The sequence below is a fragment of the Salimicrobium jeotgali genome (assembly GCF_001685435.2).
In the GTDB taxonomy this organism is placed as follows: domain Bacteria; phylum Bacillota; class Bacilli; order Bacillales; family Halobacillaceae; genus Salimicrobium; species Salimicrobium album.
On record NZ_CP011361.2, the window covers coordinates 2,418,474 to 2,475,908 of the forward strand.

Below are 57,435 nucleotides of genomic sequence, written 5' to 3' on the forward strand. Positions count from 1 at the left end.
TTTATAATGAACGGAACGCTTCAGCGCTTTCTTCTCATAAACTTGCGGATTAGCGGATAGAGCATCGGTCCATATTTGATTATTCGTTTTAAAAGACGTCCCACAAACGTTCCTCCTTTTAATGAGCTCGTATTTTCTTAAAAATATAATTCCCTTGATACGGAAATACAAACTATCTCATGACACTTCCTCCGGATATTTTCACTGATTCCCCGATAATATTTTCGGAAGCTTCGGAGAGGAGAAACAGAATCGTACCGGCCACTTCTCCGGCAGTCGTAATTCTGCCGGACGGATTCCCGGACTGGGCCAGTTCCCACTGTTCTTCAAAACTCCGTCCTTCCCTCTCAGCTTTTGCAGCGACGGCCTTCCGCCCCATTTCTGTATCGACGAAACCGGGTGCTACGGCGTTCACGCGGATATTGGAGCGGATCGCTTCATGGGCAAGCGACTGGGTGAATCCCGTCACGGCAAATTTGGAAGCACAGTACGACACGTTCCCGTGTGTCCCTCTCAGACCGGAAAGGGAGGAGAGATTGACGATGGCTCCTTCTTCCCTCTTTTTCATTTCCGTGTAAAATTCCTGAGTGAGTAGAGTCAGCGAGAAGAAATTCACTTCCATCGCTTTCCTCAGCTCTTCTTCCGGAATATCCTCAAGGTAATAAGTGCTGAGGACGCCGGCTGAATTCACCAGTCCATATACCGGAAGAAACTCGAGAGACTTCTCAACCAGCTCCTGCCGATCTGCTGCCTGATTAAGGTCTGCCACCACAATCTGCGTTTCCCCTGTTCCATTTTCACATTCTTTCTGTACTTCCTCTAATCTTTCCCGGTTTCTACCTGTAAGCGTAACCGACGCTCCGGACCTGGTCAGCTGAATGGCCGTTTCCCTGCCGATTCCTCTGGACGCTCCGGTGACTACTATATGTTTCCCTTTAAACGCATTATCCGCAAATAGCAATTTCTCCACTCCTATCTGTTATTTCTTCTATCTATATCCTGAAGAAGCCGTACGTAAACTATTACAGTAAAGACAGGCAGAGCATTTTATATGTAAAAAAATCAGCGTCCTGAGCATTTTTTGCTCACTCAAAGACGCTGACCTAATGACTTTCGTTTATTAAGAGTCCTAAACAGAACTGCTTATTTTTTCTCATAGAGTTAACTCCACCACTGCATCACCATTACTTGCGCTTGTTAGGCTTCCGGAACAATTTACCGCTCCGTGTCTGCTTCACACCCGAAGTTGGTTTTGCATTTTCTTTAGCGACTGGATTCTTTTTGAAATCTTCCTCAAAAAGTTCACGGGCTTTCGTGTACAGTAGTGTCATATTTTTTCCCTCCTTTATTCAGTTTATTACAGGTTCCGCTTCCACCACAGACAAGAGTGGAAACCGATTTCCTGTGGTTCCCCAAATATAATAGATAGTCCCTTTATTGTAAAGAGAAAAATACTATATTTTTTAAGAAAATACTCACCTGTTATTTCCTTTTATTAACACAAGTAATTCTTGATCCGTGTTCTTCTCCTCGAAGCATCTGCGAAAGCATGAATCGCCATCTATTTAAAATCATTATAAAAAAACATTGATTTTAAACGGGCATTTGTTATAATGGATATTGTAGAAATTATACAGGAGGTTTTGGATTATGACAGATAAGAACAATCGTCTTACTACCTCGAGCGGCGCACCCGTTGGAGACAATCAGAACTCGCTCACAGCCGGGCGTCGCGGCCCTGGATTGATTCAGGACGTGCACCTGCTGGAAAAACTGGCCCACTTCGACCGCGAAAGAATTCCTGAGCGTGTCGTACATGCCAAAGGTGCCGGAGCCTACGGTACATTCGAAGTAACAAATGATGAAATTTCCAATTACACAAAAGCGGACTTTCTCAGTGAAAAAGGAAAAGCGACGGATATGTTCATCCGTTTCTCCACTGTCGCAGGGGAATCCGGTTCAGCCGATACCGTCCGTGATCCGCGCGGTTTCGCCATTAAATTTTACACAGAAGAGGGAAACTACGATCTTGTAGGTAATAATACCCCTATCTTCTTTATTCGCGATGCCATCAAGTTCCCTGACTTCATTCATACGCAGAAAAGAAACCCTCAGACAAACCTGAAAGACAAAAACATGGTATGGGACTTCTGGTCTCACTCCCCCGAGTCTCTTCACCAGGTGACATACCTTCACGGAGACCGCGGTATCCCCGCTACTTTCCGTCACATGAATGGGTACGGCAGTCATACTTACAAGTGGGTGAATGCCGAAGGAGAACCATTCTGGGTTAAATATCACTTCGTCAGTGACCAGGGTGTGAAAGGTCTGGACGCTTCCGTTGCGGATGAAATTGCCGGAACGAATCCTGACTATCACACGGAAGATCTTTTCAACGCTATTGATAAAGGTGATTTTCCTTCCTGGACGCTATACGTACAGATTATGCCGTTTGAGGATGCGAAATCATACAAATGGGATCCGTTTGACGTTACGAAAATATGGTCTCTGAAAGACTATCCACGTATCGAAGTCGGTAAAATGACGCTCAACCGGAATCCGAGAAACTATTTCGCCGAAGTGGAGCAGGTTGCACTTTCCCCGGCTCACTTCGTACCCGGCATCGAAGCTTCTCCGGACAAAATGCTTCAGGGCCGTCTGTTCTCTTATTCCGATACTCAGCGCTACCGTCTCGGTGTAAACCATGAACAGATTCCCGTAAACCGTCCGAAAAACGAACAGTATAACTATCAGCGCGATGGTTACATGCGTGTAGACGGCAACGGAGGAAGCAATTACAACTACGAACCGAACAGCTACGATCATCTTCCGAAAGAAGATGATACGTCGAAGATCAATCCGTTCGAAGTGGAAGGCTATGCCGATAGCGTACCTTACCCGGACCACGATCACTATACGCAGGCAGGAGATCTGTATCGTCTGATGAGTAAAGATGAGCAGGATCGTCTCATTGATGCCGTAGTAGGTCATATGGAACCGGTGACTTCAGAGGAAATCCAGCTTCGTCAGATCGCTCATTTCTACAGAGCCGACCCTGATTACGGAACCCGCGTCGCCGAAGGTCTCGGCCTTCAGGTACCGGATGAAGTAAAAGAAGAAAAATAATTAATACTGAAAAACTCCGACCATTCTCATTCAATGGTCGGAGTTTTTTCAGGCTGTCGAGAAAGTCTCGGCAGCTTTTATTTTTTTCTGTTTTTTAATAGATCACTTCGTTAATTTGTTATAATAGCTGTAACTTATCAACGAAAGGTGATTGGATGCTTCAATCTAAAACTGAACGACAAAATGAAATCGAAATGGTTACCATTGAAGAGCTTGTCCCTGAAGATCATCTCCTACGCAAAATTGACCAATACATAGATTTTTCTTTCATTCCTGAAAAAGTCCGTCCTTACTATTCAGAAGATAATGGTCGTCCCTCTTTGGATCCTCTTGTTTTATTCAAAATGATGTTCATTGGTTATATTTATGGCGTTCGTTCCGAACGCGAATTGGAGCGACAAATTCAAACGAATGTTGCTTATCGTTGGTTCTTAGGGTTGAATCTTACAGACAAAGTCCCCCATCATTCCACTATTAGTTGGAACCGCCGCACTCGTTTCAAAGACACGGATATCTTTCAAGAAGTTTTTGATGAAATCGTGCTCCAAGCGATGAACCGCCGTATGGTCTCCGGCCGTGTATTATTCACAGATTCCACGCACTTGAAAGCCAACGCTAATAAGAAGAAATTCTCAAAACAAGAAGTTGAAGTAGAAACGGTAGACTACCTCGAAGATTTGGAAGAAGCCGTAAGAAAAGATCGTGAAGATCATGAAAAAAAGCCTCTGAAGGAAAAGGAGGGGGTAAAAAAGACAAAGGAAATTAAGGTTAGCGACACGGATAGCGAGAGTGGTTATCTTTACCGGGAGAATAAGCCGGAAGGCTTCTTTTATCTTGATCACCGTACCACAGATTTAAAACATAACATCATTACTGATGTTCATGTAACGCCAGGAAATATTCATGATTCCAGACCTTACTTACAACGTTTGGATCGCCAAATCGAACGATTTGGCTTTGAGGTGGAAGCTGTAGGTCTAGATGCCGGCTATCTGACGAACCCTATATGTCATGGGCTTATAATGGAAAGAGGAATATTTGGAGTTATTGCTCATCGAAGGTACCAGTCAAAGAAAGGGCTTCTTCCGAAATGGAACTATGCATATGATGAAGAGCGGGATGAATATGTGTGCCCCCAGGGTGAAGTTTTAAGCTATTCGACCACCGATCGTGAGGGGTATCGGCATTACAAATCAAACCCTGAAAATTGTGCAGATTGCCCTCTTCTAGCGAAGTGTACCCAAAATAAGAAGTATCAAAAAACGATCACTCGCCATGTATGGGAAAGCTCGAAGGAGAAGGTTCGGTTGAACCGGCTTTCTAATGAAGGCAAGTGGATCTATCGCATGAGAAAAGAGAAAGTTGAACGTAGCTTCGCAGATTCAAAAGAACTGCACGGGCTGCGTTATTGTCGCTTGCGCGGAAAAGAGAATGTACGCGAACAAGCGTTACTGACGGCGGCCTGCCAAAACATGAAAAAGATTGCCCTCCACCTATCCAGGGTGAGATAGGTGAAGGAGAGTCTTTTTCGGTGAGGGGAAGGCGAATACCAGGAGACTCCTGCGGAAAAACGGGCGATCCGAGACCCCGGAGTGTGGGTTTTCACGAGGGAGGCTCGGGCGTTCGTCCGCGGAAAGCGAGTGGTATTCGCCCGCACGAACTGCACAAAAAAAAGCTTGCAGAAAAACACGGGGTTTCTCTACAAGCTGGAAAAACTCCGACCATTCTCATTCAATGGTCGGAGTTTTTTAATGCTTCCATATGAAAGAAGCGATTTAAAATTTAAGTACTCGTAACATCCCGTTTTGTAAATACGAGCCAGGCGGCCCCAAGAAAAACGAGGAAATATACAATCAGTACCGAAACAGAAAAAGTCATAGTCAAGTCTTCGATTAACGGTGTGCCTGTGACAAACTGGTTCAGATCCGTGTTTGCGAACAGGATATATTTCGCCCATACTTTGTCGGAAAAGAAAGCGACGATCGAGTTCCCGCTCAGCATCAGGAATACAGCCGCTCCTATAGCAAGCGCGCTGTTCCGGAAGACGGCCGAAATCATAAAAGCGAATGTTACCATCATAAGCAGATTTACTGAGGAGAAGCCATACTGCATAAGAGAGAAAGCCATGATAGAAGTGTCTTTCACTTCACCGCCCTCCATAAATACGTATGGGTCCGTCCATGAACCGAGACCGAACAGTAAGGCTCCGAGTCCCATCGATAATACAAACAGACCGACGAGAAGAAGCAAAGCGAACAGCAGCAGAGTGATAAACTTGGAGAACAGAATTTTCGTGCGTGACACTGGACGGATGAGCAGCAGCTTAATCGATCCCCAACGGAACTCATTAGCGATACTGCCTGCAGCTATAATAATTGTAAATAGACTGATCAGCGAAACGAACATCCGGTTTTCCTGTACGAATTTCCACCCGGTAAACTCATTCGGAGCAAGATTGTTTTCAATCCGGTATTCATTCTTCTTTATCTGATCCTGTCTGAACCCGGCTGTGGATGGTGTTTCCTCTATCTGTTTCTTCATTTCCTGGTTTTCCTGCTGCAGTTCCTGCTTCCAGTCGCTTCCGTACTGTTCGGAGGAAGAAGGACCGGTCGTCATAAATAACGCAAACCCGGTGATGAGACAGACGAACAAAATAATTCCTATCCACGTAGAGCGCTGAGCGAACAATTTCATCCATTCATTTCGAATCAGGCTAATCAATGACACCATCTCCAATCACTTTCAGGAATTCGTCTTCAAGCGTTTTCCTCTCGGTATATATACTATAAATGCTGACGTTATTCTCAACCAGCTTCGTCGTAATGTCCGGAATCCGGTCTTTCTCAAGGACAATGTGGCAACGCTGTTTTTTCGTAATCACATTTTTCGTCTCTTCTTTAAGAATCCGCTCCACCACATCAAGCGGAGTTGCTTCGATACTGACTTCCATTTCCGCGTCTGCGACGGCGTCCTTCACGGACTGGATATCGACCAGCTCGCCGTTATGGATGACGCCAAACCTGTCGCACATTAATTCCATTTCGGAGAGGATGTGACTCGACACAATTACAGCCACGTTTTCCACTTTAGCGAGGCGCTGCACATAAGCCCGTATCTCTTTCATTCCGGAAGGGTCGAGCCCGTTCGTCGGTTCATCGAGAATCAATACGGCAGGCCGATGCAGCAGAGCCTGGGCGATACCGAGCCGCTGGCGCATTCCGAGAGAATATTTCTGTACTTTGTCGTTGATCCGTTTCTCCAGACCGACGAGCTGAACGACTTCCCTGATTCTTTCTTCTGTTACATCTTTTCCCATCCGGGCAAAGTGTACAAGGTTTTTCCAACCGCTCATGAATGGGTACATTTCGGGGTTCTCAACGATCGCCCCGACCTGTTCCATTGCCTTACTTCTCTGTTTATGTATGCTGTTGCCGGCAATGACGATATCGCCGCTGCTCATACTCATGAGGCCTACCATCATACGGATCGTCGTGGTTTTTCCCGCTCCGTTCGGTCCGAGAAATCCGAACACTTCCCCGGGAAAAATTTCAAAACTCAGGTCCTTGATGACGTGATGAGAACCGATTGTCTTGTTCACTTTTTCAAGCTTCATTATGCTCTCCATACTAAATCTCCCCTTCCCACCCCCTGTATACGAAGGACTTGGAAAAATGTTTCATTTTTTCGTCGAAAACTTGAATGATAGAAGTCACTCTGAAACTTTGATATGATACAAATAACGGAGGTGCTATGCATGAGGATCGTATCTATCGAACCGACTCCCAGTCCCAATTCGATGAAAATCAATTTAGATGAAAGTCTGCCTCAGAGCGAGACATACAACTATACAAAAGACGGAGATATATCTTCTTTCCCTTCATGGGCCCGTCAGCTCTTTGACATAAACGGAGTGAAAGGGATTTACCACGTACTGGACTTCCTTGCTCTTGAACGTCATCCGAAAGTATCATGGGAAGACATCCTCCCGGAAGTACGGGACGCTCTCGGTTCGGATGAAGGACTTCAGGGCGAAGCTTCCCGCGAAGAGCCTGAGGAGAGTTTCGGGGAAGTTCAGGTATTCATTCAGAAATTCCGCAATATCCCGATGCAGATCAAGCTGCAGGACGGGGAAACGGAAACGAGAGTGGCCCTCCCCGAGAGGTTCACAAACGCAGCCATGAAAGCGTCCGAAGCTTCCGAAAACATGATTATGGAAAGGAAGTGGGAGGAGGACGCCTCCCGCTACGGAGATGCAGAAGAAGTAGGCCGGCAGGTGCAGGAGGAGATTTCCGCGAGTTATGACGAAGAACGTCTTGCCCGCCTGGTGGAACTCGCTTTCCGGAATGAAACCGAAAAGCAGGAGAGTCCGGTTACGCTTTCCACACTGGATGATTCCGACTGGAGGATACGTTATCAGGCGCTCGATCAGATGCACCCGACGCTTGAAGATTTACCCGTACTCCATAAAGCCCTGCATGATGAAAAAGCTTCGATAAGAAGGCTTGCGACTGCTTATCTCGGGATGATCGAAGATGAGGAAGTACTCCCTTACCTCTATGAAGCACTCTTTGACAAAACCGTCACCGTCCGAAGAACCGCCGGGGACTGCATCTCCGACATCGGATCCACCGATGCCATTCCTCATATGATAAAATCCCTGAAGGACCCGAGTAAAATCGTCCGCTGGAGGGCAGCTATGTACCTTTATGAAGTAGGGGACGAAACGGCGCTGCCTGCTCTTCAGGAAGCAAAAGACGATCCGGAATTTGAAGTGCGCCTGCAGATCCGAATGGCCATCGAACGGATCGAAGGCGGTCACGCAGCGGAAGGATCCGTCTGGTATCAGATGACCCAGGCTACGAAAACGAAAGAAAATAAATAAGGGGGCGTTTACTATGAACGCATATGAAGCTTATATGAAAGAAATTTCCCAGCCGATGAGAGACGAATTGACGGAAGCCGGTTTTACGGAACTTGTATCTCCGGATGAAGTGGACGAGTTCATCAGCTCTGTGAAGGGCACATCTCTCGTCGTCATCAACTCGGTTTGCGGGTGTGCCGCCGGACTGGCCCGTCCTGCAGCTATCAAATCTCTCGAAAACGACAATCGGCCGGAGCACCTCGTCACCGTGTTCGCCGGTCAGGATCGTGAATCGACGGCCCGGATGCGCGACTATCTGGAAGGATATGAACCTTCCTCTCCTTCCATGGCGATTTTAAAAGACGGCCAGGTTATGCATTTCATTCCACGCGAGCACATTGAAGATTATGAAGTGGAAGAAATCGTGGAGAACCTGACAGAAGCTTACGATAAGTACTGCTGAGGATATAACTGAAAAATACTGAACAAAAAAAGCGTACCTGGTGGAATACTTTTCCACGAGGTACGCTTTTTTATTTATTTTCACATTCGCCGGACAGAAGTGTTCCGGATAAGGGTCGCTTACCCGGAGCATCAGTCCAGACTGGAAACGGGAGGTGTTTATCTCACGTCTGAATATGAAGCTTCAGCTTATGACTGCTTACTTCGAATTCTTCCATGTCCTCTGTTTCCTGCAGGTCGAGCTCATTGACCAGTACGTTGTCACGGATGACCTGCTCGTTTTCCTGTATCGCCTTCCTCACATCTTCGTCTCCTGCAATAGCTATGTTTACACGAAGATCGATCGGCAGGTCTTTCTGCTTCCGTACATCCTGGATAACGCGGATCACTTCGCGGGAAAGACCTTCAAGGCGGAGTTCTTCCGTAATAGTCGTATCAAGCACTACGTGGAATTCCTGGTTCGATCCCATCGACAGTCCACTGTCGGCTACTCTTTCAGCGATCAGAAGGTCCATCGGCACTTCGATGTCCCCGTCCTCTGCAGGCACTACCGCTTTCTGATTCGTCACGATATCAGCTGCCTCTTCATCAGAGAGCGACTCCAAGTATTTCTTCACTGTATTGACGTTTTTCCCTAACTTAGGTCCGGCTTCACGGAAGTTAAGTTTAACTTCATACCGGATAAGGTCTTCGGAGGATTCTTTTACTACGACCTCTTTCACGTTGATTTCCTCTGCGATAATAGGGCGATACTCTTTAAGAGCGGCGCCGCGATCCTGATTGACCGGGATGACCGTCAGTTCGGCCAGCGGCTGTTTCGTCTTGATCGCTTCCGTATTACGTACGCCGCGGGCAAGTTCCACTACCTGAAGGACAGCATCCATGTCTCTCTCCAGCTTCTCATCGACGCGATGTTCTTCACGCTCAGGGAAAGCAGCGAGATGGACACTTTCGCCCGTCAGGTTCATATGAATGTCGTCCGCTACGAACGGAGTGTATGGAGCAAGCAGACGACTCAGGCCTACGAGCACTTCGCGAAGCGTGGAGTAGGCAGCTTTTTTCGACTCACTCATTCCGCTTTCCCAGAATCTGTTACGGGAACGACGGATATACCAGTTACTTACTTCATCGACTAATTTCTCGATTTCCTTCGCAGCTTTTGTAAAGTCATACTCGTCAAGTCCGGTTCTCACGCGGGCCGCCACAGTGTTCGCGCGGGAAATGATCCAGCGGTCCAGGAGCGTCTTCTCTCCTGTATCCTCCGGGTCATACTCGTAGTTATCGATATCCGCGTACAGTGTAAAGAAACCGTGCGTATTTACTAACGTATCGACAACTTTCGATTTCGCTTCGGAGACGACGCGCTCGGAGAAACGTTTATTGTTCCACGGAGCACTGTCGGCAAGCAGAGCCCAGCGGAAAGCATCCGCTCCGAATTTATTTACGAGGTCCATCGGATGGAGCGCATTCCCTTTACTCTTGGACATCTTCCTGCCATGTTCATCAAGAATGTGACCGGTGGAAAGAACCCGCTTGTACGGAGCTTTCCCTGTAAACATCGTGGATACGGCCATCAGACTGTAGAACCAGCCGCGGGTCTGATCCACCCCTTCACAAATAACGTCCGCCGGGAACTGCTTATTGAACGTCTCTTCATTCTCGAACGGGTAGTGGTACTGGGAAAACGGCATCGATCCGCTGTCAAACCACACGTCGATCACTTCCGGGACGCGGTCCATCGTGCCGCCGCATTCCTCACAGGAGAGCTGAATACGATCGACATAAGGTTTATGCAGCTCGACATCCGTCACTTCTCCTTTCGCTTTGGAAAGAAGATCCGATTTACTCTCCGGAGCGTGCTGATGACCGCATTCATTACAGATCCAAACGTTCAGAGGCGTACCCCAGAAACGGTTACGACCAATGTTCCAGTCCACCATATTTTCAAGGAAGTTTCCGAAACGACCATCTTTGATATGATCCGGGTGCCACTCCACTGTCTGGTTATTTTCGATGAACTTATCTTTCATCTCCGTCGTTTTGATGAACCAGCTTTCGATCGCATAATAAAGGAGCGGCGTGTCACAGCGCCAGCAGTGCGGGTAGCTGTGCTCATATTTTTCTTTATCATACAGAAGCCCTTCTTCCGACAGATATTTCACAATGTCCACGTCACAGTCTTTGACGAATCGTCCCTCGAACGGAGGGATGTCGGAAGTATAGCGGCCCGCTCCGTCCACGACGTTAAAGAAAGAGAGTTTATTTTCAAGGACGAGGTTGTAGTCATCCTCCCCGTAGGCAGGGGCAATGTGTACGACCCCTGTACCGCTTTCTGCGTTTACAAATCCAGCGGAAACGACGGTGTGACCCCGCTCCGGTTTTACAAACGGGAACGGCGCGATGTAATCGATTCCTACGAGTTCGCTCCCTTTATGTTCGGAAATGATTTCATATTCTTCTCCCATCACTGCGTCCGCAAGATCGCGGGCTACGATAAATACTTCATCGTGCTGTTTCGCTTTGACGTAGTCGAGTTCCGGGTGCACGGCAAGTGCCACATTCGCCGGCAGTGTCCATGGCGTCGTCGTCCAGCCGAGGAAGTATTCATTCTCCGCATCCTTCACTTTGAATTTCGCCGTGGCCGACAGATCTTTTACATCTTCATAGCCCTGGGCGACTTCGTGGGAACTGAGAGTCGTCTGGCAGCTCGGGCAATACGGTGTAACCCGGTGACCTTTGGAGAGGAGACCGCGTTTGTGCAGGTCGGCGAGGATATACCACTCACTCTCGATATAATTATCTTCAAGCGTGACGTACGGATCGTCCATATCGAGCCAGTACCCGATCGCTTCCGTAAACTCCCGCCACTGTTTCTCATATTCGAACACGCTCTTCTTACACTGTTCGATGAACTTCTCCACTCCGTATTCTTCAATTTCCTGTTTACCGGAAATACCGAGCTGTTTTTCCACTTCGATCTCCACCGGGAGCCCGTGTGTATCCCAGCCGCCTTTACGGATAACCTGGTAGCCGTTCATCGTCTTATAGCGGCCTACGAAGTCCTTGATCACCCGGCCGAGGACGTGCCCGGCATGGGGAAGACCGTTTGCTGTCGGAGGTCCTTCATAAAAGACGAATGTTTCATTACCTTCCCGCTCTTCCATGGAACGGTTGAACACGTTTTCTTCCTGCCAGTAATCTTTTACGCGATTTTCGCGTTCGATTGCCACTTCTTTCGTATTGACTTTACGCATTTCCTCTTCACCTCACGTAATTTGTTGGAGTAAGGAACCCTGTCCCCCAGTCTCTCTTTCCATTAAAAACGCTCCCGGACGAACCGGGACCCCAGAAACACAGGTATAAAAAAACCGCCCCTTCTATATAAAGGGACGGAGTCATTTCCGCGGTACCACCCGAATTCCGCACGTGTGCGGCACTTTGAACCATCGTGGGTAACGGTCACGTAACCGGCGGCATCTACTCATTTCAACGACGCTTCTCCAGGATGATCTTCCCTTCTTCTCCACCTGTCACCTTCCACCAGCCGGTGATTCTCTTGGGATGGGCAAAAGAACGTACTCTTCCTATCGCAGAATTTGTGTATATTCTATGCTTTCTCATAATAACATGAAACGCAGTTTTATACATAGTATTTTACCTTTTTTATTAAGAAAAGCAGGCATAGAACGGTAAAAATGAGGGTACACTTTAAAAAAATGAATGATTCGTGCACATCTACTATACTCTTAAGTCATTCAATAAAGGAGAATTCACTTATGGCTCAATTATCCAATCAGCTTCTGGAACAGATAGTGGAAGACAGTCTTCCCTACGCATCAGACGGGGAAGTAAGACCGGTCATTCCTATGTATGACGATACGAAAAAAGACGTACTGGGAGTTACGGTCTGGACCGGTGAGGAGTATTTCCATGCCGGGAGGACCGACTTGTACGTTCCGATGCAGAGCACGGCTAAAATCGTTACGCTGATGCTCGCGCTGAACGACTTCGGGAAGAAGCGCGTATTCGATATGGTCGGTATGGAACCGATGGGAGACTTCTTCAACTCGATCGGTCAGCTGGAAAGACACCAGACGGAAAAGCCGTTCAATCCTATGATCAATGCCGGGGCTATCGCCACTGCCGCTCTTATTAAAGGCGGTTCCGTTGAAGAGCGATTCGAAAGATTCATGGAATTCATCAGACAGATCACCGGAAATCCCGACTTAGTGATGAGCGAAGAAATATACGAAGCAGAGAAATCAAATGGAGCCCGCAACCGTGCCCTCGCTTATTTCATGCAAAGTACGGGAGCTATGATTATGGCTCCGGAAGAAGCGCTTGATCTCTATTTCCGTACTAACGCTGTCATGATGTGTACCGAAGATTTCGCCCGGGTCGGCCACTTTATGGCTAACGAAGGCCGTGATCCGGAAACGAATATCCGCCTCATTTCACCGGAACACTTAAGAACCGTCAAATCTATTATGCTTACGTCCGGGATGTACAACTCGTCCGGTCAGTTCGCTGTGGAAGCGGGTTTCCCCCTAAAAAGCGGTGTCTCCGGAGCTATTATCGGTGCTGTACCCGGACGTATGGGAATAGGGGTCATCGGCCCGGCGATTGACGCTAAAGGAAACAGCACGGCCGGTGGTGCCCTCGTCAAATCCCTTTCCAACGAGCTGGATTTGAACATGTTCGGGGTGATTGAACATGAGCTTTGATTATGACTTCGATTTCGACACCATCGACTTCCGCAAGAACCCCGAGAAATACCGGGTGGGACGAGGCGAGCAGGGCGTCCTGCTCGTAGAGCCCTATAAAAGCGAGATCCTCGCACACTGGCGCTTCAAGACTCCTGAAATTGCCCGGGAATCCTCGGAAGCTATATACAATATGTACCTTGATTACAAGAAGAACAACGAGTTTGTCGGTATGGACATGGCCCGGAAATTTCTGCAGATGGGCTACACCCGTTCCAGAAGGTACGCTAATTACAAAGGCGGGAAAAAGTACGACGAAGACGGAAACGTCAAAGAACGCGATATAGATGAAGAGAAAGCCGAGTCCGCCCGGATTTTCGAACAGAAATGGATCAAAGTCCGGGAAGACGAAGAATATCTGGCTATGAAAAAGCAGCACCAGAAAAAGTATGGATAAGATTGCAAAAACCGGATTCTGGCATCCGGTTTTTTTCTTTCTGCTGCAGGAATCACATTCGTTTATTCAGGGAACTTTTGAAATCCTTCCCTTCAGCGGGAATGGGTGGCTGAAACGAAAGAAAAAGCTCTTTTCCTGACAGCTGGAAAAGGGAACCATTAGTGAAGGTAATAATTTCTATGTAATCCTTACTCTCCCCCCCTCCTCAACTTGCGAGGGGGACAAAAAGCAGGATCTATAACACTTTGCTTATAAATGAATAAAGGACCGGTCTGCCTTTCGGAAAAGACAGGCACCATCCCCGCGGTACAACCAAGGATTTTCTTTTATATAACATTACTCAGGAAAGATGAGTGACCTGATTGTAATCGTGGACTTTCCAGACCCCTTCCATAAACTCGATATTCGTGAGGCATCCGTTCAGAAGCTTAAAGCGATCGGCTCCGATTTTCCCACCGGAGATTTCCGTCAGTATAGCGTTAATAACCGCGCCGTGGGCAACAAGCAGCACGCGGCGATCCGGAAATTCTTCAGTCAGACGACGGACACCCGTCATCACCCGATTTATGAAAACCTCCTTGTCTTCCTGTCCGGGGTACTGTTTGTCCGGATATGCGGCCAGCCTTTCCTCTTCACGCATTCCTTCAGCTTCCCCGAAGTGGCGCTCACGAAATTCTTCCATGATTGTAAGGGGAAGACCGTGCCCTTCCCCGATGATTTCTGCTGTATGCTTCGCTCTTTCCAGCGGGCTTGTCACCAGCATGTCCCAGGCGTCCTCTTTCAGATAGTCCCGGCACTGTTTCGCCTGTTCCACCCCTGTATCATTAAGCGGGATATCCGTGCCCCCCTGGAGTTTATGTTCCCTGTTCCACATTGTTTCTCCGTGTCGTACGAGACAGATCGATGTCATTCGTCCATATCCTCCCCGGGCTTATGGTGTTTATAAACGACCGTACTGTAAACTTGAGGGGGAGCTTTCGGATTCAGCAGCTGTTTCACACTGTTCACAGCTGTCATGGCTTCGGACATCCCCGAAGCAAGAAGCATCGTTTTCCCAGGGTAATAGGCAGCATCTCCGCACGCAAATACCCGGGCTCCGCTTGTTTTCATTTCTGTATCCACAGTCACTCTTCCTTTTTCCACTTCGAGTCCCCAGTCTTTGTATACACTTTTACCTATGCTTACCCCTTCATATACAAGAAGGTGGTCCGCTTCGATACTTTCCCCATTGGAAAGATGAATACGCATGAGAGCTCCCGATTCTCCTTCGAGATCGTCGATTTCCGTATTACGGAATACATTCACGGAAGATGCAGCGAGCTGTTCTTCATCGTGCTCATAAACCGCCCGGAATGTTTCATCCCGGTTGATCAAGCTGACAGCGGCCGCTCCCTCTTTTTCCATTGTCAGGGCCCAGTCGATTCCGATACGGAAGTTGGAATATACGGCAATCCGCTTGTTTTTGAAGCGTTTCCGATTTTCAAGCGTATAGTGGATGGAGTAAGGCTCGAATTCTTCCCTTTTCTGAAGAGGCAGCGGTACCGTGTCATACGCTCCGAGTCCGGAAGCGAGGATGACGCTGAGAGCTTCGTAATCGCCTTTATTCGTCTTTACGACGACACTGTCTTCTTTTTCTTCCAGGTTTTCAACGATGACACCCGTCTCTATTTCCGGAGCCAGCAGTTCCGCCTGTTTCTGCGTTTCAAAAACAAAGTCCTCGCCTGTAATTCCGTTGAAGCCGGGAACGTCATACAGCTCTTTCTCCGGATAGAATACTTTTGCTTTTCCTCCCGTTTCCTCGTGGTACTCGAGCACCAGCGTGTCCATATTTCTCATACAGCTGTAGTAAGCGGCATAAAGTCCGCTTGTTCCTCCGCCGATTACAATTACATCTTTCATATCTCAACGCCTCCGATTCTTATTGATAATTATTTTCAATTCTAAACAAAATGTTACCGTTTTACAATGTTGACGGTGTTCGCCCCGCATCGTATATTGTAGGTTGACCTCCTGGGAAGGAAAAAATCCCGTCCTTTCTTTTTTTAATAAAATCGGTCTCGAGAGGAGCTTTTTTCAATATGAAGAACAATAACAGACATCTCTTTGAGATAATGAAATCATCCATTCGTCTCGGGCTTACTTCCTTCGGCGGCCCCGTCGCTCATCTCGCGTACTTTAAAGAAGAGTACATCGACCGGAGAAAATGGCTTGACGATAAGACGTACGCCGACATCATCGCCCTCTGTCAGTTTCTTCCCGGTCCCGCTTCCAGTCAGGTAGGAATATCCATCGGCATGCTGCGAGGGGGACTCGCCGGCGGTATTATCAGCTGGCTCGGGTTCACACTTCCATCCGTGATTATTCTGGTGCTATTTGCGCTTTTGTATCAGAATTTCCAACTGGCGGATGCTCCGTTCATCCATAGTTTAAAAGTGGTGGCTGTCGCCGTCGTGCTGCACGCTCTGATCGGGCTCGGAAAAAAACTGACGCCGGATTCGAAAAGGCAGACGATTGCAATAATAGCGGCCTGTTTTATGCTTCTTTTCCCGTTCGCGTGGATGCAGCTCGGGATCATAGGGGTGGCAGGGATAGCCGGAAGATTTCTGTTCAAAAAAATAGCAGATACAAACGCCGCCCCCTTCCCCGTCACTTTTTCGAAAAAAGCGGGTGCGGGCGCTCTTGCTCTGCTTGTCTCCCTCCTTCTGGTACTGCCCGTCCTTGCACGGCAGACAGAGCACATTCTTATACAACTATTCGATACCTTCTTCCGCGTCGGTTCTCTCGTATTCGGAGGCGGCCATGTCGTCCTCCCTATGCTTGAACGGGAGATCGTGCCGTCAGGGTGGCTGAATGTGGATCAGTTTCTCGCCGGTTACGGGGCAGCTCAGGCTGTTCCAGGCCCGCTGTTCACTTTCTCAAGTTATATCGGAACCATGATTGAAGGTGTGAGCGGGGCGGCAGTCGCGACAATCGCCATGTTTCTCCCCTCTTTCCTGTTTCTGATCGCCGCTTTGCCTTTTCTCAGCGAGCTGCGGAGCCGTCCGGGATTTCAGGGTGTGCTGATGGGAGTGAACGCAAGCGTCGTCGGTATTCTGCTGGCCGCCTTTTACGATCCCGTCGTGACAAGTGCCATTCATTCGAACACTTCTTTCGCTTTGGCGCTGTCACTCTTTTCCCTCCTTCACTTCTTCAAAGTACCGGCCTGGGGGGTAGTGCTGATCGGAATTGTAACAGGCAGCTTTTTATTCGCATAATTCCGAATATGAAAAAAGACCGGCAGAGAAGCTGGTAACTCTCTGCCGATCAAACGATCAGTTATATCTGAATGTCGTTTCTGATTCTTTCAAGCGCCTGCCTGACGGAAGTATAACTTCTCAGGGAAAGCTCGCTGAAATTGGCGTAAGGTGTGCTCCCCATAGCGAATTTCGGGGTGACACCGCTCAGTATGAGAGTGGTCCCCATCAGATTGAGGAGCTGGTTCAGCTGATAGATTCCTATATGTATTTCTTCGTTGAAGAAGGAAACTCCGGATAAATCAAGAATCAGATAGTCTTCCTTCTCTTCCTGAACGTGGTTACTGACAGCATCAAGCATCTGCTGGAGACGTTCGTCGTCCACATTTCCAATCAGCGGCAAAATAGACACTCCATCTTCCACCGGTACGATCGGTGTGGAAAGCCGCTTCACTTCCGTGGAATAATGTCCGACGAGACGCTCCGCTTCCACTCTTTTCGTCACATCCTGCTGTACTCCGACGAAGAAATCCTGGTTCAATTTTTCGATGAACACGGTGTATATCTGCAGTTCATTCCAGAATTCGGATCCGTCTTTGCGGTAGTTGCGAAGCTCCACTTTCATATTCTCTTTGCTTTTCAGTGCATCCCGGATTTTGTCCAGGTTTTCTGATTCTGTATCCTCTCCCTGAAGAAAGCGGCAGTTCCGTCCAAGCACGTCCTTCGCCTCATAACCCGTGAGTTCCTCAAAACCTTTATTTACGTAAACGACCGGCGTATCCTCCTGCTCCGGGTCGGCAATGACGACTCCCACTCCCACACGGTCCACAGCAGCCCTGATGAAATCGTTCTGCTGCATTACTTCCAGCTCATCGAGTGAATAATAATCCATAATGGTTCTCCTCCTGTCCTGTTCTTTCTATATATTTTATTCCGGAAGCTGATCGGTTGGCAACGGAAAAAAGTCCCGTACGAAAGTGTAATCCCCAGCCATGCGGCCGATAGCCTGAAGCTTATGAGGATCCACTTTATCCTTCTCCATATAAATATCATCTCGTAAATGATAGCCGATGACTTCTCCCAGAATCAGATTCGATGTACCTATTTCCATTACCTGCGTCAGCCTGCACTCGAAACTCACCGGAGAAGCCATGACGCGCGGCGGACGGACGTAAACACTTTCCGCTTCCGTAATACCCGCCACTTCGAATTCATCTTCTTCCGCGCTGTAATACCTGCTCGTTTCGTGCATGGCGTTCGCCAGCGATTCGGACACGATGTTCACTACAAACTCTTCCGTTTCTTTTATATTGAAGGCCGTATCTTTCTCCCTTTCCCGTTCGCCGACGGAGAGGGCAAGCGTCAGCGGGTCCAGCGAAGCTACCGTAAAAAAGCTGAAGGGGGCAAGGTTTTTTCTTCCGTTTCCATCCATGGAGGAAACCCAGGCGATCGGCCTCGGAACGATAGCCCCTTTCACAAGCTTCCCCATATCGTGATCATTGAATTCATTCTTATGTAAAATCATGAAAACACCTTCCTTCCGTCACCCGGACTCCATTCCGGTTCTGCTTATTCAAGTATATCAGATTTTCGGACCGCGTTATTTCGTCATATAATTTTTTCCATAAAAAACGCGGGCCGTCTCGCCCGCGTTGTCCACCTCGTACATTATTTTACATTCATATCGGCAGGACGCGGTCCGAGTCTCGTACCGCTGTCCAGACTGTCCAGTTTCTCCATCTCGTCCTGCGTCAGTTCGAAATCGAAGACATCAAAGTTCTCTTCGATACGGGAAGGGGTCACCGATTTCGGGATAACTACCCGGTTGTTCTGCAAATGCCAGCGCAGAATAACCTGAGCTCCTGTTTTATCATGATTTTTAGCTATCTCCTGCACATAATGATTCTCAAGCACTTCTCCGCCCTGCATAATAGGACTCCATGCTTCCATTTGAATACCGTGTTCCTCACAGAAGTCTTTAATATCTTTTTGTGCAAGGTAAGGATGGCATTCCACCTGGTTCACCGCAGGTTTCACGTCACATTCATCAAGAAGACGCTGCATATGACTTATATCAAAGTTGCACACACCTATCGCCCGGGCCTTCCCTTCCTTCTGAAGCTTCTCCATCGCTTTATAGGTTTCCACGTAGTCGTCATACTCCGGAGTCGGCCAGTGAATGAGATAAAGATCCACGTAGTCGGCGCCCAGTTTAATAAGACTCTCTTCAAAAGCCTCAAGCGTTTTTTCGTACCCGTGATTACTGTTCCAGACTTTGGTCGTAATGAACAATTCTTCTCTCGGGATATCGCTTTTGGCAATCGCTTCTCCTACCTGACCTTCGTTCCCGTAAATGGCTGCCGTGTCAATGGAGCGGTAGCCGGTCTGAAGTGCTTTCGTTACTGCCGGTTCCGCATCTTTCGTTTCTACCTGCCAGAGTCCGAATCCAAGCTGCGGCATCGACACATCGTTATGTAGCTGTACGTAATTCATGTAAAATCTCCCCTCTCTCTTTGTTTCACTATACCCATTTTACTACACCTTTCAACCTACAACTTCCTGAAAAGAATATGCCAGTCCGGCCCCGTGCCCACATCGTAGGCTTTTGCGAAAGAACCCTGATTGATCGCTACAGCAAGACGGTCAAGGGAATTGATGTATACGAGAGGCTCTCCTTTATGCGTATCCGCAAATGAATGACCGAACGTCATCAGCTGGTGAAAATGCTGCCGTCGCCCGTGTTCGATCGTAACTTCCACGGAATCCCCGTGAGTAATACCCAGTTGATGAAACGCTTCGCGCGGCACATTCGTCCACAGATTCCCAAACTGGATATCAAGAATATCCACCGTACCTTCAATCTTTTCTCCGTCGGCCTCCGGATAATGAAGAGGGAGAGAAATAAAGGAATCTGCAGGTAACAACGGACCCACATCTTCGTAAGTAATCGTACCTGAGGAAAGCCGCGCACCTGTGTAGGCGTAAATGTCTCTTCCGTGAAACGTGTAGCTCTCCCCGGAGTTCGGCAGACGATTTGTCTGCTCATCAATCTCCCGCAGCTCCACGATCGTTTCCGCCTCATGAATATGGGTGAGTGTCCCATTGTCCGGAGTTACTATGTAATGGCCGTCTGCAGTTTTTGCTACGACGCTTTTACGTTTAGAACCGACGCCCGGGTCAACGACGGATACGAACACGGTCCCCTTTTTCCAGTATCCCGCTGTCTGCCACAGCCGGTACGAGGCCTCCCATATGTGAAAAGCCGGAATCTCGTGCGTCAGTGTAAACAGCTGCAGCTGTTCATCAACGGAATGGGCCACTCCGTACATAGCACTGACAGCACCATCACTTATACCGAAATCAGACTGGAACACCAGTGCACTCTTCATCGCTATCCCTCCTCTTTGTAATGTTTCATTATCTTACCTTATCCTCGCTCCGAACCCAAGTAAAAATTCGGTGGCGGGAGCTGTATAGTGACCTTCAGCTCCGGTTTTTCTTCCGGAAGGGCACGATTATCAAGGAATCGTGCCTTTCCCCTTCCCTGCTCCCCTACGAAAGTAACGATTAGACGGGAATCGTGACCTTCGGAAAGCGAAATGCCGGCTCAAGGTCACGCAAAAGGATCCACAGCACAAAAAAAAGAAGCGTCAGGGACGCTTCTTCGGATACACCGTTATCATTTTATAAAGCAAATAGCTGATCGGAGTAATGAATACAAGTACTGTTACGTAGTCCGGGAGGCCAATATAAGTCGATAACGTAGAAAAAACGAGCGGAAGTGTCAGGGCATACGCTGTCATCTTCCAAACCTGCTGGTACCGCAGCTTTCTTTTCAGTACTTTGGAAAGAAGGAGCCCTCCCCCAGCGATGATAGTTACACCTGCTACAATTAGAAAAATGATCAGCAGCGGGTAAAAAACGAGCGCCTGCGCCATATAGAGACCTCTCGCCACTTCGGTCAGTTCTTTTTCGAACGTCGTGATAGCACTGTAGATGTTAGGGAGAAAAAGTACAAGAAGCAGCACGAACAGATAGCCGATCGTGCTGGTGATCCCTTTTCTATTCAGTTGAAAGAGTGCCTCTTTTTTCGGAAGGCGCAGGCTGAGTTTCAGTGACTCCATCTGTTCCACGTCCATTTCTATTCTGTGAAAGCTGCAAGTTCTTCATCTATCTGTTTACGGATCTTGTCCATCGCCTGTTCTGCCGAATGGCCGAAAACCCGTTTGTTGTTTACAAGAGCGTAAGGTTTAATGGCACAAAGACCGCAATAGGACAGGCAGTCGCTGATCAGCACATCCACTGCCGGATACTCCTCTTCCAGAATCCCTTCTGCGTCTATCGTGCTCAGTAAGTTGCTGTCGCATATTTCTACAAGTACTACCCCATGGGAGTCAGTCTCCTTTTCTTTGTTGTAATCCCAAAACTTCACGTGCGTCGACTTCGTCCTGTTTCATCTGTTCCACCAGCGCATCGAGACCGTCAAAATCGACTTCTCCCCGCATGTGCCTTAAGAAAGAAAGTGTGATATCTCTATCGTAAATGTCTTCCTGAAAGTCCAGAATATATGCTTCCACTTTATAGGTGGTACCTTTCACCGTCGGACGGTATCCGGCACTGATCAATGCATAATAACTCCTCGGTGTCTCTTCGTGAATGAGAAGAGACCCGATGTAAACGCCGGGAGCGGGATTTACGTATTCATCCGCACCACCAAGATTTATTGTAGGAAACCCGAGCTCACGACCAAGAGCCTGTCCTCTTGTGACCGTCGCTTTCATGGCATAGGGACGGCCCAGTTTGGCTGTGGCGGCTTCCACTTTTCCTTCTTCAATCAGCGTCCTGATTTCCGGAGCCGATACATGTTGAATGGAAAGGACTTCAGCATCACGGACAGCTGAATTTTCTTCTTCTATTATAACATGCGAGGGTGCAAGTGTTTCCACACCCTGCCTGATATTCTCTTCATCCGATTCTTTATAATAAAAGTCTATGCCGAAAGACTCCAGCAGTTCTTTTTTATGATGAAAAGGGGTGAGCAGCCGTTCTTCTTTTACGGAAGTATCAAGTACCGCTATCTGATGCCCCCGTTTACGGGCCTGGCGCAATAAATTGTAATGACCGAGATGCATTCCGTCAAAATCGGCAATTACGAGCGTCAGCGGACCCTCCGTTTTCTGAACTTGTGACCAGTCATTTGTTTCCATGGAAACCGTCCCCTTCTTCTAATGTTACATACAGATTAATTTAATCAGCCTTTCCCTGCGTATGCAAGCCACATGCACAAAGAAAAGCGAAAACTTCCGGTTAGAAGTTCCGGGCTAAGCCGGAGGTTCGCTTTTCATGCGCCCTTTCCTGAAAAGACCCCCTGCTTGGAGAAGGAAGTTCTAATCATCTTTTTGTAAGATAAAACTCTGGAAAAATCAAAATTCATAAATATCAATTTATTGTAATATAAACCAGTCATCCCTTGTATTATTAAGTACTTTATATCACAATGTAGTCAAAATGTTCTTTGGGAGGTAATTAATTGAATATCGGAAAAGAAACGCTGAAAGGAAATATAGATATCATCATACTTTCACTCTTAAAAGAAAAAGATATGTACGGATATGAAATTGCTAAACTGGTTCGAGATAAAAGCCAGAATCAATTTGAAATTAAAGAAGCCACTTTGTACCTCTCATTAAAAAGGCTTTCTAAAAATAATTTGGTTGTAGCTTATTGGAGTCAGGTACAAGGCAGTGGTCCACGTAGAAAATATTATAAAATTACATCTGAAGGTGCTAATTCACTTATGGAAAAAGTATCTGAATGGAATTTCTTTAAAAACATCATTGAAACTTTTTTAGCTACAGATAGAGGTGATTCTAGTGCAGGAAGTAAGTAGATATGTCAATAACATTTATAAAAAAGCAAATCCAAACAATCCTGAAACTTTGGAGTTAAAAAAAGAAACAGAAATACATCTTATAGATTCCGTAAAAGAGTTAATGACCGAAGGCTATTCCCGCAAAGAAGCCTTTTTGATAGCAACAGAACGTTTCGGCGGAACAGAACAATCAAACCAAATAATTTTTTTGATGGAACTTCAAGAAAAAAGTTTCGCCAAAAAATTGTTGAATGTAAGTATTTTTGGGATTCTGATTGCAATAACCTGTCTAATAGTCGCAATGCAAATAGGTAGCATAAATGATCAAAAGTTTGCTGATCTAGGTTACTCAATATTAGAGAGTCCTAACCAAATGACTGAACTTACAAATGAAGAAAGCTTATTTATTCTAGGAACCTCCTTCCATAGTAACGCTGATAAAACTAAATCACTTACCTTAACTAAGAACAACTGGCTACCTTCTTGGGTGAAAAGCGAACTGGTTTATTCGAGCGGCAATTCTTTCGTGAGGATTCAAACTATTGACGTAAGAGTCATAGGAGTACTTCTATTTGCAATTGGACTATCGATTTATTACACTCTCTTCGCCATCTGGGGATGCATAAAGCTTCACAATGAAAACAAACTAACTATAAAGTGGGTGCTAAGCCTAACGGCATTGAACATATTAGGATACAGTCTATTCTTAATACAGAAACATATAGTAGAGAGAAGGATGAAAAATGCTGGGTAATCAAGTGAAAGTTGAATTAAAAAGAACATTAATAAGAAAAACCAGCCTATTAATCGCAGCTATGGTAATTTTACTACCAGCGCTGAAATTCTATAGTATTTACGATAGCTACATTTTTTATAAACCCATGGAGGTTTTTCACGAAACCATTTCCACAATAATACCTTTATTATTCCCTGCTATCATAGTAGTTTTGTATTTGCCAATGTTTATACAAGAACAAAGAAATAATTTCATTAAATACACAACGCCCCGGGTTCCCTTACATACTTATTTAACAAGTAAAGGTATAACAAATGTACTTGTAACTGGTATATCAACATTTCTCTTGATATTTCTACCTTTTCTTTTCGTCTTTTACATAGAACCTTCTTTAGATATTGTTACTTACAATCAAATTGAACAGAACTCTAGGGTTGCAGTGGATGCTACTTTCACTCAAATCTTCAACAATTATGGGGATTTTGCATATGGAATCGTTTATTCATTATGGGTCTCCCTAAACACTATTCTTTACTGCACCATTGCCTTTTTATTGCTGTTAGTAATAAAAAATCCATTTGTAGCTTTATCTTTACCTTTTGTTTATTATCACGTTTTCAACTTCATTGCTGGGGTGTTAAACATACCAAGATTTTCCCCTCTGAGTACTATTTTCCCCTTCAATATTGAACAACAACCCATCTGGACTGCGCTATTACCATTCACGTTTCTTGTAATTATTCTACTTGGAACCTTCTTATACGTTAAAAAGAACAGAAAAGAATGGATGATATAAGATGAGTCCTAGCAAAAATATCTTCAAAGAAATATTAAATAACCTGGTTAATCTAAAAGTGATTGGATTGGGAATCACTTTTTTCATTTATGGTTCCTTGCTAAAAAGGGGTATAGCTAGCGAATCGGCGGAGTACTCTATCCCTATTAATAATTGGGATATTGGCCTTAGGTTTTTAAATGACCTATACTTAATTGTTTATTTTATTATTCCACTTACTTTAATTTTGTCTATTAAAGTGATCTTAGAAGAATTCAGCTATTTTAGCCTCATTCGACTAGGTTCTTTTAGGAGGTGGGCACTCGAAAACTTGAAACAATATACTCTCGTAGTTAGCCCGATCTTTATAACTTGGATCTTCGTTTCAGTTTTCTTAATGATTGGTTTTCCTATTTCCGGAGATTGGAGCCCACTAAGTTCTACAGCCACACCTGGGAATACTTTGATGGAATTAAATAATTATTTCTTTCATCCTGCTTTACCATTTTTAATACAAGTGCTTTTGCTCCCTCTCACTATATGTTTAATACACTTGACTTTAGCTATTCTTTACGTATTAACAAAAAACAAATATGTAATTCTGTCTCTTAGCTTAGTAGTATTTCTTCTATCTACCGTTGGGTTTAAGTTAATTCCTAACTCAATAGCTTTTGCTTCACCAAGTACCTACCTATCATTAGCAAAGGCATTAACCTTTTTTGAGAGCATTCTTCCCAACTTAATTGCTTTGTTCGTTATCGCATTAATATTGATTCTTGCACTAAATACTTTAGATACAAGGAAAGATAAATTTAAAAACATAAAAGCATACATTCCTTACATTTTATTTTCCACTCTATGTTTAGTCGGAATTATTCACAGAGCGAACTCCCTCAGTGATTTACCGGAAAGTACAATTCTTGATGTTTGGGCACTTTCATCAATGGGGGTCACTACTGAAAGCTTTTCGTATATGTCGTTTTTCTACTATACAATAGTGTACTTTGGATTTATTTATCTCGTGCAACTCTTTCTCAGTAATGAAATGGGCACATTAAGCTTCTACAAGATTCTACGATATAAAAACCTTTATAAATGGCTTTGGAGTTGGATGAAAAAAGTACTGTTTTCTCTCATCCTCTTCCTGACCTTGCTTGCTTTAGTATCAATAACTGCAGGGTTATTATATGGTTTCAGAAAAAGTATGGTTGTCTCAATACTTGGTATTCTAAACACCGAAATGTTCTATCAGTTCTTTCTTAATGGCTTTTTACAAATGCTGTTTTACATATTAGTGATATTCATCATTAATTGGATGAGTAAAGAGTCTACAAATGGATTACTTATTGTAAGTGTATTTATGGTTCTAATGCTACCAGGGTTGAATCCTTCGGGATTAATACCTGTTGGCTTGAATAGCCTTGCCTATTTACAAGAAACTAATGTTCATTCCATAACTGTAAAACTACTGGTTGCAAATTCTATAGCAATGATCTTTATTAATCGTCTTTTCGCCAAAAGTATGAAACTATAATGGAGGTATTTCAATGTCTGGTATATCCCTTAAAAACATAAGCAAATCTTATAAAGGCACCACCATCTTTAATTCTATAAACCTTGAAATCGAAAAAGGAAAAATACATGGTATTATTGGACCAAATGGATCCGGAAAGTCAGTTCTTTTCAAAATCATTTGCGGTTTTATTTTCCCTGATTCAGGTGAAATATCAGTAAAAGGTCAAGACATTGGTAAATCAAAACGCTTCCCAGAGAACACCGGAATCATTATAGATAGACCTGGGTATATTGCAAACAAGACTGGATATGAAAATTTAAAGGAACTAGCGCTAATCAACAACAAGATTTCTGATTCGCAAATTAAAAGCACTATGGAAATCGTCGGATTAAAGTCCTCCTTGACTGAAAAGGTTAAAAACTATTCTTTGGGGATGAAGCAGAAATTAGCTATTGCTCAAGCAATTATGGAGAACCAGCAACTTCTTATTTTGGACGAACCATTTAATGCTCTCGACGTGGATAGTGTAAAAAATATCAGAGAATTACTATTGAAGTACAAAAACGAAGGGCGAACCATTTTAATTACTAGCCACAACAATGAAGATATTAATATTCTCTGCGATCATGTTTACAGAATTAATAACGAAAATTTAGAACAAGTATATTAAAGGAAAGCTCATCCTCCAAATGGCCTGGGACATAAAATTCTGGACGCTGCAACTGGATTGTGAAAAACGAAAACTTCCGATTAGAAGCGCTGGCGTAAGCAGGATGCTTACTTTTCGGGCTACTTTCCCCGAAAATAAGGGTTCTGCTTAGGACATGAGCTTCTGGAAGTTGCAGCTGGATCATAAAAAGCGGAGCCACCCAATTCTGAAAAAACATTACAAGTAAAAAAAACTAATTCCCAACGCAAACCAAAGTAAAGCAAATAAAAACTCTAAAAGATATTCTTTCCTGGGTTTCTTATGAAAAATTTTATCAATACCATCGATCACAGACCCAATCGCTGCCAAAATAAAGATCCATTTTAACGAAGCTGGACCAAAACCATTGATAAGGTTAAAAATAAATATACTTGCCATCAAAATCGCAATAGATGCCCTGATTATTATCATCGGTTTAGTAATTTCCTCTTTTTCTTTTTGAAAAAACAATCCCATTTCCGACACCTTCCCTTTCGTCTCGAGTTCAATAACTTATCTAAAGAATATAGTTCTTATATAAGTTGAACTATCGTTTCATAGTCCGAGGCAGTAACGAGCAATGAGATCTTCGCGACACTACTGGTCATTCTTTTATCCTTACCTAAAATTAAATTGTGTATGACGTCGCCTTCCACCATTTCTGAAAGCCCTCCATCAACTCAAACTCATTAAGTAATCTCACTGCACCTGTCGTAGCTCGCATCTGTGACTACTACTGTATGCTACACGAACTTCTACTCCATTTTGGCGGCTATTTACGCTAACATCAAAACTTTCGTAATCTACGCCAAGATTTTTCAACTATTCGATCATGGACTTCTGGGTGGCAGGGATTGTTTAACATTTACGGCAACTTGGGTATACATAGGTTGTGAGCAACAAACCAGAAAACAAGGAGTGTTTACAGATATGAGTAAGAAAGTACTAATGATCGTAACGAACCATGATAAAATCAATGAAGAGACACCGACAGGAATCTGGCTTTCAGAATTCGCCGAAGCCTATAATGAATTCAAACAGCACGGCTTCGATGTAACGGTAGCCAGCCCAAGCGGCGGTCAGTCTCCGGTAGACCCGAACAGTGTAAGCGATGACGAGCCTCAGGAAAATCTGGATGCTAAACCGATGCTCGAAAACACAACGCCTATCAGCAGTCTGAACGCAGAAGACTTCGATGCGGTTTTCCTACCAGGCGGTCACGGCACTATGTTCGACTTCCCGGATAACGAAAAACTTCAGAGTATGCTGAGAGAAACGTACGAATCCAAGAAACCGCTGGCTGCCGTATGCCACGGGCCTGCTGCTCTCGTGAACGTAAAACTTTCGGACGGACAGTATATCGTACAGGGCAAAAGCGTCAATGCGTTCACGGACGCGGAAGAAGCGGACACTACGCTTGATCAGCACATGCCTTTCCTTCTTGAAAGCAAACTGCGGGAACGTGGTGCACATTTCCTTTCCGCACCGAACTGGTCCGAGCATGTAGAAACAGACGGAAATCTGATCACCGGTCAGAACCCTCAGTCTACAGTAGCAGTAGCGAAAGAGTTCGTACGCACGCTGCAAAAATAAAAACGCGTCTCCTCGAACAAAAGCGCGATTTCCTCAATTGGGGAAATCGCGCTTTTTCTATTCCATAATCTGTTCAACTGTGTAATCCGACGGATCCAGCTCCGTTTCCTCACCGATGACAAGACGGGCAAGCTCCGCCCCGATGTACGGGCCTGCCGTGAGACCCGAGGCACCGAGACCGTTAGCGATATACAGACCTTCCACACCCGGCGCTTTCCCGTATACGGGCATCGATCCGGGAGTGTAGGGCCGAAAGCCGATTTTTGCAGCATGGAATTCCATATTCTCAAGGCCCGGCGCCACCTCGATCATTTTACTGATGATTTCCTGAAGCAAAGAAGCACGGACACCGTGATCGAACCCTTCGTCCGAGGACTGGGTGGCTCCGCTGACGATTCTCCCGTCTTCAAAGGTGAGCATATATTTATTGCCCGGCGGAAGCAATACCGGCCAGTTTCCCGTATCCGCTCCCGGCATATCAAGATGAGCGATCAGAGCTTTCTGGGGCCCGGCTTCCACGTGAAGTCCAAGCGGGGAAAGCAGTTCCTTCGCCCAGGCGCCGTTAGCCGCAATCACCTGGTCCGCTTCGTAATGAGTGCCGTCCACGCTTGCGCCACAGACCCGGTTTTCTTTATGCAGAAGTTCTGCCGATCCCTCTACAAACGTAACGCCGAGTTTCTTCCCGGCACGAATTAACGCATCCCGGACTTCCCGTCCGTTCACCCGGGCCGCCCCGCTCACATGGACACCGGCGTAAGCTTCGTCCAGAGGCGGGAAATATTCTTTCGGTTTCCCGTGGTCAAGATATGTGACTTCCCCCATTTCCGGGGTATATTCCTTTTTGGCTAATGCCCGTTCGTACATATCCCGGGCCTTCTCTTCTTTCTGGTGCATTTTTATGGCACCGACCTGCTTGTAGCCTGTATTCGTCTCTCCCATATCTTCAAGTTCACGGACTAGTTCCGGATAGTAACGTGCTCCTCCCGAGGCTAAACGATACCAGCGTTTATTCCTTCTTAAGGAAAGCCAGGGACAGATGATCCCGGCCGCCACCGCAGTAGCCTGCCCGTCATCGTTACGATCGATCACCGTTACCTCTTTTCCGGCTTTCCGTAAGTGATAGGCAGCGGAAGCACCAAGAATGCCTGCACCGATCACAATATAGCGCTCTGTCATAATGTCACACCTTCTTCTTAAATTTACACATAACGACATTGTACAGAAAGAAGAAGGCAACCTCAATCAGAGGGATGTCGGAGCCGGGCGCGTTTTTGTGCAATGTAATGATAGAAAGCTATCTCGGAAATGAAAACTGCGACGAAAAGCGCACCGACCAAGGGAAGCGGGCTGTCAATGATAATGAACAGAACCAGAAAGAAAACGAATGCCGTTATACCTGTCACCACGGGCACTTTCATAATGTTAACCTCCCTTTAACGAGCGTGTATTACTAATAAAATACCACGACAGGGAGGAAGTTAACCCTCTCCGTCGTGGATGACTTGTGTACCGGCTATCAAATCGTGTATCGCTCGTTTATCCTCGCGCAAACCTACCATAAAGGCACTGACGATCACGCCGATACCAATGGTGAGAACGTAGACGATTCCCCCCACTACGATACGAAGCAGCATGTTTCCGATGGTTACGTCCTCCCCGCTCACTTTTACGATACGGACACCCATCAGCTTCTTCCCTATGACATACCCCCGCCAGAAAACCGGAAGCAGTAAAGAGTAAAGAAATGATAGCGCATCGAGCGCAGATGCTTCACCCGCTCTGGTGATGTCCCCGTAAACGATGAACGCAAGAAGCGCCAGAATTACTCCGATGATGAGCGAGTCAAGAATATTCGCTCCCAAACGGACCCAGAAGCCTGCCGGCTGTTGCATATGTAATCCTTCCTTTCTGATTGTCTTTTCTTTCCTTCTCCTATACGATAGACGAAACAAAACGTTTCAAAAGGAGCCAGGTTCTCATGAAAAAAATCACAGCCGCCCTCATAACTTTCTTAAACGTACTTCTCTTTCTTAAACCGCGAAAAGCTGCAGCCCCGACCCCACGCCCCGAACTGAAACCGGGAGATCTTCTGTTTTCACCTATCGGAGAGAAAGATTCTTTCTATATCGGTCACGTCGGAATCGTCACAGAAGACGATAGCGTAATCCACTCCATTCCAAAAGGGCTTAAAAAAGACGATGCCGATCATTTTTTCCGCAAGTTCGCACGACTCTCCCTGTACCGCGCCAGGGATGAAGAAGCCGGGGCACGGGCGGCCGCTTTCGCCAAGCGCATTTATGAATCGAACCCCCGGGCACCCTACCGGTTCTTCACCGATCTGAAAAATACTGGTGGTAAACAGTACTGCACCAAACTGGTGTGGCAGGCGTATTACTACGGAGCAGGGATAAAATTAAAAAACTTTCCCCTCTTCGCAAGAGCCCTTCATCCGGAACTCATCAAAGATTCGCGGCATCTATATAAAGTCAGAACATAGGAAAGAGCGGCCTCCCTCGTGGAACCGCTCTTTCTTATATATTTTCCTAACTTTCTTTCCGCTTATAATCATATAACCCCATGGCACATACTTTCATATCCAGGCGGAGGATCTCGTATACGTCGTGATCATCCGGCACCCCATTCTCTCTCAGGTATCCGGATACTTTTTCAAATAGGCGGCTCTCCATCGCTTCCGCAGAGTCCTCCTGTCTGAGAGTTTCCACAAATACGGAAAGCCAGTCTTTCACCTGACTCAGTGCTTCCTCCGGCTCCTCCGTCATCCCGTAGTGACCGAAATAGAGACGTGATGGTTTCATGTGACGAAAACGCTGAATCTGTGCCGTCATCTCTTCCGGATTGAACTGGTTCGGAGACGTGGAGGGCAGATAAAAAGTCATGCCTTCTACCTGATGATATCTGATCCCGGCCGTATCTCCGGTGAAAATACCGTCGGTCACGGGGTCATAGATACCGAGGTGATGTTTGGCATGTCCTGGTGTATCAAAAAATTTCAGTTCCCTCTCATCATCTATCATGAGCACGTCTTCTTCCCCTTTTTCAATCACTTTCTCCTCCGGAACGGGATGAATCGGTGCGAACAATCGGTCGAAGTCCTCACCGTAGACGGCTCTCGCTCCCTTAATAAGCCGGGACGGATCCACGAGGTGGCGCTTTCCTTTCGGATGGACGATAAGTTCTGCATTGGGACAGGAGTCAAGCAGCAGTCCCGCTCCCCCGGCGTGATCCAGATGAACGTGGGTCACAATAACATATTTGACATCCTCAAGAGAAATACCGAGCGAATCGAGGCCCTCTCTGATTTTTTCGACCGAAGGAGCCGGACCGGTTTCAACCAGAGTCACATATTTGTTGTTAAGAACGTAAGTACCGGTTCTGCCTTCAAAGCCCATATCGTATCCGTCAATCAAATACGTGTCGTGTCCTAAATTGACTGGCTGTTCATTCATAGTAATCCCTCCTCTCCTCATACTACTAAAAAATGGATTCCTTTGTAAGGGCTTTCCTGACAGATGCTCCTATCTCCCCATGCCGGTCACGTAAAAAAAACGCCTCTCCGGAGGAAAGGCGTTTTGTTCCATGTCAGCCGATAAGCGTATTTTCGAGCTGCTTCATTCTGTAGAAGTACCCTTTCCATTCCATAAGTTCCTCATAACTTCCTTTTTCTATCACCTGGCCCTGTTCAACGACGACGATGTTATCCATCTGCTCAAGCCCTTTAAGATTATGGCTGATAAGAATAACCGTATCATGAACCGCTGTTTCCCAAAAGTCCTGCATCAGTTCTCTTTCGGTAAGGACGTCCACAGAGGAAAACGGTTCGTCAAGAATCCACGTACGGGCCGGTTTCAGGTAAATCCTGGCCAGCGCAAGCCGCTGTTTCTCTCCGCCCGACAGGTTCCCTCCTTTTTCCTCTACCGGATGTTCAGGGGACAGATGCGGCAGTTTCACACGCTCAAGCACTTCCTTCATTCTACGGTCATCGGCGTCTTCATCGGCAAGAAGAAGATTATCTCTGACCGTTCCATAAAAGAAATGACTTTCCTGTAAAATGGCGTTCACTTCTTTCCACACACTTTCCTGACTCACCCTCTGCATGTCTTTATCCTGTACTTTAATCCGTCCGGCTTCGGGCACGTCCATAGAAAGAAGGAGCTGCTGGATCGTCGACTTCCCTGACCCGCTGGCCCCGACGATGGCCGTTTTGGAGCCGGCAGGAAAAGAGATGGTCGCATCCTGAAGTACAGGAGTCAGACTTTCCGGAAAAGAGTAAGTTACATTCTCCATGGAAAACGAAAGCGGTCCGGATGGTTCGAGGGAGACATCTCCCGAGTGCCTGCCGGTCTGTCCGGGAAGGGAGAACAGGCGCTCCGCTGCGTTTCTGTTATCTTCCAGATGCCTAGGCACGTTCGCCATAGGACCGGCATCTTCAAATACCATGAGAGAAATCATGATGAACATGGCAAGGAAAATCCCGTCCAGCTCCCCGGCTCCGATCTGCCAGACGGAAACGAGAACAACAGCCCACGTCGCTGTCAGAGAAGCCAGCAGATTCCATCCTTCTCCGCCAGCCATCTGCAGCTGCTGCCGTTCATGAGCAGCTTCGTATGTCTCCATCGATTCCCTGAGATCGGCCTCTGTTTCCTCCTGTTTCTGATATATCTTCAAATCACGGAAGCCGTACAGCCACTCTGCAAGCTTCGTGGAGAGAATGCCACGACCTTCTCTTACGGAATATTGGCTCTTCCGCTGTTTCAGTGTAGCTATGAACGGAATCACCACTCCTACGATGACCAGGCCGAGAAAGAATAGGAGAGCGAGCATCCATGAGAAAAAAGTAGTGAAAATGATAGTGCTCAAAAACACGATGAGAAGCACAATCGGGGGATAATAAACCCGCAGGAAGAAGTTCTGCAGGCTCTCCACGTCCCCGATGACCCGTGCGAGAAGATCCCCGCTCCGGTATTTCCGGAATATGTGGGGCACTTCGGGTTCAAGCATTTCAAAAAATCGGGTCCGGATATGACTTAAAATCGTGAAGGTGGCCCGGTGCGAAAACAGCCGTTCTACATACCGCCCGAGCGCTCTTGTAAAACCGAACAGTTTCACCATGGCGATAACGATAATGAGCGTATACAGAGGCGGAGCGAGAGCAGCTTTTGAAATCAGGTATCCGCTGGCGCCGAAAAGCCCCACTGTCGTCAGGCCGGCCAGCACCCCAAATACGATGGAAAACCATATATCCTTCTTTTCTCTTGCTACAAGAGCCAATACAGTTCGCAGTTCCTTCATTGCACTTCCACTCCCTGGCTCGCCGTCGTCATCCGGCGGTATTCATCCACGGTGCCGAAAAGTTCTTCATGTGTTCCCTGACCTGCCACACGGCCGTCTTCCAGAAACAGAATTTCATCCGCTTCCCGTATAGTATGCAGGCGGTGGGCCACCGTAATCATCGTTGCGTGCTGCGACAGTTCCGTCAGTGATTCGCTCAGAATACGTTCCGTCTCCAGGTCCAGCCCGGTTGTAGGTTCATCGAGAAGAACGATGTACGGATCTTTCAGGAATGCCCGGGCGAGCGCCAGCCGCTGTTTTTCTCCTCCGGAAAGACCTCTTCCTCCTTCTCCTAACGGGGTATTCATCCCGTCTTCCAATCGCTGCGTCAACTCGTAAAGACCTGCTTTTCTCAAGGCGGTCTCCACTTCTTCCGGAGAAGGCCGTCCACCGGCTCCGATAATAATATTTTCTTTCAATGTTCCCGAGAAGATGTAGGGGTCCTGGGAAATATAGCTGACGTGATTCATCCATTCATCCTCACGATACTCATGCAGGTCCTCCTCTTCCACCTCGATCGTTCCTTCTTTCACCGGCATCAGTCCGCTGATCAGGTGTAGGAGCGTCGATTTTCCGGAACCGGTCCGTCCGGCAATTGCAAGGTTTTTCCCCGGCGTAAGGTCTACGCTGACAGGTCCGGTGTGAAACCCGTCTTCTCCGTAGCGGTACGTCACGTTACGAAGCGTGATGTGAGGCGGGCGGGATAAACGAAGCTCTTTCTCCCCCCACTGCATCTCGTCTTCCGGTTTATTGATTTCCTCAAAAACCTTCGACGCTGCTCCCATGCTTGTGCGACCCGTATGAAAAGCGAAACCGAGCTGCTTCAGATAGTTATAGAACTCGGGCGCGAGAATAAGAATGAAAAAAGCTGTGAAAAAGTTCATATTTTCAAATATGATCAGCTGCAGAGCGATTTCAAGAGCAATGAGCCCGATGCTCAACATAGAAATAAGTTCCAGCATGAGAGAAGACACGAACGCCGTTTTCAACACTTCCATCGTCGCATCGCGGAACCTCAGACTGCTGGTTTCAATCGTCTCTTTCTGGACTTTCGCTTTACGGAACAGTTTCAGCGTGGTCAGACCCTGCAAAATATCCAGAAACTTTCCGGAGAGCGCGTTCATTTCTTCCACCTTCTCCTCCGACTTCTCTTTCGTTTTCATCCCGATGATAATATAAAAAAGCGGGATGAAAGGGGAAGTCGCAAGGATGATGAAGGCAGAATTCAAATGAATCATTGCAATCGTGACAAATAGGAAAAAAGGGACGATCAGCGACTGTATCACCTGAGGTACGTAGCCACTGAAATAACTGTCCGTCTCTTCCACTGCATCCATGAACACGCTCACCCGTCGCCCGGCTTCCACCTGTCCGGATTCCCCGACGGATGCTCCAGATATTTTGTGAAGCAGCCGTTCTCTCATCATACGTTTGGCTCCAGAGGCCAGCCGGACCCCGGTACGGGCTATCGCAGTACTGACACCCGTACGGAGCCACAATACTCCGAGCAGGAGTGTCAGCGGTACGAGCACAGCCGACAGACCTCCCCCTTCTATAAAAACGCGGTCCACGATTGTAACGAACAGATACCCCTGCCCGATAATACTTACAGCCAGCAGTAGGGCAGCGAGAACAATCACCGAAACTTTTTTCCACTCTTTTTTCAACAGCAGATTCCATTCTTTCATTCCCGTTACCGCCTTTCCAACGTGAATCATTTCACAATTAATTATACGCGATACAGCAGGGAATTTAAAGAAAAGCAGTTCTTCTTCATGGACCTATAAAAAACCGGCCCGGGAACGTTCCATCATTTAAGATGTACCGCCTCCGGACCGGTTCAGTGTTCTGTTTTTTATTTTACGATAAAGTCTGACTCCAGTCGATAACTGCTTCGCCTTCCAGAAAACGTTCGGCGTCCATCGCTGCCATGCAACCTGTACCGGCAGCTGTAACCGCCTGACGATACTTCGCATCCTGCACATCACCGCAGGCGAATATACCATCTACGTTCGTATTGGTCGTTCCGGGATCCACGAGCAGATACCCTTTTTCATCCATGTCCAGTTTTCCTCTCACGAACTCCGTATTCGGATTGTGGCCGATAGCTACGAATACTCCGTCCGTTTCAATGACTTCTTCTTCTCCTGTATCGTTATCCTGCACTTTGAGTCCACTTATCTTCAGACCGTCCGACTGCATTTCCACCGGTGACTTATTAAGTGCCCACGTTATTTTTTCGTTGGCTTTGGCACGGTCCTGCATGATTTTGGAAGCTCTCAGTTCGTTGCGCCGGTGGACGATCTGCACTTCCCTTGCAAACTTCGTCAAAAAGTTCGCTTCTTCCATCGCGGAATCTCCGCCCCCGACTACAACCAGTTTCTTATCGCGGAAAAAGAAGCCGTCACACGTAGCGCAGGTGCTTACGCCTTTCCCTATGTTCTCTTTCTCCCCGGGAATTCCGAGCATTTTGGCGGAGGCCCCGGTAGAGATAAGCAGGCTTCTCGTTTCAATATCCTCCATACCGTTGATTTTCAGTTTGAAAGGGCGGTCGGAAGTATCCACCTCTTCCACCCATCCTCTTTTGAATTCGGCTCCGAAACGTTCGGCCTGTTTCTTCATATCATCCATCAGCTGCGGACCCATAATACCGTCCGCAAAACCGGGGTAGTTCTCCACTTCCGTAGTCAGGGTAAGCTGCCCTCCCGGTTCCGGTCCTTCGATGACCAGCGGTTCCATATTCGCGCGGGCCAGGTAAATCGCTGCTGTAAGTCCTGCAGGTCCTGTGCCGAGTATAACTGTCTTATATGTCATAAATGACCCCTCCTATAAATCTTCCTACTCCCCCATACCCTCCTCGGTAGAAAAACATTCATTTTTTTATGGGTAAGGGTTAGCATATTGTGACACAGAGGTATAAAATGGAGGGATATAACGACAAAAGAGGTGTTCAATCCATGTTACATAATCCGACCGGAAAGGAACGTTTCGGCCTGGCCCTTCTGCTTGGAATGCTGGGGATTATGGGGCCGCTCAATATAGATATGTATTTACCGAGTTTCCCGGGAATCGCCCGGGACCTCGCGACGACCGCTTCCATGGTCCAGCTGAGCTTAACCGCCTGCCTCATCGGACTTGCGATAGGTCAAATCGTTGTCGGCCCCATCAGTGATGCTTCGGGCAGAAAAAGACCGCTCACAGTTTTCCTGTTTCTGTTCGCTATCGCATCCCTGCTCTGTGCGCTTGCTCCGAATATTTATATTCTCATCATCGCAAGATTTCTCCAGGGATTCACGGCCTCCGCAGGAGTCGTCCTGTCCCGTGCTGTCGTCCGTGACGTGTTCGACGGGAGGGAGCTGACGAAATTTTTCGCTCTTCTGATGGTCATCAATGCTACAGCACCGATGATTGCACCGATGGCCGGCGGAGCGATTTTATGGTTCCCTTTTTCTTCATGGCACACGATTTTTTACTTTCTCTCCTTACTCGGCCTGATTATCGTATTTACCGTGACGTGGAAACTGCCGGAGACGCTCCCGAAAGAAAGAAGGACCCCGAGTTCCGTCGGTGCTTCCGTAAAAACGATCGGGCGGCTGCTCGTGGATCGCTCCTTCATCGGCTACGCTCTCACAATCGGCTTCGTTCACGGAGGAAGCTTCGCCTACGTATCGGGTACACCGTTCGTTTATCAGGGGATCTACGGAGTGAGTCCCCAAGTGTTTAGTATCCTGTTCGGAATTAACGGGCTTGCCATTATTACAGGGAGCTTTCTGATCGGACGTCTCGGAGGGATCATCCACGAGCGGAAACTGCTCCAGACCGCCGTCATTACTGCTGTGGCTGCGACGTTTTTTCTCCTGATCATGACGATCACGAAAGGACCTCTGCCCACTCTCGTCATATCCATCTTCATTTATATGACTTGCATGGGGATGGTACTTACCAGTACTTTTACCCTGGCTATGGAGAAACAGGGGCACCGGGCCGGGAGTGCAAGTGCCGTACTCGGCATGCTTCCTCTCCTGTTCGGGGCTGCCGCTTCACCGCTCGCCGGACTGGATGAATCGACAGCCGTGCCTATGGGGCTCATTCTGTTTTCGACTTCCTCACTCGGCCTCGTTACTTTCTTTACGTTAGCCCGGCCTTACGCAGTCAAAAAGGTCTGAACGTTTGACAGGAAGCCCGAGGGGGAAAACAGAGGTACCTTAACTCAGGAGGAGAAGAGCTTATGGAAGAAACTGCACCCCACTCCCGTGTAAGCTGTACCAACGAATACGGCTCTTTAAAAAAAGTGATTGTCACCCCGCCCGATTATATGAAAATAACGGAACCGATCAATGAAACACAAAAACACTATAAAAATTCGAACATAAACCGGGAACGTGCCGCCGGTGAACATGCCGGTTTCCTGGATATACTGCGAAAAAACGGAGTTGAAGTCCTTGAGTTACCGGCTTTCCCGGATCTCCCCGAACAGGTTTTCACAAGAGATGTTGCTTTTGCTGTCGGAGAAAGGCTGGTCCTCGCTTCTATGGAAGAACCCGTACGTCAGGGCGAATCCGAAAGACTGAAAGAATGGCTTGATATGTACTCCATCCCTTATGAAAGTTCCCCGGACGGTCACATTGAAGGAGGCGACGTTCTCACAGACGGGGACGTTATATGGGTGGGACGTGCCAAACGTACATCCAGCGACGCAGTGAAAGATTTGAAGAAGAGGTTCCCCGGCTATTCGGTCGAACCCCTGCCGCTGGAAGAAGACATACTTCACCTCGACTGTGTCCTTTCCATCCTGGATCAGGAAACTGCCATCGTTTATCCTCCCGCTTTCTCAGAAGGGGGACTCCGGAAAATTAAAACCCGGTATCCGGTTACGATACCGGTCACAGAGAACGAACGGTTTTACATGGGACCTAACATCCTGTCTCTCGGAAACCGCACCGTAGTCAGCCTCCCTTTCCAGGAAAGAATGAACAACGAATTACGTTCACTCGGATTCCACGTTATCGAACATGATTTTTCGGAAATCATTAAATCAGGCGGTTCCTTCCGCTGCTGCACCCTGCCGCTGATCAGAGATTGAAAAGGCGCACCCTGCTTACCCCTGAATTCCTGCACCCAGTGTTTTCATAAAGGGGCAAAGTTGTCTAGAATGTAAATGAAAACGATGTTACAATAATTCTTGGCTTACCAACCGTTTATACAGGAGCTTCCGGACTATTATTTCAGTTAGGGCTTTTTATCTATAAAATAACGAAAAAGGAGTCCATTATGCTCAAAAAACAACCATTTATTCCCGTAATCCTCGGAGCGAATATAGGCACATACAGTATTGCCCGCTCCTTTCACGAAGCCTACAATGTAAAATCGATCAGTCTGTCCAGACAGATAGCAGGACCAATAGATAAATCATCTATTATTGTTCCTATGACTGAGGATTCAATGGGAGACGAGAGTATTTTACTGGCGAAATTAAGAGAAATCGGCGGTATGTATCCGGAACAATCCAAAATACTTATCGGAAGCAACGACTGGCATATCGAATCCATCGTTGATTTCCATGGGAAGCTTGGCGATGACTGGGTTATTCCGTATGTGGACAATCAGACGCTTCAAAAAATAATCCATAAGACAAGTTTCTATGATATTTGTGAAAAAACAGGGGTCCCTTACCCGAAATACACCTATTTGAATGATGACGCCTCTCCGGGCGACGATGTGAACTTTTCCTTCCCCGTGGTCATCAAGCCCACCGACCGGGCCCTGTATGAATCCACTGATTTCGAAGGTAAGAAAAAAGTTTTCATTTGTGAGAACCGGGAGGAACTTGAGGATGTCACTGCCAGACTCAAAAAAGCCGGTCTTCATAAAAGTGTCATCCTTCAGGAATATGTACCTGGGGATGATTCAGCGATGAGGATATTGACTTTATATGTGGGACAGGATGGCGAAACGAAACTGGCTTCGTATGGTCAGGTGCTGCTCGAAGACCACACGCCAGGCGGAAGAGGGAACCCTTTGGCTATCAGAACGTTCAGTAACGACGAAGTAGTCGAACACGCGAAGAAAATCGTGGAACACACCGGTTTCACAGGAATTGCGAACTTTGATATTAAGTATGACCAGAGAGACGGAAAGTATAAATTTTTCGAACTCAACCCGCGCCTGGGACGAAGCAATTTTTATATGACAGTGGAAGGACACAACCCTGTAGAATATTATGTAGAAGAGCATCTGGAAAACCGGAAGATCACTCCTGTGAAAGCGGAAAACGAAAAGCTTTATACGGTCGTTCCCAAGAAACTTTTGCTGAAATACATCGCAGACAGCGAACTTAAGAAGACGATAAAGAGAATGTTCAAGGAAAATAGAGCTATAAATCCTATGTTTAATTTCAGTGTGGAGAAAAGTCCCAAACGACGTTTTTATGTATATGCTTCCACTATGAACTTTTATAAGAAATTCAAGCAGCACCCGCCTTTTGAAAAAGAATAAGTTCCCAATAAAACCAAACAGAGGCACCAGAACCGAACGATAGTTTTTCGGTTCTGGTGCCTCTGTTATTCATTAAATCATGGTCATAGACGCGGGTTCCGCTTTTCGTGATCCAGCTTCAGCGTCCAGAAATTCATGTCATAAGCAGCACGGATCAGTGGAAGGAAAAACCGCCTTTCACGTGACCGGTCTGCTTATGCCCTTGTTTCTAATCGGACGCTTACGCTTTTCTTGATCCAGCTGCAACTTCCAGAAGTCCGTAAGGTAAGCCGGCCCTCCTGTTTCGGGCCAGAGCACCCGAAGTCTGGAATACCTGCTTATCTTAGAACTTATAAGCGAATGGCTTCGCTTTTCTTTATGCTTCTTCGTCGGCGAATCGTTTTATTCTTTCTTCGATTTCGTCACGTACCCGGCGGAAGACTTCCCACTTCTTTTCTTCCGTTCCTTCTGCACGTGCCGGATCATCGAATCCCCAATGGTAGCGCACAACTTGAATAGGGGTCATCGGGCACTTGTCGTTCGCATCCCCGCACAGCGTAATTGCGTAAGCGGCGCGGTTCAACACGACGTCATCGATAACTTCCGACGACTGTCCGCTGATATCTATCCCTTTTTCCTCCATCGCCTCCACAGCTTTCGGGTTCAGCCCGTGCGCTTCGATTCCTGCTGATTTCACTTCATACCTGTCACCCAGATACTTTTCACCGAAACCCTCCGCCATCTGACTGCGGCAGGAATTCCCCGTACATAAAAAGTAGATTATCGGTTTACTCATAACGCATTCTCCTTTCTAAAGTATAAATGTAAGCCATAGATACAATCCGACCAGCGTAATGAACAGGGTAGGTACAGTAAGAACAATTCCTACTTTGAAATAGTATCCCCAGGAAATACGGAACCCCTTCATCGACAGTACGTGCAGCCACAGAAGCGTAGCCAGCGACCCGATAGGAGTAATTTTCGGACCGAGGTCAGAACCGATAACGTTCGCGTATATAAGAGATTCCCGAATTGCCCCCGAAGTATTCGTCTCCGCTATGGCCAAAGCATCGATCATAACGGTCGGCATATTGTTCATCACCGAGGAAAGAATCGCCGCAATGAAGCCCATCGACACCGTAGCAGAGAACATACCCTGGTTCGCCGCAGTCTGGATAACACCGGCCAGTATGTCCGTCAGTCCTGCATTACGGAGTCCGTATACGACGATATACATGCCGAGAGAGAAAAACACGATAGCCCACGGCGCTCCTTTGACCACATTCATCGTCTCGACAGCACTGCTTCTCCGGGCCATCAGCAGGAAAAAGACAGCGATGATGCCGGCAATGATGGAAACCGGAATGCCGAGCGGTTCACTGATAAAATACCCGATGAGCAGGAGACCGAGGACACCCCAGGACATACGGAACATCGCATGGTCCCTAATCGCTTCTTTCGGAAATTTCAGCTGACTCAAATCATAATGCTCCGGCATATCTTTGCGGAAAAACACGTACAGTACGATTATACTCGCAATCAGCGAGAACAGATTCGGTATAACCATCCGTGACGCATACTCGACGAACCCTATGTCGAAAAAGTCCGCAGATACGATGTTCACCAGATTACTTACGATAAATGGAAGAGAAGTCGTATCGGCAATGAAGCCGCTGGCCATGATAAAGGGAAGAAGCATCGCTTCTTTGAAATTCAGATTCCGCACCATCGCCAGTACAATCGGTGTAAGGATCAGCGCGGCCCCGTCGTTAGCAAAAAGAGCCGCTACCACTGCCCCTAGCAGCGTTACGTACACGAACATCAACTTTCCGTTACCTTTGGCAATCCGGGCCATATGTAAAGCTGCCCATTCGAAAAAACCGATTTCATCCAAAATTAAAGATATAAGTATAACTGCTACGAACGCAAGCGTTGCATTCCAGACGATACCCGTTACGTCCAGCACATCACCGAAATCCACTACTCCCAGTAGCAGGGCCACTATCGCCCCGGCACAGGCGGTCCATCCGATTCCGAGATTCTTCGGCTGCCAGATTACGAGAACCAGCGTTGCAAGAAATATCGCTGTTGCAAGTATTGCCAAAACATCGTCATCCTTCCTCTATTTACATTCAATTCTTTTTCCCTGTCTCTCAAGTTCTGCAATCTTTTCCGATTGGTCCGAGACGTGATCGATGACACCCAGGACAAGATCATACGCTTCATAGTTCTCATTCAGGGAATAGAACACCCACTGTCCCCGACGGTCTTCCTTCACGAGCTTTGCATCACGCAGTTTGCGCAGATGCTGACTTACAGAGGGCTGACTCATTTCAAGCACTTCCGTGAACTCACAGACACAGCACTCCCCATTTTTCAGCATACCTAGAATGGTAAGACGAGCTTTATCTCCGAGGAGTTTTAAAGCGGGCACCGCCTCTTCTATTTCCAGTCTTGTTTTCTTCAAACCTTCACCCCTCCCCCATTATATAAGTATATAATTATATAAGTAAATAACTTTTTATTTTCATATAAAACCCCCGGACGATTTGAAGTCGCCCGGGGGTGCTCTGTCTATTATTTCACGTCATAACCCTGTTCTTCCACAGCATCTTTCATCTGCTCATCCGTAACTTTTCCTTCTTCATACGTTACGTCCACTTTTCCGGTGTCGAGGGATACCTGAACTTCCTTTACACCGTCCAGTTCAGCAAGTGCCCCTTTAACTGCAGATTCACAATGTCCACACGTCATACCTTCAACATTCAATGTTTTTTCCATTATTATACCTCCTTGATAGTAGTGAAAGCCTTAAATGATTAAGCGACTTTTTTTCTTCTCAGTCTCAGCGAGTTGGAAACGACGCTGACAGAACTGAAGGCCATAGCCGCACCTGCCAACCACGGTGCCAGAAGGCCGAGAGCCGCAATCGGAATACCTGCCGAGTTGTAAAACAGTGCCCAGAACAGGTTCTGTCTAATATTCTGCATAGTCAGGTTACTCAAATCGACGGCTTTGGAAAGCAGTTCCAGGTCGCCTCCGAGGATAGTCAGATCCGCCGTTTCGATGGCAACGTCCGTACCGGTGCCGATAGCTATTCCTATATCCGCTGCTGCAAGTGCCGGAGCATCGTTAATGCCGTCTCCTACCATTGCAACATGTCTTCCTTCTTTTTGCAATTGTTCCACGTGAAACGCTTTCTCTTCCGGAACGACTTCAGCGATAACTGTATCTATACCTACCTGACGGGCGATGGCCTGAGCCGTTTTTTCATTGTCCCCCGTCAGCATGACAAGATGGATGTTTTTATCGTGCAGTTTCTTCAGAGCGCTTTCCGCTTCCGGCTTCACCTGGTCGGCCACTGCAATGATACCTCGAACCTCGCCGTCCAGTTCTACGAACATAACCGTTTTTGCTTCTTCTTCCCAACGGGCTGCCTGTTCTTCATAATCTGCAGTACCTTCTTCCATCCACTTCTTCGTTCCCACGCGTACTGTCTTTCCGGCAACGGTCGCCCGGATACCTGCCCCGGGGATCGCTTCGAAATTCTCTACAGGTTTCCTGTCGATATCTTTCCGGTAAGCAGTAATCGCTTCGGCAAGCGGATGTTCGGAATAGGATTCTGCACTGATCAGATACTCAATCGCTTCTTCATCCAGTTCAATATCCGTAACTTCCGGTTCACCTTTCGTAATCGTACCCGTTTTATCAAAGACGATCGTGTCCAGTTTGTGTGTCGATTCGAGATGCTCGCCTCCTTTGTACAATATCCCCATCTCGGCACCTTTACCCGTGCCTACCATGATGGAGGTAGGAGTGGCGAGCCCGAGCGCACAGGGACAGGCGATAACGAGCACTGCAATAGATGCTTCAAGCGCAAGCGGCAGATCTCCCGGGGCTACGATACCGAACCACACCCCGAAAGCGACGACCGCAATCCCTACAACGATAGGGACGAAATAACCGGAAATCACGTCTGCCATCCGCTGAATCGGAGCTTTGGACCCCTGTGCCTGTTCGACGACCCGGATAATTCCGGCGAGAGCCGTGTCTTCCCCGACTTTTTTCGCCTTCATTTTGACCGTTCCATTTTTGTTGATGGTGGAACCGGTCAACGTTTCGCCTGCCGATTTACCGACCGGGAGAGCTTCCCCGGTCAGCATGGACTCGTCTACAGAAGTCTCCCCTTCGACCACGATACCGTCGACGGGTATTTTTTCGCCTGGACGAACGAGCACGATGTCGTCCACCTGCACCTGGTCCACCGGAACCTGCACCGTTTCTCCGTCTCTTACGACCGATGCTTCTTTTGCCTGAAGCTCCAGCAGTCCGGAAATTGCCTGAGTCGTTCTTCCTTTGGCAATTGCTTCAAAATATTTACCGAGTAAAATAAGTGTAATCAATACGGCACTCGTTTCGAAATACAGATGAGGCTCATACCCCGGATTACCGATGGTACGTATTCCTTCCACTACACTGTAGAAGTAAGCGGCGCTCGTACCGAGGGCTACGAGAACGTCCATGTTCGCTGACTTATTGCGTAAGTTGTTGTAAGCGCCCCGGTAAAATGTCCACCCGATAACGAACTGTACAGGAGTAGCAAGCGCCATCTGGAACCACGGATTCATCAGCAGAGCCGGAAGCTGCATACCGAATAAATGAGCGAACATAGTCAGAAGTAACGGAGCCGAGAGAAGACCTGAAACGATAAGCTTCTGCTTCTGCTTCGTTATTTCTTTTTCTTTATTGGACTGTTTCTCTTCTTCGGAAGCACGGAGGGCTGCATCATAACCCAGCTTTTTGATTTTAGCTATCATGTCATCTACGGACAAAGCCCCTGGACGATATTCGATCGTCCCTGTCTCATTAGCCAGGTTTACCGTTGCATTTTCCACCCCATCCGCCTTATTCAGCACTTTCTCGATACGATTGGAACAGGCGGCACATGTCATTCCGCTAATATCCAACTCTACCGTATCTTTTTCGACTCCGTATCCGAGTTTCTCAATACGTGCTTCAATATCGTCCATATTCACACTTGAAGCATCATAGTCGATACTCGCCTTTTCCATAGGAAGGTTTACCTGGGCGTTCACACCCTCCATTTTGTTCAGTGACTTTTCAATTCTTGTAGAACAGGCAGCGCACGTCATCCCGGTGACTCCGAGATTCACATGTTTTTCTTCACTCATCATTCCACCTCCTTATTTCCCGAACTGTTTCATCACTTTCATAAGTTCGTCTATGGCTTCTTCTCCCTCCCCTTTCTTAATGGCGTCCGCTACGCAGTGATGCGTGTGGCGTTCCATGAGAGAATGCCCGACTTTGTTCAGGGCGCTGTCGATAGCAGATATCTGCACAAGAATATCTACACAGTATCTGTCGTCTTCCACCATCTTCTGAATACCGCGTACCTGCCCTTCGATCCTTTTTAATCTATTCAATACTTTCGCTTTTTCATCTTCCGTACGTGGAGTTACAGGTTCTTTACCGCTCTGTACAGGTAATTCTTCCATAACAACTCCCTCCTTTACTTAATATAATACCCCGTATAGGTATATTTTTCAACTGAATCGCTTATTCTTTCCTTTAAAAATAACGTTATTTCATCACCGTTTAAAATATACGGCGTATGGGTATCAAAAAAAGCAAGGAGGAATATTTATGCTTACAATAATCTCATGGATCGCCCTCGGTATCGGGTTGCTATCTTCATTGATCATTGCTGTCGATGTATACAGACATCCGCAGATGATGAAAATTATGAACGTGGTATGGCCCATCAACGGATGGTTCTTCGGTCCATTCGCTTTATGGACGTATTACCGCTGGGGCCGTCTGAAAGCGAAAGATAACGAAAGGAAAGACGAGCGGGGAAAAGCAGCTAAAGTTTTCCTCTCCACCAGTCACTGCTCGGCCGGGTGCACTCTCGGGGATGCGGTCGGAGTTCCGATTGTAGCCGTCACAGGAGCGGCGATTGCAGGCTCTACCCTATTCGCTCACTACGCTGTGGAATTTATTTTAGCTTATGGATTCGGAATTGTTTTTCAGTATTTAGCTATTCATCCTATGAGTGAAAATAATACGACGATGGACTCACTGAAAGCCTCGGTCAAAGCAGACTCGCTATCTCTGATCGCCTTTGAGATCGGAATGTTCGGATGGATGGCCATCGTACACTATCTTCTTTTCACGGAACCCCCTGTTCCTACAGAAGCCACCTACTGGTTCATGATGCAGATAGCCATGATTCTCGGGTTTATCACCAGCTATCCGGCTAACTGGTGGCTCGTTCGGAAAGGAATTAAGGAAGAAATGTAGTTTTTTTCTTTTTTTTCAAAATAAAATGTACGTATTTGAGTTGTATTTTATCAGAATATTTCGTAAAATCTTATTTATAACTTAAATTCGAGACGAAAAAGGAGAGATTTTATGACATCTCAACAATTGCACACTCTATACTACACTTGCCCGGTCTGCGAAGGCTCCGGGAAATATACCGAATACGATGACGGAAAGGCAAGTATGCTTGCTGCCCACTATTTCGAAGTAACGGATAAGCAGGCGGAGGAAGTATGGGCCCAGGCTTTTAATGAAACAAGCTACGAAATCGACTGCACTGCCTGTCACGGCACGGGCACCCGTCTGAACGCCGAAGGACAGGAAATGTATCAATTCCTGCAGCAACATGCCTAAAAGAAAAGCGGAGCCATTCGCTTAGAAGTTCTAAGATAAGCAGGTACTCCGGGCTTCGGGTGCTCTGGCCCGAAACAGGAGGGCCGGCTTATCTTACGGACTTCTGAATGGCGGAGCTGGACACAAAGAAAAGCGAAAGCGTCCGTTCAGAAATGAGGGCATAAGCAGACCGGTCACGTGAAAGGTGGCTTTTCCTTTCACTGATCCGAGCTGCTTGTGACATGAATTTCTGGACGCTGCAGCTGGATCAAGAAAAGCGGAACCGCCCGTTTAGAAGTTCTGGGCTAAGCTGGAGGCTCTTCACCGAAAATAAGTTTACTGCTTCGGACACTGCTTTCCATATTAAAAAAACAGGCTCCATCCAAAAATTATCAATGGATGGAGCCTGTTTTGATTTTGTTTATTCCAGACGAAAGCTTTTCCGCAAGGAAGCTATTATCTCCTCTGCAGATTTACCCATTCCTGCTTCAACAGCCGCCACATACCCGCCTTCCACAAGGGGGATGTCTTCCGCTACGTGGCATCTTTCTGTCTCCGTCAATTCTACGGCCATTTCAGCATTCATACCGGCACTTCCGATGTCATACAAAAGCAGAACACCGTTTCCATCGTCCGCTTCTTCCACAGCCTGCTGGATCTTAGGGGCGCTGGTGCCGATACCACCTTCCTCGGTGCCTCCGGCAGGCACAACCTTCACATTCTTAACTGCCTCCGCAATGATATCCCGGGTACCTTCGGCCACTTTGGGACTGTGAGAAATCAGTACGATTCCTGTATTCGCCATCGTTTATTCTCCTTCCTTCCAAACATCTGCCAGTGCCTGGAATAAATAGAAGGAGGAAGTGGAACCGGGATCGATGTGACCTTTGGAACGATCCTGCAGGTAAGCGGCTCTTCCTTTTGTGGCTACCGTATCCTTCGTACCTTCCATCGCCTGTTCCGCTACTTCCACTAATTTCCCGGCGTTGACGTTTTGTCCGTTCTTCAGGAAATCTGCAACAGGATGCCATACGTCGATCATAGTTTTTTCTCCCTGCTCCGCTTTCCCGCGCTGTTTCATTCCATTCAGAGCTTCTTCCACGGCCTCTGCGAAATCAGCCTGAGTTACGGACGGCTTATCTCTCAGAAGCATGGACATTTTCAGAAAAGCAGTTCCGTATAAGGGACCGGATGCGCCCCCGATTTTTGACATAAGGACAGTGGCGGTATCCTTGAACACCCCTCCGACCGTTTCATACTCCGAACTGCTGACTTTGGCTTCCGCTTCCTGGAAACCCCGGGACATGTTCAGACCGTGATCACCGTCTCCAATAGCCTGGTCCAGTTCCGTAAGATACTCTTTATTCGATTGTATAAGGGTGTTCGTTTTCCCCACCCACGTTACTGCCTGTTCCGCTGTCATTACCATCATTTCAAAACCTCCTATCTGTGAAACGCAGGGGCTGCTGCCTCTGCATCAAGCAACTGTTTTATTTCTTCATCGACTTTCATCAGTGTTATGGAAAAACCGGCCATTTCAAGGGAAGTCATATATTCCCCGACAAACGTATGGGTGACGTTTATGCCTTTCTCGCGCAGCTTACTGTGTACGTAGCGGTTTACTATGAACAGTTCGGATTCTGGAGTCGCTCCGAGACCGTTAACCATGACCGCTACTTCCGATTTATCGAAATCAACGCTGTCTTCCAGAACTTTTTGAAGCAGTTCTTCGGCAATGTCATCAGCAGGAGCAATCTTTTCCCGCTTCGTCCCCGGTTCGCCGTGTATACCGATTCCTACTTCCATCTCGTCATCTTCCAGTTGAAAATTAGGTTTCCCTGCCCCGGGGATGGTACACGGAGACAGAGCGACTCCCATGGATCTCGTGTTAGCTACCACTTTTTCAGCTGCTTCTTTCACCTCTTTAAGAGATCCTCCGGCTGCTGCTTTAGCTCCGGCTATTTTATGGACAAAAACTGTCCCTGCAATCCCCCGGCGACCGGTAGTGAAAGAGCTGTCCTCCACAGCGACGTCATCATTGACGACTACCTGCTCAACAGAAATACCTTCCGCTTCTGCCATCTCTCTTGCCATTTCAAAGTTCATAACGTCACCGGTGTAGTTTTTGATGACCAGAAAAACGCCCTGCCCGCTATCTACGGCACGTATTGCTTCTATCACCTGATCCGGCGTCGGAGAAGTAAACATTTCCCCTGCCACTGCCGCATCAAGCATACCGCGCCCAATATAACCGGCGTGCGCAGGCTCGTGGCCACTGCCCCCTCCGCTTACAATTGCAACCTTACCTGCGACCGGTGCATCCTTTCTTACGAGCACCGTCGTATCCTCCAGGTTTCTTACCTGTTCCGGGTAAGCCAGCGTCATCCCCTCAAGCATTTCCCTGACTACATTCTCAGGGTTGTTAATCACTTTTTTCATAAACGATTTCCCCTTTCCGGTTGTTAAAAAAACACACGACAATCTAAGGTATACTTAACGATTGTCGTGTGGTCTCCACTTCTGTCACACTTTTTAACTTATACATTTACTTTATATCCACTTGCAAACGGTGTCAAACATCAGGGCGTGGTAAAAAAATCCAAAAAAAGACCCTTCCCTGATGAATATTGAGAAAGGTCAAACTCCCACTCTCCCGTTAAAATAGCTGAAGCGTTTCTGAACGAAGAAACGACTCTCCCACAAGTCTTCCGTTCAGTGTATTTATTATAATGGTTTTTTCTAGTAAATATAACCTATTTAGGGTAGAATATGACTAGGTATTACAAAAATTGTGACAATTAAATGAAAATACTTTCCTTTCTTCCGTGAAGTCCCGCCAAGGACATAATGAACTTTATCATGCTCCACTTGAAACCTAAAAAGAAAGTAAAGGGAGAGGTATGTATGAAACCGATTCGCATACTGGTTGCTGACGATCATGCTGTCATTCGCGATGGTTTCCACACGATTTTGTCTACGGATAAAGATATGGAGGTTACGGCCGTGGCGAAAGATGGAGCGGAAGCACTGGAACAATTGAAACAATATGCTCCCGATGTTGCCCTTATCGACTGGGATATGCCCGGTATGAATGGCTTGAAAGTTATGCAAAAGGCTATAGCGGAGGGAATCGGTTCAAGTTTCGTCATCCTCTCCTCCTACCACGACGATCATTTAGCTATTGAAGCTTTCAAAAAGGGTGCGAACGGTTTTTTATTGAAAAACAAGGAAGCCGAGAACATCATTTTGACCGTAAAAGGCTGTGCTAAAGGAAAGCTCATTTTCCCTGCCGAATCCGCAGCGGGCCTCCGCCGTTCCCTGATCATTAAACACAATAATATTTTCTCCTCTCTCTCCGAAGCTGAAGATGAGGTTCTTGCGTGTGTAGCCGAAGGAATGAAAAATAAAGAAATCGCCGAAACCCTTTATTTGTCGGAAGGAACCGTACGAAACTATATAAGCTCCCTGTACAAAAAACTTAAAGTAAAAACCCGAAGTGAAGCGATATCTCTGTACAAATCCCGGCATTATTAAAAGAAAAGCGGAGCCGTTCGCTTAGAAGTTCTAAGATAAGCAGGTACTCCGGGCTTCGGGTGCTCTATCCCGAAACAGGAGGGCCAGCTTATCTTACGGACTTCTGAATGGCGGAGCTGGATCATGAAAAGCGGAAGCGTCCGTTCAGAAATGAGGGCACAAGCAGACCGGTCACGTGAAAGGTGATCTTTCCTTTCACTGATCCGAGCTGCTTGGGACGTGAATGTCTGGACGCTGCAGCTGGATCATGAAAAGCGGACCCACCCGGTTAGAAGTTCCGGGCTAAGCCGGAGGTTCGCTTTTCAGGTGTCCTTTCCTGAAAAAGAAACTACGGCTTGGACCGTGGACTTCTGGGTGGTGCAGCTGGACACAATGAAAAGCGGAAACTTCCGGGTAAAATTTCCGGATCGAGGCAGATTAGACATACAAGCAGAAAAAAGCGTACCCCCGTTCATCAGACAGGGAGTACTCTTTCTTTGATTTCCTGTAAGACCTCGTCATATCTTTCTGGTTCAAGCATCAAATCAGGGCTCCAAAAAGTCTCCATCCATTTCACAAGCTCTTCTTTTGAATTGAAAACTTCACCGCTTCGATCGAAATTCTGAATCATATACCTGCCGTTATCCTCATCCGACACCACTAAACAGGGAAGGGCACATTCCGTCGTCATGAACTCGTACTCCATGTCACCACCTCCTGCAGGCTCTTTCTTTATAATATACCCGTTTCTGGAAATTTGAATCCCCGGGAAGAGCCTCTCCCCCGTAACCCTCGTTTTATTTTTCACGAAATCGGCTCTTTTCCGCTCCCTAATAAATTGACGCTCCTTTTCCCCTTCGCTATAGTTAGGAATAGTTATTTCTACAATGCAGGAGGGTCAACATGAATTTCGTCATATTCACTGCGGCTGCGATAGTCGTCATTTTTGCAGCGATTCAATTAAACAAATACGGAGACGTCATCTCCCAGAAATCCACGTGGAGCGGGGCTATGGTGGGTACCCTGCTTATAGGCGGGGCCACTTCTCTGCCTGAACTGACCACCAGTCTGACTGCCGTATACATCGATAATGCCGACATAGCCGTCGGAAATATGCTCGGGAGTAACGTGTTCAACGTCCTCATCCTCATGATTTTCGATTTTATTTATCGGAAACGGAAGGTTTTCAATACCGTAGAGCAGAGCACCCATCTCCCCGTCGCGTATACGGGTCTTGTGATGACGGCTCTCATTTCTGCCGCACTTCTGTGGCGGGATGCACCGGAACTGTTCAACGTGGGTATCGAAATGTATCTGCTCGTCGCCATCTACATTGTTGTAATGAAGACATCGGGGAACCCGGAAGAAGAGGCGGACGAGCCGACCTCTCCCATTACCTTGAAGCAGGGAGTGACCCGCTTCATCATAGCGGCTCTGGTCGTTTTTGTGGCAGGTAGTGCTCTCGCTGTCTATGGGGATCTGATTGCCAAGGAAACCGGAATGAACGCAAGTTTCGTCGGGAGCTTTCTGATCGCCGCTTCCACGTCACTTCCTGAACTGGTGACTGTGCTGGCTGCTTTCCGAATTATGAACTACTCGCTCGCCATAGGGTCGATTCTTGGCAGTAACCTTTTCAATCTTCAGCTGCTTGTCATCACCGACATTTTCTACAGAAAAGAAGCTATTCTGAACGTTGCCGATCCTTCTAACATTACTGTTGCCCTGCTTGGTCTTGTAATGATCGCCCTTACCATCTTCGCGCTGCAACGTACAGCCGTTAAGCGTGTCGGGGCCTACGCCATACCTTCTGCCGTAACTATTATTCTGTACTTTGCAGCTTCTTATATCATGTTTTGAAATGCAGGCAAAAAAACAAACGCGTTTTCCGAAAGGCACACTTTGGAAAACGCGTTTTTGTATTAGTCCGAAATGATTACTTTATCTTTTTAACCTGACCTTCCGCCATATCCCCGACTACCGGGAGATGATAACGTTCTTTGTTATAGGCTTTGTACATCAGGAAAACCCACAAAACCAGAGAAACGGGTGAAATCAGAAGACTGATAAGCCAGCCGATGAGAGGGATCATTCCGACGACAAGTCCGAGGATGAAAATACCCCCGAAAACGATAGTCGACTGCATGGCATGGAAGCGGATAAAGGAACTTTCTTTCTCGATAAGCAGAAAAATGATTCCAGTAATGAACCCGAGTAGATACGTCAGGAGACCGCCGATGTTCTCTTCAAGACCAGTGGAGGAAGATGCCGGGGGACGTGTGTCATTCGCCATTGTTTTAACTCCTCTCCTTTTGGAAACTTGAAATAACTGAATTTTCAAAATATATGTTTATTATACACCATTTTTTTTCTTCTCACAAGGAAAGTTTCCGAATCTGCTTCTCCAATTCCCGGTAGGAGGCCGCCTCTTTCTCTTTTCCCAGTTCTTTATAAATTTTAGCCAGCCACTGGACCGGCCCGATTTTTTCCGGAGACATTTCGGAAGCGTACTGAAAGCATTCCAGCGCTTTTTCCTTCCAGTCGAATTCGTAATACAAAGCTCCTAGTTCTTCCATACGGTCGAGGTCTTCCTCCCACATTTCCATAAAGGATAACTTTTCTTTCAGTTCCTCCGCTTCGGCCTCCGCCCTACTGTCGAGTATGTCTCTGATTTCCCCGGGCGAGTAATGAGGAAGAGTGTTGCGGATAAGAGCTTTGAGCAGGGGAATTTCCTCTTTCGTATCATGTTTTAAAATTTCCTGGAGAAAGCTCCCCCACGCCGAAAGGGAGGTCAGACCCGTTTTTTCTGAAAGGAGTACGTCTTCCACCATCCCGCGTTCCCGAATGCCTAAAGCCATCTCCTGTCTCCCCGTCAGCAGAAACGCATCATTCAGCCTTTGGGCCGCTAAGTACCCTGAAAAAAGCAGCTGTTTCACTTCCCCGTCCTCCGGCGAAAGTTCCAGAGCATGCTCGAGTATACGGAGCCGCTCTCCCGGAGAGAAATCAGATTCCAACTTGAATTCATATTTGCCCGGTACGATGGGTTTTTCCTGCCTCAGGAGAAGGCGAAAAGCTGTAATTTCGAGTGGGGTTTCACTTGGCAACATGGACAGTAAAGATTCATCACGATTATGGAAGAGGTATTTTTCAGCATACAAAGGATCTTTTTCCCACAGCTGTTCCGCGGGGAGATCGTAGATTTCTTCGAATTTCTGAAACTGAAGATCATGGGAGAGTTCTTTTACGAAGCGATGGCGGGGAGCGAAATCCATCAGCAGCCGTATAATCCGATAGGAATGGAACATTTTTCCCTGACGGCGGACTTCATAAAAAAGAGTTTTGATTTCCTGGAGAAGTTTCTTTTTCGGAAGGAAGGATTCCAGAAAAGTAAGGATATACGCCTGCTCCTGATTCGTATACTTACCGGAGAGGTGCTGGAGCAGTGAATTATACGTGGAGGCCGGAAAACGGCCACTGATGTTCAAATGATCGATCAGCGGGTGCGGAGCTTCGCATACCAGACCGTGACGGAAAGCACGACCGATGAACGAATTGTATTTTATCTTTTTTGCCTGAACGGCTGTTACATACTGTTCTTTGTAGAAAAACAGATAGTACATACTCCTGCCCTGCACTGCTTCCACTATTTGAGCACGTTCATAATATACGGCTCTCAAGGGTTCTATGACACGCTTATCCTTATTTTGAGAAAGAATCCATTCCTGTTCATTCATTATTGAAACCTCCCTTGACTTTGCTACACAATAACACATTCACTTTCATCTATACAAAAAAAGACCGGCCGTTACGCCCCAGAAAAGGTTACGCCGGCCGGACCCGCTCACGTGGCGACTATCCACTCCACGTTATATTCATCAAACACGTCCTTCATGAAAGAAGAAGGCTCCCTGTCTGTAAGAACCTTATCCACTCCTTCGAGGGATGAGAACGTGTAAAACCCCCGTTTTTCCAGTTTGGAATGATCAGCTACTACAATCACTTCGTCCGCTCGTTTCATCATCATTTTCTTCACGTAACCATCTTCCTCATGATAACTGGACAGACCTTCTTCAGAAATCCCGAACGTCCCGACAAACAGCTTATCCGCATAAAATTCTTCCAGTTTTGCAAGTACCGAAGGACCGTAAAGAAACCGCTGTTCTTTATTCAACTGACCACCCAGAAGATTGATATCGGCGTTCGTTTCGGCCAGAAGCTCCGCTGCATAAATGGAGTTGGTGACAGCTGCGAACCGGAGGACGTCAATGAAGGCGGAAATGGCCTGCACAGTCGTAGACGTATCAAAAATGATCGAGTCCCCTTCCCGGATGAGGGAGGCGGCAGCCCGGGCGATTTTTTTCTTTTCTGCACTGAACTTCTGAAGTCTGGCTGTATAATCCATGCGTTCCTTCCCGGATTTCGGGAGGATGGCTCCCCCGTGCATTCGGGTGACCTCTCCGCGCTCCGCCAGTTTTACAAGATCTCTTCGGGCAGTATCCCGGGACACCTGGAAAGAAGAACATATTTCTTCCAGGCGGACTCTCCCCTGTTCACGGATCATTACTATAATTCCTTCCAGCCGTTCTTCCTGATACATAGCATCACCTTTAAGCATTTATAAGTGATTGTAAGTCATTTTAAGTGTTTATGCAATAGAAAACGTTATAGGCGTTCGATAATAGTGGCGTTCGCTGTTCCCCCGCCTTCACATATAGCAAGTAATCCGTATCTGCCTCCCGTCCGTTCCAGGCGGTGCAGCAGCGTCGTCATAAGTTTCGTACCCGTAGCCCCGAGCGGATGCCCGAGAGCGATAGCCCCTCCGTCTTCGTTCAGCCTTCCGGGATCGGCTTTCGTATCCTCCAGCCAGGCCAGCGGCACGGAAGCGAAAGCTTCATTCACTTCATACGTATCCATATCTCCGATCGTCATCCCTGCCTTTTTCAGTACTTTCTCCGTAGCCGGGATAGGGCCTGTAAGCATCAGTGTCGGGTCAGATCCTGCAACGCTTCTTGCTATAATCCTTGCTCTCGGTTTCAACCCAAGCTCTTCCGCCTTCTCCCGGGACATAAGAAGTACAGCGGAGGCTCCGTCGCTCATCTGACTGGCATTCCCCGCTGTTATTACCCCGTCTTCGGTAAAAACGGGAGAAAGCCCGTTCAGCACTTCCGTGGTGGAACCTTCCCGCGGCCCTTCATCTCTGTTGAATACAGCTCCATCTTCCAGCTCCAGAGGAAGGATCTCTTTATCGAATCTCCCGTTCTCCTGGGCCAGAAGCGCCCGTTCGTGACTCGCGGCAGCGAAGGAATCCAGGTCGTTTCTTGAAAAACCCCATTTCGCAGCAATTTTTTCTGCCGAGATTCCCTGATTCACTATTTCATATCTATCCGTCAGCATGGGACTGGGAGCGACATCCCGGTAATTGGAAAACATCGGTTCCCGGGTCATACTTTCTACGCCTCCGGCGATGACGACATCCATATCCCCGCTCATAATAGCCTGCGAGGCGAAATGAACCGCCTGCTGACTGGATCCGCACTGGCGGTCGATGGTGACTCCGGGTACGGTAACGGGAAACCCTGCCATCAGACTCGCATTTCTCGCCACATTCCCCGCCTGTTCTCCGGTCTGTGTGACGGCTCCCAGTATGACGTCGTCCACTTCCTCCGGCAGTACTCCGGACCGCTCCATCAGCCCTTCAAGTGTCCTGGCCGCCAGTTCGTCCGCCCGAATATTGCCGAGACTCCCTTTCCTTTTTCCGACAGCTGTCCGCAGAGCTTCCACGATAACTACTTCTCTCATGATAACTTCCTCCTTTTTCCTGCTTTTCTTTATAATTCGTCATCGACGCGTGCGCACCTTCTTTTTTTTATGAGGAAAAGTCTTCATAAGATATTGACTGCCTATATAAAACCCCCGCTATTCTCCTCGGAAAATAGCGGGGGTTTGTCTATTATTCTACTGTTACACTCTTCGCAAGGTTTCTCGGTTTGTCTACGTCACAGTCACGGTGAAGAGCTGCATAATAAGCGATCAACTGCAGCGGAATCACGGTAGCAAGCGGAGTCAGCAGATCGTGTACCTTCGGAATAGCGAATTCGTCGCCTTCTTCCTCGATACCTTTCATACTGATTGTGAGAGTGTTCGCCCCGCGGGCCTCTACTTCCTGCACGTTGCCGCGGATCGACGGACTGACGCTTTCCTGAGTCGCAAGGGCGATCACCGGAGTCCCTTCTTCGATCAAAGCAATCGTTCCGTGCTTCAGTTCTCCCCCGGCGAAGCCTTCCGCCTGAATGTAGGAGATCTCTTTCAGCTTAAGAGCACCTTCCACACCGACGTAATGATCGATACTGCGTCCGATGAAGAAGCAGTTGCGTGTTGTGGAGAGGTATTCCCGAGTCAGATTCTCAAGTTCTTCTTTCTGGTCTGTCAATGCTTCCATAGCGTTCGCTGCAATGCCGAGCTCCTGCATAGGATCGAATTCAAGCTCGATACCTTTGGCACGGGCAGTGTCAACCGCAAGGATGGCAAGGACGGCTATTTGAGCCGTATATGCTTTCGTGGACGCTACAGCGATCTCAGGCCCCGCATGCAGATGAAGCGTGTAATCCGCTTCACGGGAAAGGGTGGAGCCCGGAACGTTCGTAAGCGTCAGTGCCGGATGACCTAGTTTCTTCGTCTGAACGAGCACAGAACGACTGTCCGCCGTCTCTCCGCTCTGGGAGATGAAGACGAAAAGCGGTTTCTCGGACAGAAGCGGCATGTTGTAGGAGAATTCACTCGCTACGTGGACCTCCGTCGGAATGCCGGATATCTTCTCCAGGAACTGCTTGCCTACAAGGCCGGCGTGATAGCTCGTTCCTGCAGCAATTATATAAATACGGTCGCATTCTTTCATTGCTTCGCGCACTTCCGGATCAAGCTTGATGCGGTCGTCTTCATCCTGATACTCCTGAATGATTTTACGGATGACAAACGGCTGTTCGTCGACTTCTTTCAGCATAAAGTGAGGGTACGTTCCTTTTTCGATATCCATCGAATCGATTTCTGCGGTGAAGGATTCTCTTTCGACCTCTGTGCCGTCAAGTTTCTCAACAGTCACGTCTTCCCGTTTCACGATCACAATTTCCTTATCCATAAGTTCCATGAATTCGTTTGTAGCCTGAAGACCGGCCATGGAGTCACTGACGACCATGTTGAAACCGTCGCCCAGGCCTACGAGAAGCGGGCTCTTGTTTTTTGCGACGTAAATCGTATCTTCGTCCCGGCTATCGATAAGAGCCAGGGCGTAGGAACCGCTCAGAAGTTCAACCGCCTGACGGAACGCTTCTTTCGTATTGTCAGTCTTACGATGAAGCAGTTCAATCAGCTGTACGATGATTTCTGTATCTGTTTCACTCTTCAGCTC

Annotated in this window: 58 protein-coding genes and 1 other annotated feature (1 of these 59 cut by a window edge); of the genes, 21 read left to right on the top strand and 37 right to left on the bottom strand. The window is 47.2% G+C overall.

Annotated elements, in window-relative coordinates:
* Positions 1–172: 172 nt before the first annotated feature.
* Both AAV35_RS12155 and AAV35_RS14505 read right to left on the bottom strand, forming a co-directional pair.
* Complete coding sequence (locus AAV35_RS12155) at positions 173–961, bottom strand: SDR family NAD(P)-dependent oxidoreductase (RefSeq protein WP_008590957.1); 789 nt, start codon at positions 959–961, stop codon at positions 173–175.
* A gap of 223 nt (positions 962–1,184) precedes the next feature.
* Positions 1,185–1,331, bottom strand: a complete 147-nt coding sequence (locus tag AAV35_RS14505; protein ID WP_008590955.1) for a hypothetical protein — start codon at positions 1,329–1,331, stop codon at positions 1,185–1,187.
* Between the two features lie 319 nt (positions 1,332–1,650).
* On the opposite strand from AAV35_RS14505, the gene AAV35_RS12160 reads away from it, so the two are divergent.
* Together AAV35_RS12160 and AAV35_RS12165 are read left to right on the top strand one after the other, a co-directional pair.
* Positions 1,651–3,126 carry a catalase gene (locus tag AAV35_RS12160; RefSeq protein WP_008590953.1) on the top strand — a complete coding sequence of 492 codons (1,476 nt, stop codon included), beginning with the start codon at positions 1,651–1,653 and terminating at the stop codon, positions 3,124–3,126.
* A 155-nt stretch (positions 3,127–3,281) separates the two neighbouring features.
* Positions 3,282–4,637, top strand: coding sequence for an IS1182 family transposase (locus AAV35_RS12165; RefSeq protein ID WP_065757358.1), 1,356 nt, complete (start codon positions 3,282–3,284; stop codon positions 4,635–4,637).
* Positions 4,638–4,908: 271 nt separating this feature from the next.
* Here the strand turns inward: AAV35_RS12165 and AAV35_RS12175 are convergent, their stop codons facing one another.
* Both AAV35_RS12175 and AAV35_RS12180 read right to left on the bottom strand, forming a co-directional pair.
* A complete protein-coding gene (locus tag AAV35_RS12175) occupies positions 4,909–5,856 on the bottom strand; it encodes an ABC transporter permease (RefSeq protein WP_040609600.1) in 948 nt (315 codons plus the stop codon).
* Positions 5,840–6,751 (bottom strand): ABC transporter ATP-binding protein, encoded by a 912-nt coding sequence (locus tag AAV35_RS12180; RefSeq protein WP_008591223.1) that lies wholly within the window; start codon positions 6,749–6,751, stop codon positions 5,840–5,842. The genes AAV35_RS12175 and AAV35_RS12180 overlap by 17 nt, the downstream gene beginning before the upstream one ends.
* Before the next feature lie 129 nt (positions 6,752–6,880).
* On the opposite strand from AAV35_RS12180, the gene AAV35_RS12185 reads away from it, so the two are divergent.
* Together AAV35_RS12185 and AAV35_RS12190 are read left to right on the top strand one after the other, a co-directional pair.
* Positions 6,881–8,008: a conserved virulence factor C family protein gene (locus tag AAV35_RS12185; protein WP_008591220.1), complete on the top strand. Its 1,128-nt coding sequence runs from the start codon at positions 6,881–6,883 to the stop codon at positions 8,006–8,008.
* A gap of 13 nt (positions 8,009–8,021) precedes the next feature.
* Entirely contained in the window at positions 8,022–8,450 is a 429-nt protein-coding gene (locus tag AAV35_RS12190; RefSeq protein WP_008591218.1) for a BrxA/BrxB family bacilliredoxin, read from the top strand.
* A gap of 163 nt (positions 8,451–8,613) precedes the next feature.
* Here AAV35_RS12190 and ileS read toward each other — a convergent pair whose 3' ends face one another.
* Entirely contained in the window at positions 8,614–11,703 is a 3,090-nt protein-coding gene (gene ileS / locus AAV35_RS12195; RefSeq protein WP_008591215.1) for an isoleucine--tRNA ligase, read from the bottom strand.
* Between the two features lie 128 nt (positions 11,704–11,831).
* Positions 11,832–12,049 (bottom strand) — a binding site (T-box leader).
* Positions 12,050–12,225: 176 nt separating this feature from the next.
* Here ileS and glsA point away from each other — a divergent pair.
* Complete coding sequence (gene glsA / locus AAV35_RS12200; protein ID WP_008591213.1) at positions 12,226–13,173, top strand: glutaminase A; 948 nt, start codon at positions 12,226–12,228, stop codon at positions 13,171–13,173.
* Positions 13,163–13,609, top strand: coding sequence for a DUF4385 domain-containing protein (locus AAV35_RS12205; protein WP_008591211.1), 447 nt, complete (start codon positions 13,163–13,165; stop codon positions 13,607–13,609). The genes glsA and AAV35_RS12205 overlap by 11 nt, the downstream gene beginning before the upstream one ends.
* Before the next feature lie 340 nt (positions 13,610–13,949).
* On the opposite strand, the gene AAV35_RS12210 is transcribed toward AAV35_RS12205, so the two are convergent.
* Together AAV35_RS12210 and AAV35_RS12215 are read right to left on the bottom strand one after the other, a co-directional pair.
* Complete coding sequence (locus AAV35_RS12210) at positions 13,950–14,519, bottom strand: histidine phosphatase family protein (RefSeq protein WP_008591209.1); 570 nt, start codon at positions 14,517–14,519, stop codon at positions 13,950–13,952.
* Positions 14,516–15,508 (bottom strand): NAD(P)/FAD-dependent oxidoreductase, encoded by a 993-nt coding sequence (locus AAV35_RS12215; protein WP_008591207.1) that lies wholly within the window; start codon positions 15,506–15,508, stop codon positions 14,516–14,518. The genes AAV35_RS12210 and AAV35_RS12215 overlap by 4 nt, the downstream gene beginning before the upstream one ends.
* Positions 15,509–15,687: 179 nt before the next feature.
* On the opposite strand from AAV35_RS12215, the gene chrA reads away from it, so the two are divergent.
* A complete protein-coding gene (chrA, locus tag AAV35_RS12220; RefSeq protein ID WP_008591204.1) occupies positions 15,688–16,863 on the top strand; it encodes a chromate efflux transporter in 1,176 nt (391 codons plus the stop codon).
* A gap of 61 nt (positions 16,864–16,924) precedes the next feature.
* On the opposite strand, the gene ytvA is transcribed toward chrA, so the two are convergent.
* The 7 genes from ytvA to AAV35_RS12255 all read right to left on the bottom strand — a co-directional run bounded on the left by ytvA (position 16,925) and on the right by AAV35_RS12255 (position 22,049).
* Complete coding sequence (ytvA, locus tag AAV35_RS12225) at positions 16,925–17,734, bottom strand: YtvA family blue-light photoreceptor (RefSeq protein ID WP_008591203.1); 810 nt, start codon at positions 17,732–17,734, stop codon at positions 16,925–16,927.
* 36 nt (positions 17,735–17,770) lie between these two features.
* On the bottom strand, positions 17,771–18,367 hold the full coding sequence (locus tag AAV35_RS12230; protein WP_008591201.1) for a flavin reductase family protein: 597 nt from the start codon (positions 18,365–18,367) through the stop codon (positions 17,771–17,773).
* A 143-nt stretch (positions 18,368–18,510) separates the two neighbouring features.
* Complete coding sequence (locus tag AAV35_RS12235) at positions 18,511–19,335, bottom strand: aldo/keto reductase (protein WP_008591198.1); 825 nt, start codon at positions 19,333–19,335, stop codon at positions 18,511–18,513.
* Between the two features lie 56 nt (positions 19,336–19,391).
* Positions 19,392–20,231 carry an SAM hydrolase/SAM-dependent halogenase family protein gene (locus AAV35_RS12240; protein ID WP_008591196.1) on the bottom strand — a complete coding sequence of 280 codons (840 nt, stop codon included), beginning with the start codon at positions 20,229–20,231 and terminating at the stop codon, positions 19,392–19,394.
* A gap of 261 nt (positions 20,232–20,492) precedes the next feature.
* Positions 20,493–20,966 carry a DUF1189 family protein gene (locus tag AAV35_RS12245; RefSeq protein WP_008591193.1) on the bottom strand — a complete coding sequence of 158 codons (474 nt, stop codon included), beginning with the start codon at positions 20,964–20,966 and terminating at the stop codon, positions 20,493–20,495.
* A 17-nt stretch (positions 20,967–20,983) separates the two neighbouring features.
* Entirely contained in the window at positions 20,984–21,274 is a 291-nt protein-coding gene (locus AAV35_RS12250) for a YuzB family protein (RefSeq protein ID WP_008591192.1), read from the bottom strand.
* The gene (locus AAV35_RS12255; protein ID WP_008591190.1) at positions 21,237–22,049 is read right to left on the bottom strand and encodes a riboflavin kinase; all 813 of its coding nucleotides are present in this window, start codon (positions 22,047–22,049) and stop codon (positions 21,237–21,239) included. Before AAV35_RS12255 ends, AAV35_RS12250 begins: the two co-directional genes overlap by 38 nt.
* A 323-nt stretch (positions 22,050–22,372) precedes the next feature.
* Between AAV35_RS12255 and AAV35_RS12260 the strand changes: the two genes are divergently transcribed.
* Genes AAV35_RS12260 through AAV35_RS12280 form a run of 5 tightly spaced genes read left to right on the top strand, consistent with a single transcriptional unit; the run spans position 22,373 to position 26,411 of the window.
* Positions 22,373–22,732 carry a PadR family transcriptional regulator gene (locus AAV35_RS12260; protein WP_008591188.1) on the top strand — a complete coding sequence of 120 codons (360 nt, stop codon included), beginning with the start codon at positions 22,373–22,375 and terminating at the stop codon, positions 22,730–22,732.
* Positions 22,716–23,468: a permease prefix domain 1-containing protein gene (locus tag AAV35_RS12265; protein ID WP_008591186.1), complete on the top strand. Its 753-nt coding sequence runs from the start codon at positions 22,716–22,718 to the stop codon at positions 23,466–23,468. Before AAV35_RS12260 ends, AAV35_RS12265 begins: the two co-directional genes overlap by 17 nt.
* A complete protein-coding gene (locus AAV35_RS12270; protein ID WP_008591184.1) occupies positions 23,458–24,246 on the top strand; it encodes a hypothetical protein in 789 nt (262 codons plus the stop codon). Before AAV35_RS12265 ends, AAV35_RS12270 begins: the two co-directional genes overlap by 11 nt.
* A 1-nt stretch (position 24,247) precedes the next feature.
* Complete coding sequence (locus AAV35_RS12275; protein WP_008591182.1) at positions 24,248–25,759, top strand: hypothetical protein; 1,512 nt, start codon at positions 24,248–24,250, stop codon at positions 25,757–25,759.
* Positions 25,760–25,772: 13 nt separating this feature from the next.
* Entirely contained in the window at positions 25,773–26,411 is a 639-nt protein-coding gene (locus AAV35_RS12280) for an ABC transporter ATP-binding protein (RefSeq protein ID WP_008591180.1), read from the top strand.
* 216 nt (positions 26,412–26,627) lie between these two features.
* Here the strand turns inward: AAV35_RS12280 and AAV35_RS12285 are convergent, their stop codons facing one another.
* Positions 26,628–26,906 (bottom strand): hypothetical protein, encoded by a 279-nt coding sequence (locus AAV35_RS12285; RefSeq protein ID WP_008591178.1) that lies wholly within the window; start codon positions 26,904–26,906, stop codon positions 26,628–26,630.
* Positions 26,907–27,359: 453 nt separating this feature from the next.
* Between AAV35_RS12285 and AAV35_RS12290 the strand changes: the two genes are divergently transcribed.
* On the top strand, positions 27,360–28,022 hold the full coding sequence (locus AAV35_RS12290; protein WP_008591176.1) for a type 1 glutamine amidotransferase domain-containing protein: 663 nt from the start codon (positions 27,360–27,362) through the stop codon (positions 28,020–28,022).
* A gap of 57 nt (positions 28,023–28,079) precedes the next feature.
* Here the strand turns inward: AAV35_RS12290 and AAV35_RS12295 are convergent, their stop codons facing one another.
* The 3 genes from AAV35_RS12295 to AAV35_RS12305 form a co-directional block, all read right to left on the bottom strand.
* Positions 28,080–29,198 (bottom strand): NAD(P)/FAD-dependent oxidoreductase, encoded by a 1,119-nt coding sequence (locus AAV35_RS12295; RefSeq protein ID WP_008591173.1) that lies wholly within the window; start codon positions 29,196–29,198, stop codon positions 28,080–28,082.
* 62 nt (positions 29,199–29,260) lie between these two features.
* The gene (locus tag AAV35_RS12300; RefSeq protein WP_040609596.1) at positions 29,261–29,440 is read right to left on the bottom strand and encodes a hypothetical protein; all 180 of its coding nucleotides are present in this window, start codon (positions 29,438–29,440) and stop codon (positions 29,261–29,263) included.
* 60 nt (positions 29,441–29,500) lie between these two features.
* Positions 29,501–29,914 carry an RDD family protein gene (locus AAV35_RS12305; RefSeq protein ID WP_008591171.1) on the bottom strand — a complete coding sequence of 138 codons (414 nt, stop codon included), beginning with the start codon at positions 29,912–29,914 and terminating at the stop codon, positions 29,501–29,503.
* A gap of 86 nt (positions 29,915–30,000) precedes the next feature.
* Here AAV35_RS12305 and AAV35_RS12310 point away from each other — a divergent pair, with 86 nt between their 5' ends.
* Entirely contained in the window at positions 30,001–30,519 is a 519-nt protein-coding gene (locus AAV35_RS12310; protein ID WP_008591170.1) for a YiiX/YebB-like N1pC/P60 family cysteine hydrolase, read from the top strand.
* Positions 30,520–30,565: 46 nt separating this feature from the next.
* Here AAV35_RS12310 and AAV35_RS12315 read toward each other — a convergent pair whose 3' ends face one another.
* The 4 genes from AAV35_RS12315 to trxB all read right to left on the bottom strand — a co-directional run bounded on the left by AAV35_RS12315 (position 30,566) and on the right by trxB (position 36,185).
* A complete protein-coding gene (locus AAV35_RS12315; protein ID WP_008591168.1) occupies positions 30,566–31,489 on the bottom strand; it encodes an MBL fold metallo-hydrolase in 924 nt (307 codons plus the stop codon).
* 133 nt (positions 31,490–31,622) lie between these two features.
* Positions 31,623–33,332, bottom strand: coding sequence for a thiol reductant ABC exporter subunit CydC (gene cydC, locus AAV35_RS12320; protein WP_008591166.1), 1,710 nt, complete (start codon positions 33,330–33,332; stop codon positions 31,623–31,625).
* On the bottom strand, positions 33,329–35,059 hold the full coding sequence (gene cydD / locus AAV35_RS12325; protein WP_008591164.1) for a thiol reductant ABC exporter subunit CydD: 1,731 nt from the start codon (positions 35,057–35,059) through the stop codon (positions 33,329–33,331). The genes cydC and cydD overlap by 4 nt, the downstream gene beginning before the upstream one ends.
* A 172-nt stretch (positions 35,060–35,231) precedes the next feature.
* A complete protein-coding gene (gene trxB / locus AAV35_RS12330; protein WP_008591162.1) occupies positions 35,232–36,185 on the bottom strand; it encodes a thioredoxin-disulfide reductase in 954 nt (317 codons plus the stop codon).
* Between the two features lie 143 nt (positions 36,186–36,328).
* On the opposite strand from trxB, the gene AAV35_RS12335 reads away from it, so the two are divergent.
* The 3 genes from AAV35_RS12335 to AAV35_RS12345 all read left to right on the top strand — a co-directional run bounded on the left by AAV35_RS12335 (position 36,329) and on the right by AAV35_RS12345 (position 39,866).
* The gene (locus AAV35_RS12335; RefSeq protein WP_008591160.1) at positions 36,329–37,537 is read left to right on the top strand and encodes a Bcr/CflA family efflux MFS transporter; all 1,209 of its coding nucleotides are present in this window, start codon (positions 36,329–36,331) and stop codon (positions 37,535–37,537) included.
* 62 nt (positions 37,538–37,599) lie between these two features.
* Positions 37,600–38,454 (top strand): dimethylarginine dimethylaminohydrolase family protein, encoded by an 855-nt coding sequence (locus AAV35_RS12340; RefSeq protein ID WP_008591158.1) that lies wholly within the window; start codon positions 37,600–37,602, stop codon positions 38,452–38,454.
* A 188-nt stretch (positions 38,455–38,642) separates the two neighbouring features.
* Complete coding sequence (locus tag AAV35_RS12345) at positions 38,643–39,866, top strand: carboxylate--amine ligase (protein WP_008591156.1); 1,224 nt, start codon at positions 38,643–38,645, stop codon at positions 39,864–39,866.
* Between the two features lie 355 nt (positions 39,867–40,221).
* On the opposite strand, the gene arsC is transcribed toward AAV35_RS12345, so the two are convergent.
* The 6 genes from arsC to AAV35_RS12375 form a co-directional block, all read right to left on the bottom strand.
* On the bottom strand, positions 40,222–40,641 hold the full coding sequence (gene arsC / locus AAV35_RS12350) for an arsenate reductase (thioredoxin) (RefSeq protein ID WP_008591155.1): 420 nt from the start codon (positions 40,639–40,641) through the stop codon (positions 40,222–40,224).
* A gap of 15 nt (positions 40,642–40,656) precedes the next feature.
* Entirely contained in the window at positions 40,657–41,949 is a 1,293-nt protein-coding gene (locus AAV35_RS12355) for an arsenic transporter (protein WP_008591153.1), read from the bottom strand.
* A gap of 18 nt (positions 41,950–41,967) precedes the next feature.
* Positions 41,968–42,312: an ArsR/SmtB family transcription factor gene (locus AAV35_RS12360; RefSeq protein WP_008591152.1), complete on the bottom strand. Its 345-nt coding sequence runs from the start codon at positions 42,310–42,312 to the stop codon at positions 41,968–41,970.
* A gap of 110 nt (positions 42,313–42,422) precedes the next feature.
* The gene (gene copZ, locus AAV35_RS12365; RefSeq protein WP_008591150.1) at positions 42,423–42,626 is read right to left on the bottom strand and encodes a copper chaperone CopZ; all 204 of its coding nucleotides are present in this window, start codon (positions 42,624–42,626) and stop codon (positions 42,423–42,425) included.
* Positions 42,627–42,664: 38 nt separating this feature from the next.
* The gene (locus AAV35_RS12370) at positions 42,665–45,037 is read right to left on the bottom strand and encodes a heavy metal translocating P-type ATPase (protein ID WP_008591147.1); all 2,373 of its coding nucleotides are present in this window, start codon (positions 45,035–45,037) and stop codon (positions 42,665–42,667) included.
* Positions 45,038–45,049: 12 nt separating this feature from the next.
* Positions 45,050–45,361: a metal-sensing transcriptional repressor gene (locus AAV35_RS12375; protein ID WP_008591145.1), complete on the bottom strand. Its 312-nt coding sequence runs from the start codon at positions 45,359–45,361 to the stop codon at positions 45,050–45,052.
* Between the two features lie 148 nt (positions 45,362–45,509).
* Here AAV35_RS12375 and AAV35_RS12380 point away from each other — a divergent pair, with 148 nt between their 5' ends.
* Complete coding sequence (locus tag AAV35_RS12380; RefSeq protein WP_008591142.1) at positions 45,510–46,166, top strand: DUF4396 domain-containing protein; 657 nt, start codon at positions 45,510–45,512, stop codon at positions 46,164–46,166.
* Positions 46,167–46,277: 111 nt separating this feature from the next.
* On the top strand, positions 46,278–46,541 hold the full coding sequence (locus AAV35_RS12385) for a hypothetical protein (RefSeq protein WP_008591140.1): 264 nt from the start codon (positions 46,278–46,280) through the stop codon (positions 46,539–46,541).
* 400 nt (positions 46,542–46,941) lie between these two features.
* Here AAV35_RS12385 and dhaM read toward each other — a convergent pair whose 3' ends face one another.
* From dhaM to dhaK, 3 genes are read right to left on the bottom strand one after another with little or no spacing between them, the layout of a single operon-like run.
* Positions 46,942–47,325, bottom strand: coding sequence for a dihydroxyacetone kinase phosphoryl donor subunit DhaM (dhaM, locus tag AAV35_RS12390; RefSeq protein WP_008591138.1), 384 nt, complete (start codon positions 47,323–47,325; stop codon positions 46,942–46,944).
* A gap of 3 nt (positions 47,326–47,328) precedes the next feature.
* Positions 47,329–47,949, bottom strand: coding sequence for a dihydroxyacetone kinase subunit DhaL (dhaL, locus tag AAV35_RS12395; protein WP_008591136.1), 621 nt, complete (start codon positions 47,947–47,949; stop codon positions 47,329–47,331).
* A gap of 14 nt (positions 47,950–47,963) precedes the next feature.
* Entirely contained in the window at positions 47,964–48,959 is a 996-nt protein-coding gene (dhaK, locus tag AAV35_RS12400) for a dihydroxyacetone kinase subunit DhaK (RefSeq protein WP_008591133.1), read from the bottom strand.
* Positions 48,960–49,424: 465 nt separating this feature from the next.
* Here dhaK and AAV35_RS12405 point away from each other — a divergent pair, with 465 nt between their 5' ends.
* Positions 49,425–50,054 carry a response regulator gene (locus tag AAV35_RS12405; RefSeq protein ID WP_008591131.1) on the top strand — a complete coding sequence of 210 codons (630 nt, stop codon included), beginning with the start codon at positions 49,425–49,427 and terminating at the stop codon, positions 50,052–50,054.
* Between the two features lie 454 nt (positions 50,055–50,508).
* On the opposite strand, the gene AAV35_RS12415 is transcribed toward AAV35_RS12405, so the two are convergent.
* A complete protein-coding gene (locus AAV35_RS12415) occupies positions 50,509–50,739 on the bottom strand; it encodes a hypothetical protein (RefSeq protein WP_040609591.1) in 231 nt (76 codons plus the stop codon).
* 197 nt (positions 50,740–50,936) lie between these two features.
* Here AAV35_RS12415 and AAV35_RS12420 point away from each other — a divergent pair, with 197 nt between their 5' ends.
* Positions 50,937–51,890, top strand: a complete 954-nt coding sequence (locus AAV35_RS12420) for a sodium:calcium antiporter (RefSeq protein WP_008591127.1) — start codon at positions 50,937–50,939, stop codon at positions 51,888–51,890.
* A gap of 76 nt (positions 51,891–51,966) precedes the next feature.
* On the opposite strand, the gene AAV35_RS12425 is transcribed toward AAV35_RS12420, so the two are convergent.
* The 5 genes from AAV35_RS12425 to glmS form a co-directional block, all read right to left on the bottom strand.
* Positions 51,967–52,323 (bottom strand): DUF4870 domain-containing protein, encoded by a 357-nt coding sequence (locus tag AAV35_RS12425; RefSeq protein ID WP_008591125.1) that lies wholly within the window; start codon positions 52,321–52,323, stop codon positions 51,967–51,969.
* A gap of 82 nt (positions 52,324–52,405) precedes the next feature.
* Complete coding sequence (locus AAV35_RS12430) at positions 52,406–53,764, bottom strand: hypothetical protein (RefSeq protein ID WP_008591123.1); 1,359 nt, start codon at positions 53,762–53,764, stop codon at positions 52,406–52,408.
* A gap of 107 nt (positions 53,765–53,871) precedes the next feature.
* Complete coding sequence (locus AAV35_RS12435) at positions 53,872–54,627, bottom strand: DeoR/GlpR family DNA-binding transcription regulator (RefSeq protein ID WP_008591121.1); 756 nt, start codon at positions 54,625–54,627, stop codon at positions 53,872–53,874.
* Between the two features lie 65 nt (positions 54,628–54,692).
* Complete coding sequence (locus tag AAV35_RS12440; RefSeq protein WP_008591120.1) at positions 54,693–55,829, bottom strand: thiolase family protein; 1,137 nt, start codon at positions 55,827–55,829, stop codon at positions 54,693–54,695.
* A gap of 151 nt (positions 55,830–55,980) precedes the next feature.
* Positions 55,981–57,435 carry the 3' portion of a glutamine--fructose-6-phosphate transaminase (isomerizing) gene (gene glmS, locus AAV35_RS12445; RefSeq protein WP_008591117.1) on the bottom strand. Its footprint extends 348 nt past the window's final position, so 1,455 of the gene's 1,803 nt are visible here — the last part of the coding sequence; its start codon lies off the right edge, out of view; it ends in the stop codon at positions 55,981–55,983.

Coding starts and splice junctions, on each gene's coding strand:
- AAV35_RS12315 (WP_008591168.1), bottom strand. CDS start 31,489: ATGAATGAACAGCCAGTCAATTTAGGACACGACACGTATTTGATTGAC.
- AAV35_RS12180 (WP_008591223.1), bottom strand. CDS start 6,751: ATGGAGAGCATAATGAAGCTTGAAAAAGTGAACAAGACAATCGGTTCT.
- AAV35_RS12435 (WP_008591121.1), bottom strand. CDS start 54,627: ATGTATCAGGAAGAACGGCTGGAAGGAATTATAGTAATGATCCGTGAA.
- AAV35_RS12420 (WP_008591127.1), top strand. CDS start 50,937: ATGAATTTCGTCATATTCACTGCGGCTGCGATAGTCGTCATTTTTGCA.
- AAV35_RS12240 (WP_008591196.1), bottom strand. CDS start 20,231: ATGAAGAGTGCACTGGTGTTCCAGTCTGATTTCGGTATAAGTGATGGT.
- cydD (WP_008591164.1), bottom strand. CDS start 35,059: ATGAAAGAATGGAATCTGCTGTTGAAAAAAGAGTGGAAAAAAGTTTCG.
- copZ (WP_008591150.1), bottom strand. CDS start 42,626: ATGGAAAAAACATTGAATGTTGAAGGTATGACGTGTGGACATTGTGAA.
- AAV35_RS12205 (WP_008591211.1), top strand. CDS start 13,163: ATGAGCTTTGATTATGACTTCGATTTCGACACCATCGACTTCCGCAAG.
- AAV35_RS12300 (WP_040609596.1), bottom strand. CDS start 29,440: ATGAAAGTGCCCGTGGTGACAGGTATAACGGCATTCGTTTTCTTTCTG.
- AAV35_RS12335 (WP_008591160.1), top strand. CDS start 36,329: ATGTTACATAATCCGACCGGAAAGGAACGTTTCGGCCTGGCCCTTCTG.
- AAV35_RS12385 (WP_008591140.1), top strand. CDS start 46,278: ATGACATCTCAACAATTGCACACTCTATACTACACTTGCCCGGTCTGC.
- AAV35_RS12415 (WP_040609591.1), bottom strand. CDS start 50,739: ATGGAGTACGAGTTCATGACGACGGAATGTGCCCTTCCCTGTTTAGTG.
- AAV35_RS12340 (WP_008591158.1), top strand. CDS start 37,600: ATGGAAGAAACTGCACCCCACTCCCGTGTAAGCTGTACCAACGAATAC.
- cydC (WP_008591166.1), bottom strand. CDS start 33,332: ATGAAGGAACTGCGAACTGTATTGGCTCTTGTAGCAAGAGAAAAGAAG.
- AAV35_RS12275 (WP_008591182.1), top strand. CDS start 24,248: ATGAGTCCTAGCAAAAATATCTTCAAAGAAATATTAAATAACCTGGTT.
- AAV35_RS12310 (WP_008591170.1), top strand. CDS start 30,001: ATGAAAAAAATCACAGCCGCCCTCATAACTTTCTTAAACGTACTTCTC.
- AAV35_RS12405 (WP_008591131.1), top strand. CDS start 49,425: ATGAAACCGATTCGCATACTGGTTGCTGACGATCATGCTGTCATTCGC.
- AAV35_RS12430 (WP_008591123.1), bottom strand. CDS start 53,764: ATGAATGAACAGGAATGGATTCTTTCTCAAAATAAGGATAAGCGTGTC.
- AAV35_RS12290 (WP_008591176.1), top strand. CDS start 27,360: ATGAGTAAGAAAGTACTAATGATCGTAACGAACCATGATAAAATCAAT.
- dhaL (WP_008591136.1), bottom strand. CDS start 47,949: ATGGTAATGACAGCGGAACAGGCAGTAACGTGGGTGGGGAAAACGAAC.
- AAV35_RS12210 (WP_008591209.1), bottom strand. CDS start 14,519: ATGACATCGATCTGTCTCGTACGACACGGAGAAACAATGTGGAACAGG.
- AAV35_RS12245 (WP_008591193.1), bottom strand. CDS start 20,966: ATGGAGTCACTGAAACTCAGCCTGCGCCTTCCGAAAAAAGAGGCACTC.
- AAV35_RS12185 (WP_008591220.1), top strand. CDS start 6,881: ATGAGGATCGTATCTATCGAACCGACTCCCAGTCCCAATTCGATGAAA.
- ileS (WP_008591215.1), bottom strand. CDS start 11,703: ATGCGTAAAGTCAATACGAAAGAAGTGGCAATCGAACGCGAAAATCGC.
- AAV35_RS12285 (WP_008591178.1), bottom strand. CDS start 26,906: ATGGGATTGTTTTTTCAAAAAGAAAAAGAGGAAATTACTAAACCGATG.
- AAV35_RS12345 (WP_008591156.1), top strand. CDS start 38,643: ATGCTCAAAAAACAACCATTTATTCCCGTAATCCTCGGAGCGAATATA.
- glsA (WP_008591213.1), top strand. CDS start 12,226: ATGGCTCAATTATCCAATCAGCTTCTGGAACAGATAGTGGAAGACAGT.
- AAV35_RS12295 (WP_008591173.1), bottom strand. CDS start 29,198: ATGACAGAGCGCTATATTGTGATCGGTGCAGGCATTCTTGGTGCTTCC.
- AAV35_RS12425 (WP_008591125.1), bottom strand. CDS start 52,323: ATGGCGAATGACACACGTCCCCCGGCATCTTCCTCCACTGGTCTTGAA.
- AAV35_RS12305 (WP_008591171.1), bottom strand. CDS start 29,914: ATGCAACAGCCGGCAGGCTTCTGGGTCCGTTTGGGAGCGAATATTCTT.
- AAV35_RS12375 (WP_008591145.1), bottom strand. CDS start 45,361: ATGGAAGAATTACCTGTACAGAGCGGTAAAGAACCTGTAACTCCACGT.
- trxB (WP_008591162.1), bottom strand. CDS start 36,185: ATGACATATAAGACAGTTATACTCGGCACAGGACCTGCAGGACTTACA.
- dhaM (WP_008591138.1), bottom strand. CDS start 47,325: ATGGCGAATACAGGAATCGTACTGATTTCTCACAGTCCCAAAGTGGCC.
- arsC (WP_008591155.1), bottom strand. CDS start 40,641: ATGAGTAAACCGATAATCTACTTTTTATGTACGGGGAATTCCTGCCGC.
- ytvA (WP_008591203.1), bottom strand. CDS start 17,734: ATGGATTATTATTCACTCGATGAGCTGGAAGTAATGCAGCAGAACGAT.
- AAV35_RS12440 (WP_008591120.1), bottom strand. CDS start 55,829: ATGAGAGAAGTAGTTATCGTGGAAGCTCTGCGGACAGCTGTCGGAAAA.
- chrA (WP_008591204.1), top strand. CDS start 15,688: ATGAAGAACAATAACAGACATCTCTTTGAGATAATGAAATCATCCATT.
- AAV35_RS12190 (WP_008591218.1), top strand. CDS start 8,022: ATGAACGCATATGAAGCTTATATGAAAGAAATTTCCCAGCCGATGAGA.
- AAV35_RS12235 (WP_008591198.1), bottom strand. CDS start 19,335: ATGAATTACGTACAGCTACATAACGATGTGTCGATGCCGCAGCTTGGA.
- AAV35_RS12370 (WP_008591147.1), bottom strand. CDS start 45,037: ATGAGTGAAGAAAAACATGTGAATCTCGGAGTCACCGGGATGACGTGC.
- AAV35_RS12230 (WP_008591201.1), bottom strand. CDS start 18,367: ATGATTTTACATAAGAATGAATTCAATGATCACGATATGGGGAAGCTT.
- AAV35_RS12380 (WP_008591142.1), top strand. CDS start 45,510: ATGCTTACAATAATCTCATGGATCGCCCTCGGTATCGGGTTGCTATCT.
- AAV35_RS12280 (WP_008591180.1), top strand. CDS start 25,773: ATGTCTGGTATATCCCTTAAAAACATAAGCAAATCTTATAAAGGCACC.
- AAV35_RS12255 (WP_008591190.1), bottom strand. CDS start 22,049: ATGGAAACAAATGACTGGTCACAAGTTCAGAAAACGGAGGGTCCGCTG.
- AAV35_RS14505 (WP_008590955.1), bottom strand. CDS start 1,331: ATGACACTACTGTACACGAAAGCCCGTGAACTTTTTGAGGAAGATTTC.
- AAV35_RS12160 (WP_008590953.1), top strand. CDS start 1,651: ATGACAGATAAGAACAATCGTCTTACTACCTCGAGCGGCGCACCCGTT.
- AAV35_RS12215 (WP_008591207.1), bottom strand. CDS start 15,508: ATGAAAGATGTAATTGTAATCGGCGGAGGAACAAGCGGACTTTATGCC.
- AAV35_RS12165 (WP_065757358.1), top strand. CDS start 3,282: ATGCTTCAATCTAAAACTGAACGACAAAATGAAATCGAAATGGTTACC.
- AAV35_RS12270 (WP_008591184.1), top strand. CDS start 23,458: ATGCTGGGTAATCAAGTGAAAGTTGAATTAAAAAGAACATTAATAAGA.
- AAV35_RS12175 (WP_040609600.1), bottom strand. CDS start 5,856: ATGGTGTCATTGATTAGCCTGATTCGAAATGAATGGATGAAATTGTTC.
- dhaK (WP_008591133.1), bottom strand. CDS start 48,959: ATGAAAAAAGTGATTAACAACCCTGAGAATGTAGTCAGGGAAATGCTT.